58 protein-coding genes (1 of these 58 only partly in view) are annotated in these 54,246 nt (G+C 63.6%); 16 read left to right on the top strand and 42 right to left on the bottom strand.

The features are described from left to right. Positions 1-87 precede the first annotated feature (87 nt). The 4 genes from AC1DZU_RS06695 to AC1DZU_RS06680 form a co-directional block, all read right to left on the bottom strand. Positions 88-402, bottom strand: coding sequence for a GYD domain-containing protein (locus AC1DZU_RS06695; RefSeq protein ID WP_477282926.1), 315 nt, complete (start codon positions 400-402; stop codon positions 88-90). Between the two features lie 282 nt (positions 403-684). Next, positions 685-843, bottom strand: a complete 159-nt coding sequence (locus AC1DZU_RS06690; RefSeq protein ID WP_167458376.1) for a hypothetical protein — start codon at positions 841-843, stop codon at positions 685-687. A gap of 202 nt (positions 844-1,045) precedes the next feature. Beyond that, entirely contained in the window at positions 1,046-2,680 is a 1,635-nt protein-coding gene (groL, locus tag AC1DZU_RS06685; RefSeq protein ID WP_477282924.1) for a chaperonin GroEL, read from the bottom strand. 98 nt (positions 2,681-2,778) lie between these two features. After that, entirely contained in the window at positions 2,779-3,093 is a 315-nt protein-coding gene (locus AC1DZU_RS06680; protein WP_477282922.1) for a co-chaperone GroES, read from the bottom strand. Positions 3,094-3,342: 249 nt separating this feature from the next. On the opposite strand from AC1DZU_RS06680, the gene AC1DZU_RS06675 reads away from it, so the two are divergent. Next, the gene (locus AC1DZU_RS06675; RefSeq protein ID WP_184875526.1) at positions 3,343-3,597 is read left to right on the top strand and encodes a hypothetical protein; all 255 of its coding nucleotides are present in this window, start codon (positions 3,343-3,345) and stop codon (positions 3,595-3,597) included. Next, on the top strand, positions 3,594-3,860 hold the full coding sequence (locus AC1DZU_RS06670; protein ID WP_027059776.1) for a DUF1488 family protein: 267 nt from the start codon (positions 3,594-3,596) through the stop codon (positions 3,858-3,860). The genes AC1DZU_RS06675 and AC1DZU_RS06670 overlap by 4 nt, the downstream gene beginning before the upstream one ends. 16 nt (positions 3,861-3,876) lie before the next feature. Here AC1DZU_RS06670 and AC1DZU_RS06665 read toward each other — a convergent pair whose 3' ends face one another. The 3 genes from AC1DZU_RS06665 to AC1DZU_RS06655 form a co-directional block, all read right to left on the bottom strand. Next, entirely contained in the window at positions 3,877-4,068 is a 192-nt protein-coding gene (locus tag AC1DZU_RS06665; RefSeq protein ID WP_258595293.1) for a hypothetical protein, read from the bottom strand. Positions 4,069-4,073: 5 nt separating this feature from the next. Continuing rightward, positions 4,074-4,280 carry a hypothetical protein gene (locus AC1DZU_RS06660; protein ID WP_477282919.1) on the bottom strand — a complete coding sequence of 69 codons (207 nt, stop codon included), beginning with the start codon at positions 4,278-4,280 and terminating at the stop codon, positions 4,074-4,076. A 175-nt stretch (positions 4,281-4,455) separates the two neighbouring features. Continuing rightward, positions 4,456-5,532 (bottom strand): diguanylate cyclase domain-containing protein, encoded by a 1,077-nt coding sequence (locus AC1DZU_RS06655; protein WP_477282917.1) that lies wholly within the window; start codon positions 5,530-5,532, stop codon positions 4,456-4,458. 267 nt (positions 5,533-5,799) lie between these two features. Here AC1DZU_RS06655 and AC1DZU_RS06650 point away from each other — a divergent pair, with 267 nt between their 5' ends. The 5 genes from AC1DZU_RS06650 to AC1DZU_RS06630 all read left to right on the top strand — a co-directional run bounded on the left by AC1DZU_RS06650 (position 5,800) and on the right by AC1DZU_RS06630 (position 12,127). Continuing rightward, positions 5,800-6,837 (top strand): LacI family DNA-binding transcriptional regulator, encoded by a 1,038-nt coding sequence (locus AC1DZU_RS06650; protein WP_477282915.1) that lies wholly within the window; start codon positions 5,800-5,802, stop codon positions 6,835-6,837. Positions 6,838-6,900: 63 nt separating this feature from the next. Further along, the gene (locus AC1DZU_RS06645) at positions 6,901-8,148 is read left to right on the top strand and encodes an ABC transporter substrate-binding protein (RefSeq protein WP_477282913.1); all 1,248 of its coding nucleotides are present in this window, start codon (positions 6,901-6,903) and stop codon (positions 8,146-8,148) included. A gap of 199 nt (positions 8,149-8,347) precedes the next feature. Continuing rightward, positions 8,348-9,277, top strand: a complete 930-nt coding sequence (locus tag AC1DZU_RS06640; protein WP_477282911.1) for a carbohydrate ABC transporter permease — start codon at positions 8,348-8,350, stop codon at positions 9,275-9,277. Continuing rightward, the gene (locus AC1DZU_RS06635; RefSeq protein ID WP_477282909.1) at positions 9,277-10,134 is read left to right on the top strand and encodes a carbohydrate ABC transporter permease; all 858 of its coding nucleotides are present in this window, start codon (positions 9,277-9,279) and stop codon (positions 10,132-10,134) included. The genes AC1DZU_RS06640 and AC1DZU_RS06635 overlap by 1 nt, the downstream gene beginning before the upstream one ends. Positions 10,135-10,156: 22 nt before the next feature. Next, positions 10,157-12,127 carry a glycoside hydrolase family 127 protein gene (locus AC1DZU_RS06630; RefSeq protein WP_477282907.1) on the top strand — a complete coding sequence of 657 codons (1,971 nt, stop codon included), beginning with the start codon at positions 10,157-10,159 and terminating at the stop codon, positions 12,125-12,127. A 36-nt stretch (positions 12,128-12,163) separates the two neighbouring features. Here the strand turns inward: AC1DZU_RS06630 and AC1DZU_RS06625 are convergent, their stop codons facing one another. From AC1DZU_RS06625 to AC1DZU_RS06610, 4 genes are all read right to left on the bottom strand, one after another. Then, on the bottom strand, positions 12,164-12,739 hold the full coding sequence (locus AC1DZU_RS06625; protein ID WP_477282905.1) for a dihydrofolate reductase family protein: 576 nt from the start codon (positions 12,737-12,739) through the stop codon (positions 12,164-12,166). 199 nt (positions 12,740-12,938) lie between these two features. Further along, a complete protein-coding gene (locus tag AC1DZU_RS06620) occupies positions 12,939-13,472 on the bottom strand; it encodes an SRPBCC family protein (RefSeq protein WP_477282903.1) in 534 nt (177 codons plus the stop codon). Further along, positions 13,469-13,837: an ArsR/SmtB family transcription factor gene (locus AC1DZU_RS06615; RefSeq protein ID WP_477282901.1), complete on the bottom strand. Its 369-nt coding sequence runs from the start codon at positions 13,835-13,837 to the stop codon at positions 13,469-13,471. Before AC1DZU_RS06615 ends, AC1DZU_RS06620 begins: the two co-directional genes overlap by 4 nt. 89 nt (positions 13,838-13,926) lie before the next feature. Further along, positions 13,927-14,658 (bottom strand): gamma-glutamylcyclotransferase, encoded by a 732-nt coding sequence (locus tag AC1DZU_RS06610; protein WP_477282899.1) that lies wholly within the window; start codon positions 14,656-14,658, stop codon positions 13,927-13,929. A gap of 141 nt (positions 14,659-14,799) precedes the next feature. Here AC1DZU_RS06610 and AC1DZU_RS06605 point away from each other — a divergent pair, with 141 nt between their 5' ends. Further along, positions 14,800-15,255, top strand: coding sequence for a hypothetical protein (locus tag AC1DZU_RS06605; protein ID WP_477282897.1), 456 nt, complete (start codon positions 14,800-14,802; stop codon positions 15,253-15,255). Between the two features lie 93 nt (positions 15,256-15,348). Here the strand turns inward: AC1DZU_RS06605 and AC1DZU_RS06600 are convergent, their stop codons facing one another. From AC1DZU_RS06600 to AC1DZU_RS06590, 3 genes are all read right to left on the bottom strand, one after another. Then, complete coding sequence (locus AC1DZU_RS06600; protein WP_477282895.1) at positions 15,349-16,383, bottom strand: hypothetical protein; 1,035 nt, start codon at positions 16,381-16,383, stop codon at positions 15,349-15,351. Continuing rightward, the gene (locus AC1DZU_RS06595; RefSeq protein WP_477282893.1) at positions 16,383-17,363 is read right to left on the bottom strand and encodes a hypothetical protein; all 981 of its coding nucleotides are present in this window, start codon (positions 17,361-17,363) and stop codon (positions 16,383-16,385) included. The genes AC1DZU_RS06600 and AC1DZU_RS06595 overlap by 1 nt, the downstream gene beginning before the upstream one ends. 144 nt (positions 17,364-17,507) lie before the next feature. Further along, entirely contained in the window at positions 17,508-17,660 is a 153-nt protein-coding gene (locus tag AC1DZU_RS06590; RefSeq protein ID WP_477282891.1) for a hypothetical protein, read from the bottom strand. Positions 17,661-18,074: 414 nt separating this feature from the next. Here AC1DZU_RS06590 and AC1DZU_RS06585 point away from each other — a divergent pair, with 414 nt between their 5' ends. Next, positions 18,075-18,767 carry a DUF2270 domain-containing protein gene (locus tag AC1DZU_RS06585; RefSeq protein WP_477282889.1) on the top strand — a complete coding sequence of 231 codons (693 nt, stop codon included), beginning with the start codon at positions 18,075-18,077 and terminating at the stop codon, positions 18,765-18,767. 108 nt (positions 18,768-18,875) lie between these two features. Here AC1DZU_RS06585 and AC1DZU_RS06580 read toward each other — a convergent pair whose 3' ends face one another. The 3 genes from AC1DZU_RS06580 to AC1DZU_RS06570 all read right to left on the bottom strand — a co-directional run bounded on the left by AC1DZU_RS06580 (position 18,876) and on the right by AC1DZU_RS06570 (position 19,799). Then, positions 18,876-19,019, bottom strand: a complete 144-nt coding sequence (locus AC1DZU_RS06580) for a hypothetical protein (protein WP_184875556.1) — start codon at positions 19,017-19,019, stop codon at positions 18,876-18,878. Positions 19,020-19,095: 76 nt separating this feature from the next. Beyond that, on the bottom strand, positions 19,096-19,353 hold the full coding sequence (locus AC1DZU_RS06575; protein ID WP_477282887.1) for a hypothetical protein: 258 nt from the start codon (positions 19,351-19,353) through the stop codon (positions 19,096-19,098). A gap of 164 nt (positions 19,354-19,517) precedes the next feature. After that, positions 19,518-19,799, bottom strand: a complete 282-nt coding sequence (locus tag AC1DZU_RS06570; protein ID WP_477282885.1) for a hypothetical protein — start codon at positions 19,797-19,799, stop codon at positions 19,518-19,520. Positions 19,800-20,345: 546 nt separating this feature from the next. On the opposite strand from AC1DZU_RS06570, the gene AC1DZU_RS06565 reads away from it, so the two are divergent. After that, on the top strand, positions 20,346-20,633 hold the full coding sequence (locus AC1DZU_RS06565) for a hypothetical protein (RefSeq protein ID WP_477282883.1): 288 nt from the start codon (positions 20,346-20,348) through the stop codon (positions 20,631-20,633). Positions 20,634-20,726: 93 nt separating this feature from the next. Here the strand turns inward: AC1DZU_RS06565 and AC1DZU_RS06560 are convergent, their stop codons facing one another. Genes AC1DZU_RS06560 through AC1DZU_RS06545 form a run of 4 tightly spaced genes read right to left on the bottom strand, consistent with a single transcriptional unit; the run spans position 20,727 to position 24,575 of the window. Beyond that, positions 20,727-20,972: a MoaD/ThiS family protein gene (locus AC1DZU_RS06560; protein WP_477282880.1), complete on the bottom strand. Its 246-nt coding sequence runs from the start codon at positions 20,970-20,972 to the stop codon at positions 20,727-20,729. Next, positions 20,972-23,236, bottom strand: a complete 2,265-nt coding sequence (locus tag AC1DZU_RS06555) for a xanthine dehydrogenase family protein molybdopterin-binding subunit (protein WP_477283273.1) — start codon at positions 23,234-23,236, stop codon at positions 20,972-20,974. The genes AC1DZU_RS06560 and AC1DZU_RS06555 overlap by 1 nt, the downstream gene beginning before the upstream one ends. A 2-nt stretch (positions 23,237-23,238) precedes the next feature. Further along, positions 23,239-23,715 (bottom strand): (2Fe-2S)-binding protein, encoded by a 477-nt coding sequence (locus AC1DZU_RS06550; RefSeq protein ID WP_477282878.1) that lies wholly within the window; start codon positions 23,713-23,715, stop codon positions 23,239-23,241. After that, positions 23,715-24,575, bottom strand: a complete 861-nt coding sequence (locus AC1DZU_RS06545; RefSeq protein ID WP_477282876.1) for an FAD binding domain-containing protein — start codon at positions 24,573-24,575, stop codon at positions 23,715-23,717. Before AC1DZU_RS06545 ends, AC1DZU_RS06550 begins: the two co-directional genes overlap by 1 nt. Before the next feature lie 259 nt (positions 24,576-24,834). Between AC1DZU_RS06545 and AC1DZU_RS06540 the strand changes: the two genes are divergently transcribed. Further along, the gene (locus AC1DZU_RS06540) at positions 24,835-25,278 is read left to right on the top strand and encodes an SRPBCC family protein (protein WP_477282874.1); all 444 of its coding nucleotides are present in this window, start codon (positions 24,835-24,837) and stop codon (positions 25,276-25,278) included. Between the two features lie 192 nt (positions 25,279-25,470). On the opposite strand, the gene AC1DZU_RS06535 is transcribed toward AC1DZU_RS06540, so the two are convergent. Together AC1DZU_RS06535 and AC1DZU_RS06530 are read right to left on the bottom strand one after the other, a co-directional pair. After that, a complete protein-coding gene (locus AC1DZU_RS06535) occupies positions 25,471-26,472 on the bottom strand; it encodes an NADP-dependent oxidoreductase (RefSeq protein ID WP_477282872.1) in 1,002 nt (333 codons plus the stop codon). A gap of 61 nt (positions 26,473-26,533) precedes the next feature. Continuing rightward, positions 26,534-27,349: an oxidoreductase gene (locus AC1DZU_RS06530; RefSeq protein ID WP_477282870.1), complete on the bottom strand. Its 816-nt coding sequence runs from the start codon at positions 27,347-27,349 to the stop codon at positions 26,534-26,536. A gap of 102 nt (positions 27,350-27,451) precedes the next feature. On the opposite strand from AC1DZU_RS06530, the gene AC1DZU_RS06525 reads away from it, so the two are divergent. Then, positions 27,452-28,018, top strand: coding sequence for a TetR/AcrR family transcriptional regulator (locus AC1DZU_RS06525; RefSeq protein WP_477282868.1), 567 nt, complete (start codon positions 27,452-27,454; stop codon positions 28,016-28,018). 33 nt (positions 28,019-28,051) lie between these two features. Here AC1DZU_RS06525 and AC1DZU_RS06520 read toward each other — a convergent pair whose 3' ends face one another. The 4 genes from AC1DZU_RS06520 to AC1DZU_RS06505 form a co-directional block, all read right to left on the bottom strand. Beyond that, positions 28,052-28,996: a sigma-70 family RNA polymerase sigma factor gene (locus AC1DZU_RS06520; protein ID WP_477282866.1), complete on the bottom strand. Its 945-nt coding sequence runs from the start codon at positions 28,994-28,996 to the stop codon at positions 28,052-28,054. Next, positions 28,993-29,751 carry an SDR family oxidoreductase gene (locus AC1DZU_RS06515; RefSeq protein WP_477282864.1) on the bottom strand — a complete coding sequence of 253 codons (759 nt, stop codon included), beginning with the start codon at positions 29,749-29,751 and terminating at the stop codon, positions 28,993-28,995. The genes AC1DZU_RS06520 and AC1DZU_RS06515 overlap by 4 nt, the downstream gene beginning before the upstream one ends. A gap of 256 nt (positions 29,752-30,007) precedes the next feature. After that, positions 30,008-30,205 carry a hypothetical protein gene (locus tag AC1DZU_RS06510; RefSeq protein WP_477282861.1) on the bottom strand — a complete coding sequence of 66 codons (198 nt, stop codon included), beginning with the start codon at positions 30,203-30,205 and terminating at the stop codon, positions 30,008-30,010. Positions 30,206-30,486: 281 nt separating this feature from the next. Next, complete coding sequence (locus AC1DZU_RS06505; protein ID WP_477282859.1) at positions 30,487-30,801, bottom strand: hypothetical protein; 315 nt, start codon at positions 30,799-30,801, stop codon at positions 30,487-30,489. Positions 30,802-30,970: 169 nt separating this feature from the next. On the opposite strand from AC1DZU_RS06505, the gene AC1DZU_RS06500 reads away from it, so the two are divergent. Further along, a complete protein-coding gene (locus tag AC1DZU_RS06500) occupies positions 30,971-32,992 on the top strand; it encodes an amidase (RefSeq protein ID WP_477282857.1) in 2,022 nt (673 codons plus the stop codon). Between the two features lie 244 nt (positions 32,993-33,236). Here AC1DZU_RS06500 and AC1DZU_RS06495 read toward each other — a convergent pair whose 3' ends face one another. The 3 genes from AC1DZU_RS06495 to AC1DZU_RS06485 form a co-directional block, all read right to left on the bottom strand. Next, positions 33,237-34,670, bottom strand: a complete 1,434-nt coding sequence (locus AC1DZU_RS06495; protein WP_477283271.1) for an aldehyde dehydrogenase family protein — start codon at positions 34,668-34,670, stop codon at positions 33,237-33,239. An 87-nt stretch (positions 34,671-34,757) separates the two neighbouring features. Next, positions 34,758-35,402: a ThuA domain-containing protein gene (locus tag AC1DZU_RS06490; RefSeq protein ID WP_477282855.1), complete on the bottom strand. Its 645-nt coding sequence runs from the start codon at positions 35,400-35,402 to the stop codon at positions 34,758-34,760. A gap of 39 nt (positions 35,403-35,441) precedes the next feature. Further along, entirely contained in the window at positions 35,442-36,464 is a 1,023-nt protein-coding gene (locus AC1DZU_RS06485) for an LLM class flavin-dependent oxidoreductase (protein WP_477282853.1), read from the bottom strand. Positions 36,465-36,678: 214 nt separating this feature from the next. Here AC1DZU_RS06485 and AC1DZU_RS06480 point away from each other — a divergent pair, with 214 nt between their 5' ends. Beyond that, the gene (locus AC1DZU_RS06480) at positions 36,679-37,884 is read left to right on the top strand and encodes an ROK family transcriptional regulator (RefSeq protein ID WP_477282851.1); all 1,206 of its coding nucleotides are present in this window, start codon (positions 36,679-36,681) and stop codon (positions 37,882-37,884) included. A 14-nt stretch (positions 37,885-37,898) separates the two neighbouring features. On the opposite strand, the gene AC1DZU_RS06475 is transcribed toward AC1DZU_RS06480, so the two are convergent. From AC1DZU_RS06475 to AC1DZU_RS06420, 12 genes are all read right to left on the bottom strand, one after another. After that, on the bottom strand, positions 37,899-39,914 hold the full coding sequence (locus AC1DZU_RS06475; RefSeq protein ID WP_477282849.1) for a beta-N-acetylhexosaminidase: 2,016 nt from the start codon (positions 39,912-39,914) through the stop codon (positions 37,899-37,901). A gap of 21 nt (positions 39,915-39,935) precedes the next feature. Next, the gene (locus AC1DZU_RS06470; protein ID WP_477282846.1) at positions 39,936-40,412 is read right to left on the bottom strand and encodes a GNAT family N-acetyltransferase; all 477 of its coding nucleotides are present in this window, start codon (positions 40,410-40,412) and stop codon (positions 39,936-39,938) included. A gap of 21 nt (positions 40,413-40,433) precedes the next feature. Next, positions 40,434-41,372, bottom strand: a complete 939-nt coding sequence (locus AC1DZU_RS06465; RefSeq protein ID WP_477282844.1) for an ABC transporter ATP-binding protein — start codon at positions 41,370-41,372, stop codon at positions 40,434-40,436. Then, positions 41,369-42,184, bottom strand: coding sequence for an ABC transporter ATP-binding protein (locus AC1DZU_RS06460; protein WP_477282842.1), 816 nt, complete (start codon positions 42,182-42,184; stop codon positions 41,369-41,371). Before AC1DZU_RS06460 ends, AC1DZU_RS06465 begins: the two co-directional genes overlap by 4 nt. Next, positions 42,181-43,083 carry an ABC transporter permease gene (locus AC1DZU_RS06455; RefSeq protein WP_477282840.1) on the bottom strand — a complete coding sequence of 301 codons (903 nt, stop codon included), beginning with the start codon at positions 43,081-43,083 and terminating at the stop codon, positions 42,181-42,183. The genes AC1DZU_RS06460 and AC1DZU_RS06455 overlap by 4 nt, the downstream gene beginning before the upstream one ends. After that, on the bottom strand, positions 43,080-44,063 hold the full coding sequence (locus AC1DZU_RS06450) for an ABC transporter permease (RefSeq protein ID WP_095091099.1): 984 nt from the start codon (positions 44,061-44,063) through the stop codon (positions 43,080-43,082). The genes AC1DZU_RS06455 and AC1DZU_RS06450 overlap by 4 nt, the downstream gene beginning before the upstream one ends. Before the next feature lie 181 nt (positions 44,064-44,244). Continuing rightward, a complete protein-coding gene (locus AC1DZU_RS06445; RefSeq protein WP_477282838.1) occupies positions 44,245-45,975 on the bottom strand; it encodes an ABC transporter substrate-binding protein in 1,731 nt (576 codons plus the stop codon). Positions 45,976-46,273: 298 nt separating this feature from the next. Beyond that, a complete protein-coding gene (locus AC1DZU_RS06440) occupies positions 46,274-47,161 on the bottom strand; it encodes an ABC transporter permease (RefSeq protein WP_477282836.1) in 888 nt (295 codons plus the stop codon). Beyond that, positions 47,158-48,117, bottom strand: coding sequence for an ABC transporter permease (locus AC1DZU_RS06435; RefSeq protein ID WP_477282834.1), 960 nt, complete (start codon positions 48,115-48,117; stop codon positions 47,158-47,160). The genes AC1DZU_RS06440 and AC1DZU_RS06435 overlap by 4 nt, the downstream gene beginning before the upstream one ends. A 76-nt stretch (positions 48,118-48,193) precedes the next feature. Continuing rightward, positions 48,194-49,831: an ABC transporter substrate-binding protein gene (locus AC1DZU_RS06430; protein ID WP_477282832.1), complete on the bottom strand. Its 1,638-nt coding sequence runs from the start codon at positions 49,829-49,831 to the stop codon at positions 48,194-48,196. A 38-nt stretch (positions 49,832-49,869) separates the two neighbouring features. Beyond that, a complete protein-coding gene (locus AC1DZU_RS06425) occupies positions 49,870-50,646 on the bottom strand; it encodes a DUF427 domain-containing protein (RefSeq protein WP_477282830.1) in 777 nt (258 codons plus the stop codon). A gap of 14 nt (positions 50,647-50,660) precedes the next feature. After that, positions 50,661-52,019: an LLM class flavin-dependent oxidoreductase gene (locus tag AC1DZU_RS06420; protein ID WP_477282828.1), complete on the bottom strand. Its 1,359-nt coding sequence runs from the start codon at positions 52,017-52,019 to the stop codon at positions 50,661-50,663. A 157-nt stretch (positions 52,020-52,176) separates the two neighbouring features. On the opposite strand from AC1DZU_RS06420, the gene AC1DZU_RS06415 reads away from it, so the two are divergent. Beyond that, positions 52,177-54,021 carry a dipeptide ABC transporter ATP-binding protein gene (locus AC1DZU_RS06415; RefSeq protein WP_477282826.1) on the top strand — a complete coding sequence of 615 codons (1,845 nt, stop codon included), beginning with the start codon at positions 52,177-52,179 and terminating at the stop codon, positions 54,019-54,021. Between the two features lie 171 nt (positions 54,022-54,192). Further along, positions 54,193-54,246: the start of an ABC transporter ATP-binding protein gene (locus tag AC1DZU_RS06410; protein WP_477282824.1), read on the top strand. Its footprint extends 1,809 nt past the window's final position; the window shows 54 of its 1,863 coding nt (coding positions 1-54); it begins with the start codon at positions 54,193-54,195; its stop codon lies off the right edge, out of view.

The following is a 54,246-nucleotide window of genomic DNA, read 5'->3' as shown; positions in this document are numbered from 1 at the left end:
AAAGTCGCGAGAAGGATGCCCGGTCCGATACTCGGCAGCACGGCACGTCCATCGCACCGTGCTGCCTTGATCAAGAAGGCAAGTCCATCAGCCGGCGGGTTTGTACGCGCCCGCAGCCTTGTTGGCAGCCGCGAGCACTGCCTTCATGTCGAGTTCTTCCAGTACAACCATCTCGGTCAGCGAGCCGCTCGCTCGCACCGCAAGGGATATGCCCATTCCTGCGACCTGGTCCGGCACCTCTCCATTGACGACGACGTCATAAATGCCGCGCGTGAACATCACGCTGGTCATCTTGCCGCCAACGCTTTCGAAAAGCGTCTTGACCGCAGCTTGCCTGTCTGACCCCTGCATCAATCCTTTGGCGGCGTGAGGCGCATAGCTTGCCAATATGGTCACTTTCATGACTATTCCTCCCAATGTCATTGTCTCGTGACTGCTCAACAATTCGAGCCGGCACGGAGTGATTTTTTCGGTAGCAATTGCAGGCGCCCTTGGACGCCTTGACGGCCAAGGGCCCACTGCCCGCCAAATATGCGCTGAAGCTAATATAATGACAATACCGGACACGCCGACACCGCCTACAGGAACTGGCTGGACCGCGCTCGGCCGGCGCGATCGACTCGCGCCGCTGACGCGCCATGTGATGCTGGCGTTGCGCGGAAAGCAGCGACGGCGCCGCAGCGCTCACATCGGGCGTTTGGGCTCGCTTTTTGAAGGCGCTGCCGTGTCGGAATCGGATTTCTTGTGCTTGTCGGCGGCAATCCGGCGGATGCGGTCGAAGCGGCTTTCCTCGGTGATTTCGGTCGTAACGACCGTCTCTGGCTTCTGCACGAACGTGATCATGGATCCGTCTCCTGGGCTAGAGGCCTGCACGCCGGGGGAGACTGCCCCCGGCGGTAATATCCGGCTCCTAGAACCGGCGTAGATTCAGGCCAGGCCGAGTCGAAAACGGTGGTTTCCGAGAACCGGAGCGGAGCGTACTTTTCGTACGCGAGCACCGGAAGCGCAGGTATCAGCCGTTTGCAGGCCGGCATCGCCTGAATCTTTAGTAGCCGCCCATGCCACCGCCGCCGCCACCACCCGCGGGTGCGGCATCCTTGGCCGGGATATCGGTGATCATCGCTTCAGCCGTGATCAGAAGGGCCGCGATCGAGCCGGCGTCCTGCAATGCGGTGCGCACCACTTTCGCCGGGTCGACGATGCCTGCCTTGATCATGTCGACATAGACCTCGTTCTGGGCGTCGAAGCCCTGATTGTGGTCCTTGCTGTCGGTGAGCTTGCCGACCACGATCGAGCCTTCGACGCCGGAATTCTCGGCGATCTGCCGGATTGGCGCTTCGAGTGCCCTGAGCACGATCGAGATGCCTGCCGTGACATCGTCATTGGCGCCGGTCAGGCCGGCAAGCGCCGACCTTGCGCGCAGCAGAGCCACGCCGCCGCCGGGTACGATGCCTTCTTCAACCGCCGCGCGCGTCGCATTCAGCGCGTCGTCGATGCGGTCCTTCTTTTCCTTGACTTCCGACTCGGTGGCGCCGCCGACGCGGATGACGGCAACACCGCCGGAGAGCTTGGCCAGCCGCTCCTGCAGCTTTTCCTTGTCGTAGTCGGAGGTCGTCTCCTCGATCTGGCCCTTGATCTGGGCGATACGCGCCTGGATGGTGGCCTTGGTGCCGGCGCCGTCGATGATCGTGGTGGTGTCCTTCTCGATCAGCACGCGCTTGGCGCGGCCCAGCATCTCGATGGTGACGTTCTCGAGCTTGATGCCGAGATCCTCGGAGATCATCTGGCCGGCGGTGAGCACGGCGATGTCTTCCAGCATCGCCTTGCGGCGATCGCCGAAGCCCGGCGCCTTGACGGCCGCGACCTTGAGGCCGCCGCGCAGCTTGTTGACGACCAGCGTGGCGAGCGCCTCGCCCTCGACGTCCTCGGAGATGATCAGCAGCGGCCTGCCGCTTTGCACCACCGCTTCGAGGATCGGCAGCATCGCCTGCAGATTGCCGAGCTTCTTCTCGTGGATGAGCACGTAGGGCTCTTCCAGCTCGACGCGCATCTTGTCGGCGTTGGTGACGAAATAAGGTGAGAGATAGCCGCGATCGAACTGCATGCCCTCGACGACATCGAGCTCGGTGTCGGCGGTCTTGGCTTCCTCGACGGTAATGACGCCGTCATTGCCGACCTTGTCCATCGCCTTGGCGATCATCTCGCCGACGCTGGCATCGCCATTGGCGGCGATGGTGCCGACCTGCGCGATCTCAGCCGACGATTTGACCTTCTTGGCGCGCGCCTTGATTTCCCCAACGACGGCGGTGACCGCCTGGTCGATACCGCGCTTGAGGTCCATCGGGTTCATACCGGCGGCGACCAGCTTAGCGCCTTCGCGCAGGATCGAGGCGGCCAGCACCGTGGCGGTGGTGGTGCCGTCACCGGCGAGGTCGTTGGTCTTCGAGGCCACTTCGCGCACCATCTGCGCGCCCATGTTCTCGAACTTGTCGGCAAGCTCGATTTCCTTGGCGACCGTGACACCATCCTTGGTGATGCGCGGCGCGCCATAGGCCTTGTCGATGATGACGTTGCGGCCCTTGGGGCCGAGCGTGACCTTCACCGCATTGGTGAGGATCTCGACGCCGCGCAGCATGCGGTCACGCGCATCGGTGGAGAATTTGATTTCCTTGGCAGACATGATTTTTATCCAGTTCGGTTGAGGAAGGCAGAGCCGTGCCCTCCATGATCAAAGCTCGGAGCAATCTTTGCGCATCCCGTGGACACGCATCGCTCCAATCAGGCGGCCTTCTTGGCTTCGACGGCCTTTTCGATAACGCCCATGATGTCGGCTTCCTTCATGATCAACAGGTCCTCGCCGTCGATCTTGACCTCCGTGCCCGACCATTTGCCGAACAGGATGAAGTCGCCGGCCTTGACGTCGAGTGGAACAAGCGCGCCGTTTTCGTCGCGTCCACCCGGGCCGACGGCGATGACTTCGCCTTCCTGCGGCTTTTCCTTGGCATTGTCGGGGATGATGATGCCGCCCTTGGATTTGGTATCGCCTTCAGCGCGACGAATGACGACGCGGTCGTGGAGTGGCCGAAATTTCATGGGAACTTCTTTCTGGGGCCGGCACAGGCGGCCACGCCCGTCCTATATAGACGCGTTGGCACTCGATAGATAGGAGTGCCAAAAATTATTCGCCGCCGGAATTAAATATTCAAAAGTATTATTTCGGTACCCGGTTTCGTGATATCGCGGGTTGGTCAAATAATTCAAAAAATTGAATTTTGCCGATTGAGTGCCTATTTATCGGACAAGTTCGTTTTCACGATTTCAGGCACAAGGGAGATTTCTTCGATGGCCGAAGGCAATCAGACGATCATGGAAAAAGCTGAAGCCCGCTTTGTCGACAAGCAGAAGAAAACGGCGGAGCGCAACAAGGCGACCGCCGAATACATCTCCGAGGCGCGGGCCAGGGAGATCAAGACGGCAAGGCTGAGGGAACTGCGGCTGGCCAAGGAAGAGGCAGACCGCGTCGCGGAAGCCCTGAACCCGACGCCGAAGAAGAAGCGGGTGGTCAAGAAGGCCGCCGCCACGGAGGTAAAAACATGAGCCTGACCTTCCCCAACCGCAGCCGCAGCTATGACGAAGCCGGCAAGCGCATCCGTTTCGTCGGCCATGACGGAATGTTCCAGATCTCCTTCTCCGTCGCCGCCGATGCGATGACCAGGATGCAGCCGGCGACCGCGGCCAATGAAGCCGGCTACCTCGCCACGTTCGACACGCAGAGCAGCGCCATACGCGACGTGGCGTCGAAAGCCTATGACCGCACCCGAAAGAGCATGTACGTGCTGACGGCGGCCGATTTCGGCTGATCGGCGGGGACCGTGGTCAGGACTTGCGCTCTGCCCTCTCCCGGCGCTTGACGTCACGGACGTTCATCTGGACGACCATGTCCTCGGCCTCGCGCGGGCCCATCCCGACCATCACCTTTTGCCGGATCACGGCAGGCTGGCCGGTGAAGACATCGATGATGGTCCAGCTCTGGGGCAGCTCCATGCGCAGCGTGTAGCGATTGGCCATGCCGGTCAGCCCTGTATCATGAAAAACACCGCGGCCAGGATCAGCACCGTCCAGGCGATGACCGACAGCTTCAGCACCATACCGCCATGCGCGGCCAGAAGCTCCCGCAGCCGCAACGCGACACCTGCCGACCGGGCCGGCGCCGTGACAGTGGCGACAGGCGACTTGGCGCCAAGTTTTCCAAACACAGGCAGCAGCGACGGTTCACGCACGAAAACAACCTCAGATGTCAGGAAGGAGCCGGAGCAAGGATGCTCGCTTGCCTTTCATAGCACTCTTTTCGCGAACGCCCTGCATGCCAAATACAAAATAGGCGCCAAGGATTGCACTGGTGAAAGATGCGCGGGCCCTGTCGGCGAGGCCGTACAACAAGCCGCAGCTTGGCCCTCAGGCCGCGGCGCTGCGGTCTTTCGCGGCGGCGTCGGGCTTGAAGATACGGAACGTGTTGCGCCCTGCCGCCTTGGCGGCATAGAGCGCGGTGTCGGCCTGCATGAACAGGTCGCACGGCGCGCCCGCCTGGGCGAAGGCGATGCCGACCGAGGCGCCAAGGTTGAGCGACTGGCCGCAGGCCGCGACCGGCTTGCCCATCGCCTCGATGATGCCGCGCGCCAGGCCGGAGACCGCGCCGCGGTCGAGATGCGGGCCGAGCAGGACCGCGAACTCGTCGCCGCCGACGCGCGCCACGAGATCCGCCTCGCGGCAGCTGCCGGCAAGGCGCTCAGCCGCCGCCTTCAGGCATTCGTCGCCGACGACATGGCCGAACGTGTCGTTGACGGCCTTGAAGCCGTCGAGGTCGATCAGCAGCAACGCGCCGAGCGGGCGGCCCTCGTCCGTATGCGCAAGCCGCTCCTGGAACCGGCCGCGATTGGCCAGCCCCGTCATGACGTCATATTCGGCCAGATAGCGCATCCGGCCCGACAGTATCTTCTCCTCGGTGATGTCCTGCTTCATGCCGAAGATGCGCACCGCAGCGCCGTCCTCGCACTCGACCGTCGCAGTGATGCGGATCCAGCGGCTGCGGCCGGCAAAGGTGGTGATCTCCGCATCGAGGGTGAAGCCGTTGCGCTCGGCAATCGCCCGGCCGCGCAGGCTGTCCAGCGCCTTTCGCGACTCCGCCGGATAGCACTTGATGATCTCCGAGCGATCGAGCACTGAGCCGCGTGGCAGGTCAAACAGGTCATAAACCACATCGGTCCAGGTAAGCCGCTCGTCGGGCAGGCTGCATTCCCAGACGCCAAGGCGCGCTGCTGCCGAGGCGCGGTCGAAGATCTTGCGGCTGTGAGCCAGCGAACGCTCTTGCCTGGCAATCAGTTCGGCCTGCGCCGCGAGTTCCGCCTTGAGCCGGGCAATGGCCGCGGCTTCGCGGCGTCGCTCGTCGGAGCGGCTGTCGCGCCCTGCCCCCCTGCCGGGCTGCGAGACATCGGTCCGCGCCGGGCCTTTCGGGGTGTAGGGCGTATCGGGCATGGCGGGGCTCTGCTGTCCTGGCGGGCGACCACCATGGCGCGCAAGCGATTAACACTTCGCTGACGGGAAGCCCGGCTTTGCCGGAATTTGCCGCGAAAATTCCACCCGAGGGCGCCTGCAATTTTTCCCTTGAACAAGCTTCGTATCTCGCCTAGTTTCGACTTGAGAAAAGGTTTTTCCAACAGTTTTGACTGGGTTAGCCGCAAGGCTGGCCCATTCTCCGGACTATAAGGGAAAACCTTTTCCCAACTAAGGATTTTTGGCGCGATGGCATCGGAGCCTGTCCCCGTCTTTTCCAAGCCAGTCACCCTGCGTGACGTGGCGGCACAGGCCGGCGTCAGCGTCGCTACCGCTTCCAAGGCGCTTAACGACCAGGGGCGCATGACCGCAGAAACGCGCGAGCGCATTCGCGAGACGGCCCGGCGTCTCGGCTTCCGCCCCAACAGCCTGGCGCAGAGCCTGCTCAGGCGGCGCAGCTTCACTGTCGGCCTGCTCACCAACGATACCTATGGCCGCTTCTCGCTGCCGTTGATGTCGGGCATTTCGGACGCGCTGGTCGACAATGGCGTCTCGGTGTTCCTGTGCAATGTCGAGGAGGATCCGCGCCTCGGCCAGATGCATGTCGACGCCATGCTCGACAAGCGCGTCGACGGCATCATCGCCACCGGCAAGCGCATCGACCGACATTTGCCGGTCGACCTCAGCAATCTGCGCGTCCCCGTGATCTATGCTTTCACGCAGCCCGATCCCGACGCCATCGCCTTCGTCTCGGACGATGCCGGCGGCGCGCGGCTGGCGGTCGAGCATCTGTGCCGGCTCGGCCGCGAACGCATCGCCCATGTCACCGGGCCGGCGAGCTTTGCCGTGGTGCATGCACGGGCGCAGGCCTATCGCGACGTACTGGCCGAAAACGGCTTGCCGGTCACCGAGCCGCTGCTCGGCTCCTGGTCGGAAGCCTGGGGTCACGAGGCGGTGGCGCAGCTGTTCGACAGCAGGAATGAAAGGCCGGACGCCGTCTTTTGCGGCAACGACCAGATCGCGCGCGGCGTCATCGATGCCTTGCGCGAGCGCGGTCTCAGCGTTCCCAACGATGTCGGCGTCATCGGTTTCGACAATTGGGAGATCGTGGCCGAGGCGACGCGCCCGCCGCTGACCTCGGTCGACATGAACCTGGTCGCCCTCGGGCGCGAGGCGGGGCTAACCCTGCTTTCGCTGGTTGGCGGCCAGCCCGCCGCGCCGGGCATTCGAAAACTGCCGTGCCGGCTGGTGGTGCGGCAGTCATGCGGCCATCCGCTGGATGGCTGAAAACCACGCGCCGCGCGATCGGCGCCAAGCCGCGGACCGCGGCGAACCCTGGAGGAGGAGAACATGAGGAACCTGATTGCCAAACTGGCCCTGGCCGCTGCCGTACTGGGTGGCGGCATCAGTGCCGCGGCCGCCGAGACGGCCAACATCTGGGTGCGCGCCGACGGCTCGAATTTCATGCCGAGGATCGTCGATGCCTACAACAAGGCGCACACCAACCAGATCAAGCTGGACATCATCCCCAATGCCGAGATCATTCCGAAATATGGTGCGGCGGCCGCCGGCGGCACGGCGCCCGACGCGCTGTCGCTCGACCTGATCTACACGCCGTCCTTCGCCGCCGCCGGCCAGCTCGAGGACATCACCGACTGGGCGAAATCGCTGCCCTATTTCTCCAGCCTGTCGCCAGCGCATGTGAAGACCGGCACCTACAAGGATCACATCTACGGCCTGCCGTTCTCGGCCGACGCCTCGGTGCTGATCTGGAACAAGAAGCTGTTCAAGCAGGCCGGCCTCGACCCCGAGAAAGGCCCCACCAACTGGGCCGAGATCGCCGCCGATGCCGAGAAGGTCAACGGGCTCGGCGGCAACATCAAGGGCTTCTACTTCTCCGGCAATTGCGGCGGCTGCAACATCTTCACCTTCACGCCGCTGATCTGGGCGTCGGGCGGTGACATCCTCAGCGAGGACGGCTCGAAGGCGACGCTGGACAGCCCGCAGCTGCGCGGCGCCATCGATCTCTACCGCTCGATGGTCAAGAAGGACCTGGTGCCCGCAGGCGCGCAGACCGACACCGGCGCCAACTTCTTTGCCGCCTTCGCTGCCGGCAATATCGGCATCTCGCCATCCGGCGCCTTCGCCATCGGCGCGCTCAACACCCAGTATCCCGATGTCGACTACGGCGTCACCTTCCTGCCGGGCAAGGACAGCGGCTGGTCGTCCTTTGCCGGCGGTGACAATTTCGTCGTCACCAAGGGCACCACGAAACTCGCCGTGGTGAAGGAGTTCCTCGATTTCGCCTATTCGCTCGAGGGCCAGACCATCCTGGCCAAGTACGGCAGCCTGCCGGTGCGCGGCGACATCGCCAAAGAAGCGCTGAAAGATCTCGATCCGCGCTACCAGATCGCCGCCGAGGCCATGGCCAAGGGCCGCACCCCCTATTCCGTGGTGTTCAACGATTTGATCAACTCCGCCAACGGTCCGTGGACACAGATGATCAACGAGGTCTTCTTCGGCGACGATGTCGACGGCGCCATAGCCAATGCGCAGGAGACCATGCAGTCGATCATCGACCAGGCGCCGCAGAAGTAGCGGACGCCTGCCGGCCGCCCGCTTGTCTCCCTGGGCGGGTGGCCGCCCTATCTCCCTTGAAGGGAGGTCGGACAGCAGGTCCGGGTTGGGTCGCTTCTGACGTGCTCGACGTTTCTTGTCGGCGCACTACAGAGAGGACGCCACCCCGACCGTCGACCGGACCCTCCCGAGGGAACGCAGCGCCAACGGAAGAACAGCCATGACCTCCATCACAGCAGCAACCCCTGCCCCGCCACGCGCCCGAAAGCTGGTCGGCGCCGGCCGCCGGCAGTGGATTGGCCTGCTCTATGTCGCGCCGGCCGTTGCGCTGGTCGTCGTCTTCTTCCTCATCCCCCTTGGCATGACAGCGTGGATGTCGTTGCACAACTGGCCGCTGATGGGCGAGCATAGCTTTATCGGCCTAGGCAACTATGCCGCCCTCCTGCGCGACACCAGGTTCTGGAACGCGCTCAAATTCACCGGTTATTACACCGTGATTGTCACCATCGCGATCTTCGTGGTGGCGTTTCCGCTGGCGCTGTTCGTCGAACGGCCGCGTCCGCTGACCAATCTTTATCGCACCATGTTCTTCATGCCGGCGGTGGTCGGCTTTGCTTCGGCGAGCCTGCTCTGGTCATGGCTCTTGAACGTCGATTCCGGACTGTTCAGCCCGGCCGCCTACGATCTCGGCCTAATCGACAGGAAGTTCAACCTGCTGGCCACTTTCCAGCCGGCCTTCTGGTCGATCATCGCCATGGTCGTCTGGAAGGTCGCCGGCTTCACCATGATCATCCTGATGGCCGGCCTGCAATCAATCCCGCAGGACCTGCAGGAGGCGGCGGTCATCGACGGCGCCGGGCGGTTCGCCCGGTTCAGGGCAATCACGCTGCCGCTGATGCGCCGCACGCTGGCGCTGGCGCTGATCCTGTCGGTCGCCGGCTCGATCCTCGCCTTCGACCAGTTCTACATCATCCTGCGCGGCGGCCCGCGCAACCAGACGCTGACCGCGGTCTACTGGATCTTCAACCAGTCCTTCGTGTCGTTCAAGCTCGGCTATGGCGCGGCACTCTCCATGGTGCTGCTGGTGATCCTGGTGGCGCTCAGCCTCGTCCAGCTGTGGCTGCTGCGCAAGCCGGAGGGTCTCGACTGATGGCGCAGGCCACCACCCGCAACCGCCGGCTCGCCGCCCGCATCGCCGAGCATTCGACCGGCATCATCGCCTCGGTGCTGTTTGCGGCGCCGATCGTGTGGGCGGTGCTGTCGGCCTTCAAGCCGGCCCAGGAAGCGCGCTTGCCGCCGCTGCCGCCCTGGCCGACGTCGGGCATCTCGCTGGAGAATTATGCCACCCTCAACAGCTTCGGCGACGGGCTGTGGGTCTCGGCGCAGAACAGCATCTATGTCTCGGTGATGACCGTCGTGCTGTCGGTCGCCGTCAGCGTGCTGGCCGGCTACGGCTTTTCGCGATTTCGGTTCCCGTTCAAGGATCTGTTCTTCATCCTCATCCTGTCGACGATCATGATCCCGTTCCAGTCGATCCTGACGCCGATCTTCCTGGTGCTGACCAAGCTTGGCCTGCACAACACGCTGACCGGCCTGGTCGGCGTCTATGTGACGCTGCAACTGCCGTTCTCGATCTTCATGATGCGCAACGCATTCGACGCGGTGCCGCGCGAGATCGAGGAAGCCGCCCGCATGGACGGCGCCGGCAACATCACCATGCTTATAAAGGTGATGCTGCCACTGGTCTGGCCGGGCGTCGTCACCATCGCGCTGTTTGCCTTTCTCGGCGCGTGGAACGAGTTCCTCGCCGCGCTCGTGCTGATGACCGACCAGTCCAAATTCACGCTGCCGGTGATGATGACAGCACTTCAGTCGGGCCGCTTCGGCGCCATCGACTGGGGCGCGGTGCAGGCGGGCGTCACCGTGATGATGGTGCCGTGCCTCATCCTGTTCCTGGTTCTGCAGCGCTTCTACATCCGCGGCCTGATGGCCGGAGCCGTCAAGTAATTCGACCGAATGGAGTAAGTTCATGACCGCATCGCCATCCACCCAAACCGCCCGGACGGGCAAGACGGGCAAGCCCAAACTCGCCTTCCGCCCGCTGCCGGTGCCGCAGGTCGACGTGCGCGGCTTCTGGGGCGATCGCGCCGACGCGGTCGCCGGCGCCACCGCCCGCATCCTCTACGACCGTTGCGTCGAGGCCCGCATGCTGGAGCAGATCGACCCGGACCGGCCCTCGCCCGGTGTCGTCATCCCTTTCCATGTCAGCGACGGCTTCACCGCCAGCACGGTGACGACACAGATGTTCTGGGATTCCGACTGGGGCAAGACCATCGAGACCGCAGCCTATTCGCTCTACCGGCGCAAGAACCCCGAACTGGAGAAGAAGATCGATGCCGTCATCGACATGTATGAGAAGCTGCAGCAGCCGGACGGCTACCTCTCGAGCTGGTATCAGCGCATCCAGCGCGGCCTGCGCTGGACCAATCTGCGTGACTGCCACGAGCTCTATTGCGCCGGGCACCTGATCGAAGGCGCGGTCGCCTACTACCAGGCCACCGGAAAACGCAAACTGCTCGATGTGATGTGTCGCTTCGCCGACCATATCGCCACGGTGCTGGGACCGCAGCCCGGCCAGAAACATGGCTATTGCGGCCACGAGGAGATCGAGCTGGCGCTGGTCAAGCTGGCGCGGGTGACCGGCGAGCAGAAATACATGGAGCTGGCGAAATACTTCATCGACCAGCGCGGCCAGCAGCCGCACTACTTCGACGAGGAGGCCCGCGCCCGCGGTGCCGATCCCAGGGATTTCCATTTCAAGACCTATGAGTACAACCAGTCGCACATTCCGGTGCGCGAGCAGGACAAGGTCGTCGGCCATGCGGTTCGGGCCATGTACCTCTATTCGGGCATGGCCGACATCGCCACCGAATATGCCGACGACACGCTGCGGACGGCACTCGACCGGCTGTGGGACGATCTCACCACCAAGAGCCTCTACATCACCGGCGGGCTTGGCCCATCGGCGGACAATGAGGGCTTCACCAGCGATTACGACCTGCCCAACGAGAGCGCCTATGCCGAGACCTGCGCCGCCGTCGGGCTGGTGTTCTGGGCCAGCCGCATGCTCGGCATGGGGCCGAACGCCCGCTACGCCGACATGATGGAACGTGCCCTCTACAATGGCTCGATCTCGGGCCTGTCGCTCGACGGCTCGCTGTTCTTCTACGAGAACCCGCTCGAAAGCCGCGGCGCTCACAACCGCTGGAAATGGCACCGCTGCCCCTGCTGCCCGCCCAATATCGGGCGCATGGTCGCCTCGATCGGCAGCTATTTCTACAGCCTGTCCGACGATGCTGTTGCCGTGCATCTCTATGGCGACTCGACCGCCCGCTTCGACATAACAGGCGTCCCGGTGAGCCTGACGCAGGCGAGCCGCTATCCCTGGGACGGCGCCGTCGAGATCACGCTCGCCCCGCAGGCGCCGGTGGAGTTCACCCTCCATCTGCGCATCCCGGCCTGGAGCACCGGCGCCGAGCTGACGGTGAACGGCGAGCCGGTCGGCCTGGCGGATGTCACCAGCGACGGCTACACCGCGATCCGGCGGACATGGAAAAAGGGCGACCGCGTCCTGCTCGATCTCGAAATGCCGATCGAGCGGCTCTATGCCAACCCGCAGGTGCGGCAGGATGCCGGCCGAGTCGCGCTGTCGCGCGGTCCGCTGATCTACTGCGTCGAGGCGACCGACAATGACAGCCAGCTGCATCGCCTGACGCTGCCGAGGGCCGCAAGCGTCGAAGCGCAGCAGCGGCCCGAGCTTCTCGGCGGCGTGGTGACGCTCTCGGCCACCGCGCAAGCCGATGCAGGCGACGGCTGGCAAGGTGGGCTCTACCGGCCCGCGCCGCCGGCCACCACCAAAACGCGCCTGACCGCCATTCCCTATTTCGCCTGGGACAACCGCGAGCCTGGCGAAATGCTGGTGTGGCTGAGAGACGGATGAGAGAGCCTGTCGAGTTTCCAAACAGGCTCTGAGCGCTCAGCCGATCTTGTAGACCAGGCTCAGCCGCCCGCCCGGCATCTGTTCGACCTTGGTCAGTTCCAGGTCGCGGCGCTGGGCCGTCGTCGAAAACAGCACCTTGCCCTCGCCGGCGATCAGCGGATAGACGACGAGGCGCAATTCGTCGACCAGCCCGGCCTCGGTAAGGCTGTCGGCGATGGTCGAGCCGCCCATCAAATAAACGTCCTTGCCGGGCTGGCGCTTCAGCGCCGCGACATCGTCGTTGGACCTGAGAAAACGCGTCATCGGCCAGTTGGCTGAATTCAGCGTGTTCGACAGCACATAGTGCGGTGTCTTGGCGGCAAAACGTGCCCAGGGCAGCTCTTCCCGCGCGGCAGGCTTGCCGGTCATCGGCAGCGGCTCGCCGGGTGCGTTCTGGATCGCGGTCCAGTACTGCTCGTAGCCGGGATACATGCGGCCGCCGAGCACGCAGGCATCCACCTGTTCCATCAGCCCATAGTCCTCCGACCAGGCATGCACCCAGTCTGCGATGCCGGTCGGCCCCTCTGCCTTGCCGTCGACTGAAATCTTCATGGCGGCGATCAATTTACGCATGGCATTCTCCTTTGCGCACAAAGGCGCGGTTGTGCGGCCCGCGGGCCGGCGGTTCAAAATGTCGGGAAATGTTGGGAAATGTCGCTGCAGGGCAGCGGTCGTCATGCGGACGATCGCCCGCTTGTCAGTCAACGGTCATGCAAGTCTCGAAGTGTCCGGCGCTATCGTCTCCTTTCCACGGGTTTCGCGTCTCTCCTGCTCAGGCAGGCAGGCGCCGGTCGTAGTCCTTTCTCAGTCTCGACCAGCCGTCCCAGAACGGCTCCGGCTGTTCTCCGCGCAGCCTCGCGGCCAAAATGTCGAGATGCATGTGCCAGCCGGGGGCGATGTTGAGCATCAGCGACCGGTCACCCAGGCGGCGATGGACAATGGTGAGCAGCACATCCTTGCCTAGCGAAGTGAGTTCGAACGTAACGCCGCCGGTGCTGCCCCAGGTGATGCCGAGCCGGTGCGGCGGATCGATCTCGGTGATCTCACCCGGCATGGTGTGCACGGCCGGAAATCCTGGCGGGCGCTCGCCGGCCGGCTCGGTCAGTTCGTCGTTGCGCCAGGTGAGTTCGAAGGGCGAGCCGGCCTCGCTTCCCATGGGGCCGGCGGCCAGCCATTGGCGACGCAGTTCTGGGTCGGTGATGTAGCCCCAGATGCGCTCAGCCGGGCCGGGCAGCAGCCGTTCGATCGTCAAGGTGGCCGGCTCGGTCAGCACGCCATAGCCATTCTCGGCATGTCGTTCGGTCATGTCTGGTCTCCCTTCTTCTGCGTCGACGATTTGCGCGCGTCGTCCTCGCGCAGCAATCGTTCCAATATGTCGAGCCTCCCCGTCCAGAAGCGCGAGTAGGCTCCAAGCCACTCATGCGCGCTGGCCAGCGGGCCAGCCTCGAGGTGGCATACATGCGTGCGGCCGAGCACCTCGCGGCGGATCAGTCCGGCATTCTCCAGCACCTTGATGTGTTTGGAAGCAGCCGCGAGCGACATCGCGAATGGTTCGGCCAGCTGGCTCACCGTACGCCCGCCACCGGCGAGTTCGCGCAGCATCTGCCGGCGCGTCGCGTCGCCAAGGGCGTGAAAGACCTGATCCATCTCGTATGTGAGCAATTCAACCATGTGGTTGAATATGCGCGCGCGGCTTTTGATTGTCAACCGTTTGGTTGAATATTATTTGGCGGCGCCAAGAATGACGGACTCTTGCGGCTTTAGCCGGCGTGGGCGCGGCCGATCTCCTCGGCCACCAGTTCCTGCAACTGCCACAGATTGCGGTCGCGAATGCCGCAGGCGTCGAGATGGCGGATCGTCTCGAAGAGGTACTCCGCACCCGAGCCCCAATGGCCGACCGCCGTGGCCAGTGTCTCAGCGATCGTCCGCTTGTCGAGTTTGCCGGCATAGCGCGGATTGGCGGGATCGACGACGAAGCTAAGCGCGCGGCACTTGCCGCCCTCGGTCCTGACCTGCAGCCAGCGTGGCACGTTGACAGCCGGCAGGATGGTCATCTCGCGGCGCAGCAGCGCTTCGAGATTGGCGGCAATCGGCTCCGCAATCTCGAACACCATGCCCTGGCACTGGCCGCCGCGATCGAGCGCCATCATCAGGCCGGGCTGTTCGACCGTGCCGCGAAAACGCTTCACGGTGAAGCAAAACGAACGGTGCCAGCCGGTCGCCACTGCCCGCTCGCCACCCCTCACCTCGCCGACCGGCTTCCACAGCAGCGAGCCGTAGGCGAACAGTTTTAAAGGCCCGGCCGGCGCGCCGGCCAGCACTTCGTCGCGGATGCGCGCATAGTCGGCGTCGGTCATGTAGACCATGCCCGGTGTCGGTCCTGCATCCTCGACCGCGCGCATGGTGCGGGCGACGAGTTCCTCGGTCAGTGCCATCGGCGCCTTGCGCGGCTCCGACTTTCGCGACGATGCGGCAGAAATCGGTTTGTTCATTCGCGCGTCTCAACCATGGCCGCCATGTTGCTTAGCGCAGGGGAGATTCTCAAGGGGGCTGGCCGGGTGACATGAACTTGAAAAACCCCTGACTGCTTCCCACGTTTTTGACGGCGCTCAAAGCGCAGGTGTAATCGTGCCATGTTCGCCAAGTTCGAACGCAATGCCGTGCTCAATGTCCTCGGAGGCTTTCTTGCCGGCTGCGGTATCGTGGCCTTTGTCTGCTTCTTCGTTCTCGACCATATCTGGACATCAACCGCCCCTCACCTACCTGACGCGGTACGAGGCCTGGTCTATCGACACAATGAGCATGGCTGGATCACCTACTTCTCCGCCTTTCAGGCAACGAGTTGTTGGCTTCTGTTCCTGACGTTTTTTTCGTTGGGCGCGCTAGGTGGTCATATCAGGCCCAAGCGCAACTGGAATGTCGTTGCAAGCCGGTTCGGCATCAGGTCCACCTTCGACGCCGACGACCCACGTTACGTTGCACGATGGGGCGGTCTAGCGGGTCTATGTTTTGCTCCTTTCGCCATCTTCGTGATTGCCCCACCCTTTGTCCACTGGTTGAACCGGGCAGGTTTCGTTGCCGGATTCTGAGCGACCGGCTCTTCAACGCGGCATCAGAATCTGAGCTGTCGCATCCAACGGCTTGACTGGATTCGACAAAACACCGTCGCTCCACAACGTGCTTCAATGCGGAGGATGATCCGGCCGGTCGTTGCACCCGTCGACATAGGGATGGACCGACCATTTGGAGCCGGGCCGCGCCTGTTCCTGCTTGGTGAGTGGATCCTGGGATTGCGCGTACCCATCCTGGTAGCCGCGAATGATCCCGTCGATATCGGGGGGCCAGTCACCATCCCACGGCCCTCCCAGGATCTGGGCCTGCTGGACCGGATGCAGTTCGTTGTGGCCTTCATGAAAGCTGTCGTGGATATGTCCGGCGTCATAGACCCATCGGCCGGTCACGCCCAGGATTGTCGCTCCGGTTCCATCGCCCTTGTTGACCTCGATGCTGGGCAGTCCGGCATCGCTCGGGCTGGCCGTGTCCGAACTGCTGAAGGCCGCGCCAAGCAGCGCGGCAAGCAAGGCGAGAAGCGCCAGGATGTAGGCAACGACCACGCCGACGCCCGACATGCAGAGTGCCAGCGCCGTCAGGGCTGCAATCAGCGCCAGGATGTTGACGGTCTGCAGGTCGTGGATCGAGGCGCCCTCGAACTCCACATGCAGTGCCTCTGATTTTACCCCGGTCGCCTTGTCCTCCGCCGGATTCCCGGTGAACAGCAAGCCGTGCGAGGAGGTGGTGGCGGTTTCAGCCATCAGATAGCCGAACGGAACGCTGGCGCCGGCAACGGCCTGGCTGACGCCCACCGGGTTGTTCGGCAGCAGCAGGTTGAGGCTGTAGTCGGAGTCCAGGCTTCCGGGCCATGTCTTCTCCGAAGGCGGCTCGATGCTGATGACCATCCCGACGACGCTGACCGGGCTCTTGTCGCCGAGACAAACCAGCCGGTTGTTGAGCCACCAGTCGCAATAGGCGAGAATCCAGACAATCCCGGTCACCACAAGCGCAATCGGCAAGCACCACGGTTCGCCCATCGCGATCAGCACCACAGCCATGACGGCCGCGAATATGCCGCTGGTGATCGCCGCGCTGATGTACTGGTTGACCGAGATCACCTTGTCCGCGGTCGTGCACGTGGTCCAGGATTTGTCGTCGGTGGCCATCACGGCTCCAGGCTGCTGAGGACGGTCAAGGTGACGCCGCCACTGGCGTGCTCACCCTCGTCGAACGCATTCAAATTGAGGGCTTGCCGGCCGGTCCAACCACTCGGCGGGGTGGCGACCGCCGTGATCGTCACCTGTTCGCCCGGCGCCAGCGACGGCTGGTCAGGCGAAATCTCGACCTTCCAGCCAGGCGGCAGCGGATGAACCGCCGGCAAATGTGCCGCCAGCCGGCGCTTTTGCTCGGCCTTGACGGACTCCTCTGTCGGTTGCCGGTCGTCACGACAGGGGTTGAGCGGCGGAATGGTGTAGGCGTCGACGGTGAAGCGATACCGGTGCGGCCGACGGGTGGCGTTGCGCAGTTCGAATTGAAATGTCGCCGGCGACTGCGCCAGCCCGATGTCGGTGTTTTTCTGTCCGAGATTGTTGGCGAAGTTGGCATCGTCGGCCGGGTCGAGCAAGGCCTGCAGGCAATAGTGACCTGCTTCCCGGGGCGTATGCCAGTCGAAGGAGACGAACCCGGGCTGGCCGGCGGATCCGATCACCCCGACCGAGACCGGCCTGGTGTCTATCGGGTTCGACACGGTTCCGATACCGAACGACAGATAGGACAGATGAACCGGCATCTTGACGACAACGGCATCCTTGGAGGCGTTCCAGACGCGGACGCGCACCTCGTAGTCGGTGTCAGCCTGCAACTTGCCGGCAGGAACGGGCACCCCACCCTGGCGCACCTCGATGTCGGGATTGTCCCAGGTCACCGCGAGGCCAAGGCCGATCAGATAGTATTGATCGTAGATCAGCGGATCGGGCCGGCAGAATGCAGGATGGTCGATCGGCACGCAATGTGCCCGGGACCCCTTCTGGTCGACCCGACGGTCACCCCCCAGCCGCCACCGGCGACAGAAGCGGTGAGCCATCTCGATCAGCGCCGGAATCCAGGCGGAGAACAGTGCTCGCAGTATTGCCGCTATTCCACGCATCGACTCCCTTTCTGAAGCTAACGCAGGGCAACGCCTGATTAACGACGGGATTCGCGCGGCAACAGCGCTCTGGACGGGTTAGACGACTGGTGCCGCTTGTAACTCTGGTCAGACGAATAAAGCGGAACTTGAATGGTAGGCTGGCTATTTCCGCACGAAGAAACCGCGCGCGAACTGCACGATGCGCTTGTGGAAGACAAGCGCCAATATTGCGACAACGGCAAGTACGTACAGAGCTTCTGTCGATCCGTCGCCGCCGTCAGGCGAAATACCTAACCACCTCTCGATGAAATCCATGTACAGATTCCCCCGCGCAAACTTTCAAGCGAAATCTAGCATAGCTCTTCAGCTTGGCCCAGTGTCAAGCCATGAATCGTTTCCATCCAAGATGAATCCAACAAGGAACCATTTGACCACCTGACCTGCGGTACGCGGCCGCCTCGACAACATTGCCTAAAGATTGCCTAAAAATTGTGCCGGCTTATTGCCGTACGCCTGATGGAAATCTTTGCATCTCAATCATTTCACGGTCGTTTTCCAAAATTGTGTTCAACCCGCACTACCTCAAGCCCATCGATCAGCGCGTCGCGAAACAGCGCGCGATGGTCGGTCGGGCTCGTTGTCCTTCTGGTCGACTGGATCGGCGGGCCAAAATGAGCACCTGGGAACAATGTTGCCGGCAAAGTGTTCTAGTCCTTGCCGGAGGATGTCATGAACGATGCGTCGGCAAAACCCGCGGGCCTCGTCCTTTCATCGACGGAGCGCGTGAATACGCTGTCGCATTTTCACCGCGCCGAGATTGCCCGCATGGCGGGATGGCGCGACCGGCTCGACCGGACGACGAACTGGGCGATCACGGTGGTGGCGGCGCTGCTTTCGGTATCGCTGTCCACGGCCAGTGCGCATCACGGCGTGCTCCTGTTCGCCATGCTGCTGATCCTGCTCTTGCTGTGGATCGAGGCGCGCCGCTATCGGTTCTTCGACTTCTACCGGGCTCGCGTGCGGCAGTTCGAGCGTCACTATTTCGCGCAGATCTTTTCCCCGCAACCGGACTTTGCGTCTGACTGGCTGCTCATCGTCGGCGAAGGCCTGCGCGCGCCGAAGTTCCTGCTGTCGCAGCGCGCTGCGCTGGCGCGCCGCCTGCGGCGAAACTACATCTACCTGTTCCTGATCCTGCTGCTGGCCTGGGTGGTCAAGATATCGACCCCCAGCCTTCAGACCGCGGGCCTCAGGACCGGGTTTGTCGGTTCGCTTCGCGAGGCCGTCGAAAGCGCCTCCCTTGGCCCCATTCCCGGTACGGTGATCGTGGTCGTCGTGGCGGCATTCTATGCCTGGCTGCTGGCTATCGTCTTTTTCGCGGCCCGCGACGACGGCGAACTTTCCTTCGGCGACGTCCACGTCTGACGTCGAACTCTGACGACCGGCGGCTGCAGAGCAAATGCCGGCCCCCGCGCTGTTCTGGTCAGTTCGCTAAGGCGTTTGAGGGCGCCAAGCCGGGTAGCGGCAAGCCCGCTACATGCCGAAGAACTGCCTGCCGATCATGTAGCCCAGCGCCGCCGCGACCAGCGGAAACAGCGTCGGCGCGACCTTGCCAAGAAGGGAAACCTGCTGGGCCTTCGCCGGCGTGTGGCGTGCATTGCCGAGATTCTTGGTCATTGCTTGCCTTAGCTTTGAATGATTCATTAGCAAATGCTGATTAACAGCATGGCCGCATTAACGGCTTGCAAAGAAATTAGATCAAATAGCCGACCATTCCTGCCGCCGATCCTGCCGGCGGCGGACACATCGGCGCCGCCGAGACGGCCTCCGCTTGCCCGGCAATGATGACAGCCTCACCCACATCGTCTCCGGCCTGATGCCGATGGCAATCGGCGAGGTTCACAAGCACGACGAGGCCGGCAGCAGCCGGCCTGATCCAGGCGAAGCCCGTGGCGCCCGAATTCCACCGCTCCGCATATCGGCGGTCGAAGCCGATGTTGAAATCATCCATCCACGTTCTCCCCCTTAAGACCGTGAACGCCGACTTGGCGAGGTCGAGATCATCGCGCCTAGTCACCGTGTCCGCAATGAGGTCAAAATCCATCATCGCGGATCACCGCATTGCCCCTCGAAGCTGACCTTGCCAGAGCTTGACCAAGACCGCTCTGGTCTTGATCAATGCGCCACGCCGTCGGATGCGTGCAGAAGTCTCCAGGCCAAGCCGATGCGGCCGTCCAACTGGGATGCAAAATGTTCGGCGGCGATGCCTTCCAGGCCGTCATCGACGAGAGCTTCGATGCTACGTCGCACCAGCGCGAGTTGCATCTCGCGGGCGTGTGCCAGGTCTGCCTCTCTCATGATTTCCGTGACGTGGTAGGCGACAACGGGATGGCCGAGGCAAGACGTCAGCGCGCTCGCTTCCGACGTCACTGCCGTAACTGCATCTTCGATCTTCATTCTGGCGCTCCTCATCAAACATGATGCTGGCGCCTCCCTATGAGACGACGGTGTTCCGTCGTTCCTTTTCAATTTCGACTGTCGCGAGTGGCAGGTGTGCGCGAAAAGGAGAATTACCTCTTGTTCCAGTCTCCTTGAATAGCCTCGCTACCCAAATCAGTATGCTGCAAATTTGAATTAAAGGCGACCGGATAGTTAATCGATGGTTAATGGCGGCGCTCGCACCTCAGGCGTTCGCGCATGAAACATCGGGCAGGTCCGCATTGCTCCTCTTTTCGGACATTGAGACCAGCGTCGCCGTGCGCTCAGAAACGGACCTCGCGATCCAGAACCGCAGCTGGATGGACCAGCAAGCGCGCCGACGAGCAGCCGAGCCGAGCAGCAGACGCGCTCGGCGGAAGAGTCTAACACCTGGGTCCCAAGCCAATTTCCGCCTGCTGCGCTCCACGTTATTGCAAGACGTTCAAATTTGAGCTTTCGCACTCATGCTTTGTCGAGAGTATCTCCTGTAGTCATTCAAACCTTCTACGCCGTAAGGAGAACGCAATGACTCGCAATCACGTTGAACGTCTTGGAGAGTTCAGGGAAATCCTGGTCGCGACTCGACGCGAAGGAGTCCGTAACGTGCACCATACCCGCGACGCAATGCGGGCAAGTGGCTTTCAGATCGGGGACAGCGACGGCTCCAGCTACGGAGCCGAGTTGAAGGCGCTGCAAGAGGAAATTGAGGCAGTCGACCGCGCCATCGAAGACGAGAAGCGGTTGGCCTTGGCCCTCGAGAGCGCGGCTCAATCCCGCCGACCGAATAAACCGAGAATCGTGAAGGCAACATAGAGTCGGGTACGGCCCTCGGCGCCCGTCGCGTCGATCGCCTGCGGCATGGTGTCGGGCTCGTCGCTAAGCCACAGCAGCAAGACGCTTGTCCAACTATCCCCCGGCCAGCCTCGGCAGCAGGAAAATCTCCGAGCCCTCTGGCAATTCCTTCGACCAGGTGTCGCGATAGATCGTGCCGTCGATGGCGACGGCAATGCCGCGGTCGATCAAGGGCTCGATGCCGGGATACTGTTCAGCCAGTTTCCTGAACAGTTCCCTTATGTCCTTGGCCTCGATCTCGACCTTGCTCTTGCCTCCGGCGGCCGCGCCAAGCGATCCCCAGAGCGTCACTTCGACCATCAGCCTGCCCGTTCCGCCTCGATCGCCGCCAGGATGCGCGGCGGCGACATCGGAATATGTGCCATGCGCACGCCGGCGGCGTTCGACACCGCATTGGCGATCGCCGCCAGCGGCGGCACGATCGACGTCTCGCCGACGCCGCGCACCCCGTATGGGTGGTTGGGGTTGGGGATCTCGAGGATCTGCGTGTCAATCATCGGCAGGTCCGAGCAGACCGGGATGCGATAGTCGAGGAAGCCGGGATTCTGAAGCCGCCCGTCCTTGCCGTAGATATACTCCTCATTGAGCGCCCAGCCGATGCCTTGCGCGGCACCGCCCTGGTACTGGCCCTCGACGTAGGTCGGGTGCACCGCCTTGCCGGCATCTTGCACCACCGTGTAGCGCAACACCCTCGTGGCGCCGGTCTCGGGGTCGACCTCGATATCGCAGATATGGGTGGCGAAAGAGACGCCGGCGCCGTCGGCGACGAGTTCGCTGTGGCCGGCGATCGGTCCGCCGGTCGTGCCCGACGCGGCGGCAATCTCCTTCAGCGACAGCTTGCCGAGATTGCCGTGCTTCTCGCCCTTGGCAACGGCGTGGCCCTGTTCCCAGACCACGTCGTCGACGGCAATGTCCCACATCTGCGCGGCGCGTTCGCGCAGGATCTTGATCGCGTTGCGGGCGGCCGAGATGGTCGCCATGGAGGACGAGAAGGTGCCCCGGCTGCCGTCGGTCATGTCGTTGTAGCCGAGGCTGGAGGTGTCGGCGACGATCGCCTTGACCTGCTCGTAGGCGATGCCGAGTTCCTCGGCCGCCACCAGCGACAGCGAGGCGCGGGAACCACCCACGTCCACGGTGCCGACGGCAAGCGAGACCGAACCGTCCATTCCGATGTTGAGGTCGGTGCAGGTCTGGCCGCCGAAGTTGAACCAGAAGCCGCAGGCCATGCCCCTGCCCTGGTTCTTTCCGAGCGGCGCCTTCATGTGCGGATGGTTCTTCACCGCCTCCAGCGTCGGGCCAATGCCGATCGGGCCATAGACCGGGCCGTAGGACGACCTGGTGCCTTCCCGCGCGGCGTTCTTTATGCGGAAGTCGACCGGGTCCATGCCGATCTCTTTGGCCAATTCGTCGACCGCGCTTTCCACCGCGAACGCCGCCATGGGTGCGGAGGGCGCGCGATAGGCCGCCGTCTTCGGCCGGTTGACCAGCACTTCGTAGCCGACCGTCTTGACGTTCTCGAGCCTGTAGCAGGCGAACGCCGTCATGGCGCCGATCTCGGCCCAGGAGCCCGGATACGGGCCACAGGAATAGCGCAGCGTCGCTTCGGCGGCGGTGATGGTGCCGTCCTTGCGGGCGCCGATCTTCACGTCGATCGAGGTGGCGCTGGTCGGGCCCGAGGCGCGGAACACCTCGTCGCGGGTCATCACCAGCTTGACCGGGCGCCCCGCCTTGCGCGACAGCGCCAGCGCCACCGGCTCAGCCCAGACATGGGTCTTGCCGCCGAAGCCGCCGCCGATCTCCGAGGAGGTGACGCGCAGCTTCGAGGCTTCCATGCCAAGCAATTGGGCGCAGTGCTGGCGATAGACGAAATGCCCCTGCGTGCAGACCCAGAGGTCGGCGGTGCCGTCGGAGCTGACGCTCGCCACGCAGGCATGCGGCTCGATATAGCCCTGATGCGTCTGCTCGGTCTTGAACGACCGCTCGACGATGAAATCGGCATGCCCGAAACCCTGGTGGACATCGCCATGGCCAAACTGGCTGCGCTTGGTGACGTTGGACGGTTTTACCGGCTTTTCCTCGAGGCCCTCGGTGAAGATGGCATCGTTGATGAGGGGTGCGGAGTGCTTCATCGCCTCGTCGACATCGGTGACATGCGGCAAAAGCTCGTAGTCGACCTCGATCAGTTTCAGCGCCTGCCGGGCCGTGCGGGCGTCGACGGCTGCCACCGCGGCCACCGCATGGCCGTCATAGAGCGCCTTGGTGCGCGCCATGCAATTGTCGAGGATGTCGTACATGGCGGCATCGCCATCGGTGAGGTCTGGCAGGTCGGCCGCGGTGATCACCGCCTTCACGCCGGGGAGCTTCTCCGCCTTCGAGGTGTCGATCTTCCTGATCGTGGCGTGGGCGTGGGGGCTTCTGAGGACGCGCCCGACCAACTGGCCGGCCATGTTGAAATCCGCGCCGTAGCGCGCGCGGCCCGTCACCTTGTCGACGCCGTCGGGGCGGATAGGACGTGTGCCGACGGAGGCGAAGTTGCGATTGGAGTAACGCGGATCGAAATTCATCGTCATGCTCCCTTCATCACGTTTGCCGCGTCCTGAACGGCACGCACGATCTTGTCGTAGCCGGTACAGCGGCAGAGGTTCCCGGCGAGGCCGAAGCGGATTTCCTCCTCGGTCGGATCGGGGTTCTTGGCCAGCAGGTCCTTGGCCGCGATCAGGAAGCCAGGCGTGCAGATGCCGCATTGCAGTGCTGCGTGCTCGAGGAATTTTTGCTGCAGCGGATGCAGCCTGTCGCCATGCGCCATGCCCTCGACGGTCTCGACACGGCGGCCCTCGGCTTCCGCGCCGAGCACCAGGCAGGAGCACACCAGCCGGTCGTCGAGGATGATGCTGCAGGCGCCGCAGTCGCCGGTGCCGCAGCCTTCCTTGACGCCCGTCAGCCCCAGGCGATCGCGCAAGACGTCAAGCAGCGTCTCGTCCGGCTGGCAAAGGTACTCGACGCTGTCGCCGTTGATTGTGGTTGAGACTGCTACACCAGCCATCACTTGCCTCCTGCACGTGCATAGGCGGTCGTGGCGGCCCGCTTGGCCAGCACACCCGCAACTTTCCTTCTGAATTCGATGGTGCCCCGCTTGTCGTCGATGGGGCGGCAGGCGCCAAAGCAGACCTTGGCGAGCCTTTCAAGCGCGGCTTCGTCCAGCTTCCTGCCGATAAGGGCCTCGGCTGCCTCTTCCACCAGCAGCACCGTGGGCGCCGCGGCGCCCAGCGCCACGCGGGCCGCTGTGACGACGTCATGTTCACCGAGCGTCAAATTCACGCCGGCGCTGACCACCGCGATATCCATTTCCGTACGGGGAATGAAGCGCAGGTAGGCATCGCCCGAGCGCGGTGCGCGCTTGTCGAGCAGGATCGCCTCGACGATTTCGCCTTTGGCCAACGACGTCTTGCCCGGGCCGGTCGGCACGTTTCCTACGGGAATCGTACGCCTGCCCCCCGGGCCGACGACCGATGCCCTGGCGCCGGCCGCGACCAGCGCCGGCACGCTGTCGGCAGCCGGCGAGGCGTTGCAGAGATTGCCAACGATCGTGCAGCGCCCCTGCACCTGCTTCGAGCCTATCAGCTTGGCCGCTTCTACGACGCCGGGCCATGCCTTCTTCAGGGCAGCGCTCTCGCCGAGGACCGCGCAGGGAACAGCGGCACCGATGCTGAAACCGTCGGCCGTTTCCCTGATTTCACTCAAAGCCTCGATCGCCTTGATGTCGACGATCAGGTCGGGTTCGACAAAGCCGCCCTTCATCCTCACCAGCAGGTCGCTGCCCCCGGCAAGAATGGCGGCCGTACCTGTCGCCGCGGCCAGCTGGCCAACGGCATCTTCGATTGAAAGCGGACGTATGTAGCGCATCGTCTCCCCTTGGTCCTTGCGATCTCAGCGACCGTTATAAACAGTCTCCTCATAATGGCTATCCGGTTCCGCATTTGCGTCGATTAGGCCAGGCGCCGCAAAATCGAGTCCCACATCAACCTCAACCGGCGTACGCCAAGCCGTGCGCAGCCGGACAGGCTTGCGGCCAGGTCTTCAAAAATCCGAGAGCGTGTGTCGGACTGGCCAAGTCTCGTTCGTCCTAGGAACATCGAACAGCTATCGTGAAAGGATACAGGATATGCCCGGCACCGTACATTTGCATCGCGTTATGACGACCAGCCCGGAGAAGATCTATCGCGCCTTCGTTGAAGCGGACGCGCTGGCGAAGTGGCTTCCGCCGAACGGCTTCACCTGCACGGTCCATCACCTCGAGGCAAAGGTCGGCGGCACGTTCAAGATGTCCTTCCGCAACTTCACGACCGGCAACAGCCATTCCTTCGGCGGCGAGTATCTCGAACTCGTTCCGGCCGAACGCCTGCGCTACACTGACAGGTTCGACGATCCCAACCTGCCCGGCGAGATCCAGGTGACCGTAATCTTGAAAAAAGTGTCGGTTGGCACCGAAGTCGAGATCACCCAGGCAGGCATTCCGGACGTCATTCCGGTCGAGGCCTGCTATCTCGGCTGGCAGGAGTCGCTCAGAAACCTGGCAAGGCTCGTCGAACCCGAGATCAATCAATGATAGCAATTCCAGGACAACTGCGCAGCGCAATTGCGTAAAAACAAATAGCTGCGGCGGCCGGAGACCGGCCGTCGATCAACGTCAACGCCAGCTCTCCGCTCGTTCTTGTCCTCTGCGCAAATCCGCTCGAATGTCGCGCACGCCGTGTCCCGAGTGTTGGCCGAGCACCGGCACCGCAGGAAAGATGTAGCGCTATCTCACCTTGATGACGACCTTGCCCTTCGCACGCCCGCTCTCGACGTAAGCCAGAGCCTCATTGGTCGCTTCGAATGGAAAGACCCGATCGACAACCGGGCGAATGGTTCCGGATTCGATGAGAGAGGTGATCTTGCCCAGCTGATCGCCCTGCGCCCACATGAAAAGGAACGAAAACTTCACCCCACGGCGCCTGGCCCTGGTCCGAATGCCGCGACTCAACAGGCGCAGTATCAATCTCAGCATCAGGTTCAGGCCCTTTTCCCTGGCAAATTCGGGATCCGGTGGGCCGGAAATGGAGATGAGCTTCCCACCCGGTTTCAGCACATTCAAGGATTTTTCAAGCGTCTTGGCGTCCTGACTGTTCAAGACGACATCGTAGCCCGACAGGACTTTCTCGAAGTCGTCTTTCCTGTAGTCGACGACGACATCGGCGCCGAGACCCCTGACCAGATCGGCACTCGCCGCACCAGCGGTTGTGGCAACGATCGCGCCGAGATGCTTCGCCAGTTGGATGGCGAATGTCCCCACGCCGCCGGAGCCGGCCTGGATGAAGACCTTCTGTCCCTTCTTCAGGTTTGCCCTTTCAATGAGCGTCTGCCAGGCGGTCAGACCGACCAGCGGGATCGAGGCCGCCTCTTCCATGCCCAGATTCTTAGGCTTCAAGGCCACGTCGGCTTCATCCATGGCGATGAACTCGGCGAATGTCCCGATCCGGCCATCGCGCGGCCGCGCATAGACATCGTCGCCGGGTTTGAATTTGCGGACTTTCGATCCCACGCGGAGAACTGTCCCAGCCACGTCGTGGCCCAGGATGAAGGGCCGGCGATAGGGCAGGATGAGCTTGAATTCACCGGTCCTGATCTTGGAATCCAGCAGGTTCACGCCCGCGGCATGGACCTCGACCAGGACATCGTTGTCCTGGAGTTCCGGCATCGGCATCTCGGCCAGCCGCAGAATGCCTTTCTTGCTATATTTGTCGACAACGAATGCCTTCATGATGGCAGCTTTCTGAAAATGATTTTGGTATGCCGCATGTGCGTGAAATCTCTTGCCTTGTTCAGACCGGCAGGCGGAACTGCTTGCGCAAGCTCTTGTCGAATATCTCCGCGGGGGCAAAGCGGCGCAGCATACTGACCTGCCGCGCGGCCCTGCCGGCGGTGTAGCGGCGTCGCGGGCGAGCATCGGTCGCGGCCCTGACGACGACCTCCGCCACCACTTCCGGCCGATCGGCCTTGGGCATCACATCGCGAAGGAGAGCGGCGACCCCGACTCGCGCCTGATCGTACTCCTTCAACACCGAATCCGGCTCAATCCCGTTCTGGTCGAAGACGGTACGGACGAATGCCGGTTCGATGACGGAGACGCGGACGTTGAAGGCGCGCACCTCATGGTCGAGCGATTCCGAATAGCCTTCGAGCGCGTGCTTGACTGCCGAGTAATGCGCTGAATATGGCGCGGGCACCAATCCCAGCACCGAGCCGATGTTGATGATGCGCCCTTCGCCGCGCCGCCGCATCGACGGCAACACCGCATTGGTCATGCGGATGACGCCGAACAGGTTGACGTCGAACAGGGCCTGCACCTGCGCGACGGAGGATTCCTCGGCGCCTCCAAGCAGGCCGACGCCGGCATTGTTGACCAGCAGGTCGATCCGGCCAGTCCGCGAGAGCACCGTCGAAACGAGTGCCGCCACGGCCTCGCCGTCGGTCACGTCGCAAGCCAGCATGGTCACCCCGTCCGGGCCGTTGCTGGCTTTGCGGCGGCTCGTGCCGAAGACGGTAAACCCTGCCCGCGTCAAGGCCTCGGCGGTGGCGCGGCCAATGCCCGAGGAGGCTCCCGTCACGACAGCGGCTTTTCCGGAATTCATTTTCATATCGTGCTCCAAACCATGAGGGCTAGCTTTATCGCGTGAGTTAAATTACACTCATAATATCAAATTATGAGCATAATGCAATAGCAGAAAGGAATCGCGGCCATGCGTTACGAAAAGGGCCGAAAGGACGCGTCACGGGGCCGGATCATGGAGGTCGCCGCCGATCGTTTTCGCGGTGACGGCATAGCCGCGTCCGGACTGGCAACCATCATGAGCGACGCCGGACTGACGAACGGCGCCTTCTATCCGCACTTTCAATCAAAGGCGGAGCTTGTCCGCGAAAGCGTCGCGGCGGCCATGGAGATTCAGTCGCAGCAACTGGCGGAAGCGCTGGCCTCCGGTGGCCCGGAGATGGGCATAGAGGCATATCTGTCCGCCGAGCACCGGGACAATCCGGGAAAGGGCTGCGCCTCCGCCGCGCTGCTGCCGGAGCTCGCGCGTCAGCCACCTGAAACGCGCGAAGTCTATACCGACCACTTGCTGACCTTGGTGCGCCAGTTGGCTGCAGCAATTCCGCGGGACAAGGACCCGGAAGGCACCGCACTGGGTGTCTTTGCAACGCTCATCGGCGCGCTTCAACTGGCTCGCGCGGTGGAAGGAACCGGTTTGTCGGATCGCATTCTTGCGGCGGGGAAAGATGCGGCGCGGAAGCTGATGCAGCAGCGCTAGGGCGGCGGGGCGGGCACAGCGATGCGCGCCAAGTCATCCCTTATCAGTGCCGGTGCTGCGACCGGAAGAGCCAGCGTCCCCGGCCAGAACCAGTTCCGCATTGTCGGCGACATAGCGGACATAGCGATAGTCGCGGATGAAACGTATCCGCCCTTCCCGCCACTCCAGCCACATAAAATAGTCGGGCTTCGGGGCGGTCCGGTGTTCGAACACCGCAATCACCTCGCGGCCTTCGAGCCAGGCGGGCGTGACCCAAACGTCATCGCCCTTGGCATAGATCGTGAAGAACATGCCGACATCCGCGGCACCCGAGCGCGGCGGGTGCAGGGACTGATGGAGCTTCACGTCGTCGGCAAGCAGTGCGCGCAAACTGTCCCAGTCGCGTTGGTTAAACAGGGCGGCATAGCGAACCACGGTCGCGGACGCGATGCGCGTATCGGGCAACGGGTTGGCGTTTGCGTTGATCTCCCGAAGCCGGGCGCGACCACGCGCCAGATGCCCCTTCACGGCATCGACCGTGATATCCAGCAGGCTGGCGATCTCGACCAGCGGCTCGTCGAGCACATCCTTCAGGATGATGACGCTGCGCTGGAGGACCGGCAGTTCCGCAAAGCGCGACACCGCGGTTTGGACGGCCTGCCTGCGCATCAGCATCTCCACCGGGTCGGCTTTGGCGTCGTCGACAATTTCAAGGGCCGCCTCGATGGGCTCCGCGATACGAATCGCGCGACTGCGCAGCAGGTCCAGCGCTCGATTGTGGGCGATCCGGAACAGCCAGGGTCGTAGTTGCGGCACGTCGCACAGCTCGTCCAGGGCAATGAAGGCTCGGGCAAAGGTGTCCTGCACGACATCCTCGCCGTCGATGACCGATCCCATCAGGCGCGAGCAATAGCGGTGCAGCTCCGGCCGCAACGCGACAGCAAGGGCAAGGAGCCCCTCCTGGCGGTCGCGGTCCACGGCAGGCCCTCTATAGCTCAAGGCGTCGCGCCCTCCATGACGGTCACTCCGGCATCGCCGTTGAGGCCGAAGACGACGCCCTCGGCATATTGCGGATCTTCCAGCACGGAAACCACCCTATCGCCGAACGCCCGGGGCGGCATCGCCGCACCGAAGCGGGCGACGAACTGTTCCGATGTGATGCCAATGGAACCCGCATAGGCGTTGGCCGCTGCATCCCCGATTCCAGTGCCGGGGATTATCTGCCGCGGCACGATCGCCTGAAAGCGGATTCCGAGGTTCTTCTCCTGCGAGACGCCATTGGCGTATTTGGCCATGAACCAAAGCATGCGTTTGGAGCCACCATAACCGCCAGACATCTGCGATCCGGCAACAGCCGCGCCACTCGACCCCACCAGCACGCGGCTGCCCGGTTGGAGCGGCAGGTTGAGCGCTGCCTGCAGCCAATAAAGCCCGGCTTTGACGTCGGTTTCCCAAGCTATGGAGAAATCCTCCCACTTCAACTGATCCAGCCGGCCCATCCGCGGTGTCGCACCGGCGTTCAGCACCAGTATATCCGGGCGGACCTCACCAAGGATGCGGTAAGCAGAGTCTTCGTCCGTGACGTCGGCGGCGATGGTGGCGACCCCGAGCCGCGCACTGACCGCTTCCAGCGCCTCGGCACCGCGGGCGACGACCGTCACCCTGGCGCCATGTTCGATCAGGGCCTCGACCAGTCCGAGGCCAAGTCCGCGGCTGCCACCGGTGACCACGACAGTTTTATCCCTGAGGCTCATTGATCCTGCTCCATTGCTTGACTGTAGCTAAGACGTTTGAGGTTCGGGAAAAGAGTCAGCCTGTCGTGCGGCTCGCACGTCAGCGGATGGCGAGTGCGGTGCCGACCATTAGCTGAGCCCGACAAGATAGTGCGGCAGCAATGTATCGAACGTGCTGCCAGGCCCGACGGCGCCGAAGGCACCGCCGGTGAAATCGTCGCCGTGAACATCACCTTGACGATCTCTCCAAAGCCGAAGCCCCGCGCCTGGGGTTGCTCTAAACATCGAGAGTGACGATCATGCCGCGGACTTCGGCCATTTCCAGGAGCAGGTCCTGTAGGTTTTCGTCCAGCGCGGCACCGGTCCGCGCCAAAAGCTCGGCAATGCACTCTCTCATCGATATGACGGAGGCACCGGTTTTCTCGGAAAGCAGCCGCCCGATGGCCGTGCGGATCAGGTCGTCCCGATCAGACATCGTGTCATCTCCCAATGCAGCCTCCTTCATGCTCCCCATGCCTCACTCAGGCTTTCGACGACAGGGCGTGGTTTCCCTTACGGTATGATTTTTTGACGCCACATCCGCGGCGGTGCTCAAGCGGACGGCAGCGACGGCTCGTTACCGGGCTGGATGGCTTCGATGGCCGTAGCGCACCGGGTGGGTTTGTATGCCGCAAGCCCAGGAATGCGCTGTTGGGAAGCGCAGAAACGCTTCAGATGGCCGCCAGAATAGAGTTTCCAAACAGGCGCTGAGCGGGCTTATTTGCCGCAATGATGATCGTTGATTTTGTTGAGCGCATTCGCGTCGGGCCCAACGCGATTGTAGGAGCACGGTCCGGCCGCCGTGGTGACCAACTGCTGGTCATAATAACGCGGGCCGCCGAAAAGGAAGTTGATGAGGTCGTCATCGGCGGGGACGTAGCGTTCGGATTGGGCCTGGTGGTGGTGATGCCGGTCGCCGGCGAACGCCGAACCACAAAGGCCTGAGCCTATCGCGATAGCGAGAGCCATGATCGCAAAGCATTTCGTGGTCATCGGCAACACCTCTTGGCTATTCTGAATCACACCATACATCCAAAACCGCCAGCCGGACAAAAGTTCCCAACGGCGCGGTTTCGCAAACCAGGCCGGACGCCGTGCCGCGGGAATACCAAATGCCGTCGAAGACCCATCGCGATTGGCTCTTGCCGAAGCCGGCCGCCTCGCTCATCCATGGAATTGCAACGACAGCTTGGAACCAGCGATGACCGATGCCAGCCTTTATCTAGTCGAAGCGACGATCGACCAATTGCGCCGCGCGCTCGACGAGGGCACGGTGACCAGCGTCGAACTGGTCGGAGCGTATCTCAGGCGCATCGCGCATTTCGACCGCCACGGCATCACGCTGAATGCTGTCCCGGTGCTCAACCCAACGATGTTCGAGGAGGCCGCCGCTTCCGACCGGCGCCGCCGCAACGGCACCGTGCTCGGACCGCTTGACGGCATCCCCTACACCGCCAAGGACAGCTACAAGGTCGCCGGCCTGACGGTGGCCGCCGGCTCGCCGGCCTTCGAGCATCTCGTCGCCAACGAGGACGCCTTCACCATCGCCCGGCTGCGCGCCGGCGGCGCGGTGCTGATCGGCCTCACCAACATGCCGCCAATGGCCAATGGCGGCATGCAGCGCGGCGTCTATGGCCGCGCCGAAAGCCCCTACAATGCCGACTTCCTGACCGCCGCCTTCGCGTCGGGCTCGTCCAACGGCTCCGGCACGGCGACCTCAGCCAACTTCTGCGCCTTCGGGCTTGGCGAGGAAACCTGGTCGTCCGGCCGGGCGCCGGCCACCAACAACGCGCTGGTCGCCTACACGCCGTCGCGCGGCGTCATTTCGGTGCGCGGCAACTGGCCGCTGGTGCCGACCATGGATGTCGTGGTGCCGCATACCCGCAGCGTGCCAGACCTACTTGAACTGCTCGAAGTGATCGTTGCCGACGACCCTGAGAGACGAGGCGATTTCTGGCGCGCGCAGCCTTGGGTCAAGCTGCCGAAATGCTCCGATGTGCGGCCGCAACGCTATACCGACCTGACGCTTGAGGGGTCGCTGAAAGGCATGCGGCTCGGCGTGCCCAAAATGTATATCGCCCGCGACAGCAGGGCGGATCGGCCGATCGAGACCCGCGCTTCGGTGCTTGCCCTGTGGGAACAGGCGGCGGCGGATCTCACGCGGCTAGGCGCCGAGGTAATCGAGGTCGATTTTCCCGTCGTCTCCAACTACGAGCGCGACCGCCCCGGCTCGCGCACCATGGTCGAGCGCGGGCTGGTGCCACCGGACTTCGCCGATCGCGAAATCTGGGATCTCTGCATCTGGGGTTGGGACGATTTTCTGCGCGCCAATGCCGACCCCGCGCTTCCCGGTCTCATCTCGGTCGATGGCACGAAAATCTTCCCGCAGCCGCCGGGCACGCTGCCCGACCGCTATGAGGGCGGCTTCGACCTTTCGGAATATGTCGAGCGGGCGCGATCCGGCGTCACATCAGTCACGGAGATTCCGACGATCGAGGACGGCCTGAAGGGACTCGAGGCAACACGGCGGATCGATTTCGAGGACTGGCTGGACTTACACGCCATCGATGCCGTGGTGCTGCCCGCCGCCGCCGATGTCGGGCCGGCCGACGCCGATGTCAACGAGCCGTCGGCCGCCCTTGCCTGGCGCAATGGCACCTGGGTCGCCAACGGCAATCTGGTCTGGCGCCATTTCGGAATTCCGACCGTCACCGTACCGATGGGAACGATGGCCGACATCGGCATGCCGGTCGGCCTAACTTTTGCCGGCAAGGCCTATGATGACGAAAGGCTGCTGCGCATGGCCGGCGATTTCGAGCGCTCCACTCAGCGCCGCACCCGTCCTCCGCGCACGCCCGAATTGGCCGACGATGTCTTTCCAAGCCGTCCCGGCCAAGCCTCGAAAAGCAAGGCGCCACCGCTCGCCATCACGCTTGCCGCCGAGACGCGGGCTTCGGGTAATCAGGACGAGATTGTCATCACGCTCGACCTGCCTGGCGAAGCGACCGATACGGCAAGCATCCAGGTGCACGTCAACGGAGAGGCCGTCACGCTGCAGCGAAGCGGCGCGCGCTTCAGCGAGAGTGCGCTTGTCCCGACTGCCGAGCATCACCGCTTCCACAGCGTCTGGCGCGGCTCGTATGGCTCGATCGTGACAGCGGTCGTGCGGCTGGAGGATGGCCGCACCGCCGGCGCCTACGTTGTGACGGGCGGCATCGGGTGAACGGAGGGGTGAAGAGCCAGCACCTGCTGTCGAGTTCCTTCGCGCCCCCCTCTGTCCTGCCGGACATCTCCCCCACACGGGGGGAGACACCAGGGCCTTCGCCAATCTTCAACGTGGCTGGAAGAGAGCTGGCGCGGAAACTTCCAATCTCCCCACCCGTGGGGGAGATGTCCGGCAGGACAGAGGGTGGCGCCGTAGAGCGCCACCTTCGCCTTGACGTAGAAGTAGAGTTCCAAACGGTCTCTCAGTCCGTCCTGATCCAGACTCCCTTGGTATTGAGATATTCGTCGAGATGCTCGGCGCCACCTTCTCGTCCGTAGCCGCTCATCTTGTAGCCGCCAAAGGGCACCGCGGGGTCGATCGCGTGATAGGTGTTGACCCAGACGGAGCCGGCGCGCAGGCGGTTTGCCAGCTGGTGCGCCTTGCCGACGTCGCGGGTGAACACGCCCGCACCCAGCCCAAAGGGCGTGTCGTTGCCGCGCCGCACCACCTCGTCCAGTGTGTCGAAGGGCAGCGCCGAAATCACTGGGCCGAATATCTCTTCCCGGGCGATACGCATGTCGTCGGTAACGCCTGAGAACACACTGGGCGCCATGAAATTGCCCACACCGAGTCCGCCTTCGGTGATGCGGTTGCCGCCGGTGACCAGCCGGGCACCTTGCCTGGTGCCGTCCTCGATGAAGCCGGCGACGCGTTCGAGCTGCTTGGGCGAAATCAGCGGCCCGATCTCGGTTTCAGGGTCGGCGCCGTCGCCGATCCTGAGTTTTGCCGCATAGGCCGAGACCCGCTCGATAAATTCCTCGTAGATCGGCCGTTCGACGAACAGCCGCGACCCGGCGATGCAGATCTGGCCGGAATTGGCGAAGACTGACATTGCCGCTATCGGCACGGCGCGCTCGAGATCCGCGTCGGCACAGACGATGACCGGCGACTTGCCGCCGAGTTCCAGCGAAACACGCTTCATATTGCCGGCCGACGCGCGCAGGATGCTCTGGCCGGTCACTGTGGAGCCGGTGAAGACGATCTTGTCGACGTCCATATGGGCGGCGAGCGGCGCGCCGGCTTCCGCGCCGGTGCCGGTGACGACGTTGACAACGCCGGGAGGCGCGCCGGCCTCCATCATCAGCGCGCCGATCAACAGCGGCGTCAGCGGCGCTTCCTCGGAAGGCTTCAGCACGATGGTGCAGCCGGCTGCCAGCGCTGGGCCGATCTTCCAGATCGACGCGGCTGTCGGCGCATTCCAGGGAATGATCGCGCCGACCACGCCGACAGGCTCCTTGCGGGTGTAGGAGACGATCTCGCCCGGCAGCGAATTGCCAATCGTGTGGCCATGGATCGACGTCGCCATGCCGGCATAGAAGCGCAGCATGCCAAGCACGCGGTTCTTGTTGGCCAGCGTGCGCACGATGGGCATGCCCATGTCCGTCGTGTCGGAAAGCGCGATCTCCTCCCAGTGACGCTCCATCAGGTCGGCGATCTTGAGCAGCAGCACCTGCCGCTCATAGGGCTTGAACCGGCTCCACGGCCCATCGAAGGCGCGCCGCGCCGCCGCCACCGCGAGGTCGACATCGCTTGAATCGGAGAGCGGCACCGTGCCGATCACGGCGCCGGTGGCGGGATTGCGTGTCTCGAAAGTCCGGCCACCGAGCGCGTCGCACCAGGCGCCATCGATCAGCATCTTGCGGTGCCGGCCATCGATCGGCGTGTGCAGGGGCAGGTCTTTAACCGATACCGTCAAGGTCCCGTCCTCCCTTCCGCAACCAATCTAGCGGGCGGCCCAGACAAGGCCGCGCTCGACGATCAGGGCCATTTCCGGCACCGCGAACTCGTCGGCATTGTGACCCAGCGCGCTGTAGAAGACCTTTCCAGCCCCATAGCGACGCTTCCAGACCACCGGCATCACGACGCCGCCTATTCCCGGAAAATGCTGGTCGGTGAAGGTGGTTGTGGCCAGCACTTCGTTGCCCGGATCGACATGCATGTAATATTGCTCCGATCGGTAGGCGAAATCACTGACGCCGCTTGTGATCGGATCATCCGGCCTGGTGACGGCGACCGTATAGTCGATGATGTCGCCGGGATGCGCGACCCACTGGCCGCCGGTCATGAACTGATAATCGGTTTCGTTGCGGAAACTGTCGCACATCGTGCCGTGAAATCCGCCAAGGCCGCTGCCCTGGCGAACCGCGAGAACCAGGTTCTGAAGTTCGGCCTTTTCGATCGTCGACATCGTGATCACGGGCACGATGAGATCGAATGCGCTGAGCTTCGGATCGGCGAACATCGCCGTGCCCTCGCCCAGCGTAACGTTGAAACCGTTGCGTTCCAGCAGGGTGCGCACGATTTTCGCGCTCTGTTCCGGCGTATGCCCTTGCCAACCTCCCCAGGCGATCAAGGCTCTCTTCGGCATGTTGTCCTCCCTGTAGCAGTCCGCCTTGATCGATCGGTGTCAGCGCCAGCCCAGCGCCGGAGCGACGTTGGTCAGGATCGCCTCGATGACATGGGCATTGTAGTCGACGCCGAGCTGGTTGGGCACGGTGAGCAGCAGCGTGTCGGCCTCGGCGATCGCCTCGTCCTGTGCCAATTCCTTGATGAGCACATCCGGCTCGGCGGCGTAGCTGCGCCCGAAGATCGCCCTGGTGTTCTCCTCGATGAAGCCGATCTGGTCGCTGCTCTGGTTGCCACCCCCGAAATAGGCGCGGTCGCGATCGTCGACCAGCGCAAAGATGCTGCGGCTGACCGACACGCGCGGCTCGCGCTGATGGCCGGCCGCCTTCCAGGCCTCGCGGTAGACCCGGATCTGCTCGGCCTGCTGGATGTGGAACGGCTTGCCGCTCTCGTCGAATTTGAGCGTCGAACTCTGCAGGTTCATGCCCAGTTTCGCCGCCCATTCCGAAGTGGCGTTGGTGGCCGCGCCCCACCAGATCCGCTCCCGCAAGCCCTCCGAATGCGGCTCGAGCCGCAGCAGGCCGGGCGGATTGGGGAACATCGGCCGTGGATTGGGCTGTGCGAACCCCTCGCCCCGCAGCGTATCGAGGAAGACTTCGGCGTGATGCCGCGCCATGTCGGCGTCGCTCTGTCCTTCCGCCGGGGCGTAGCCGAAGTAGCGCCAGCCGTCGATCACCTGCTCCGGCGAGCCGCGGCTGATGCCAAGCTGCAGGCGGCCGCCGGCGATGATGTCGGCAGCACCGGCGTCCTCGGCCATGTAGAGCGGATTTTCGTAGCGCATGTCGATGACCGCGGTGCCGATTTCGATCCGGCTGGTCTTCGCGCCAACGGCCGCCAGCAGCGGGAACGGCGACGCAAGCTGACGAGCGAAATGATGAACGCGGAAATAGGCGCCGTCCGCGCCAAGTTGCTCTGCGGCGACGGCGAGGTCGATGGACTGCAGCAGTGCGTCCGATGCCGACCGCGTCTGTGATTGCGATGAGGGCGCCCAGTGCCCGAATGACAGGAAACCGATTTTTTTCATGCCTTGCGATATATGGAAGTGGCGGATGGAATGCAAAGCCGTTGCTCGCCGATCTCGGCGTCGTCCGGCTACGCTGATCGCATCAAATAATGCTGATCCGCGCGTGGCACGATGGCGCTGTCATTGCGAAACCCGCTAGAAGTGGTAGCTACAATTGCATATAATTAAATCAACTTGATTTGTTTTCTGCAGAAGGTTCGTTGGTAACGCGCACATGCCCCCTAGAAAAGCCATCGCTGGCACCAATCTCGAACAGGCCAAGTCACACAATCGCCGCGTCGTGATCGAAGCGATCAGGACCAACGGTGCCTTGTCGCGGGCAGCGATCGCACGCCTGACGGCGCTGAGCACGCAGACCATCTCCAACATCGTCGAGGAACTCGAGCGGGAACAGCTGCTTCGCGCGCAAGCCACGCTGAAGGGCGCACGCGGCCAGCCGGCGGTGCCCTACTCGATCAATCCCGACGGCGGCTATTCGATCGGTCTGCAGCTCGACCACCAGCTGGCTGTCGGCGTCATCACCGATCTCTCCGGCACGGTTCGCGCCCGCATCGAGCGCCCGGTCGACCGGCCGACGCCGGCGCAGGCAATGCCCTTGCTGGCCGCGATAGCCGGCGACCTGATGCGCAAGTTTCGTTTCGACCGCGGCCGCCTGCTTGGCATCGGCATGGCGATGCCAGGCCCGTTCGACGTCGAGGGCATGACCTCGGTCGGGCCGACAGCGCTGCCCGGCTGGCAGGATTTCCCCGTCGCCGAAGAATTGCAGCGGCTGACCGGCATTCCGGTAACGGTTGAGAACGATGCCACCGCTGCTGCCATCGGCGAGCGGCTCTATGGCGTTGCCCGCAACCTCGGCAGCTTCGTTTATTTGTTCATCGGCACCGGCCTTGGCGCCGGCCTGTTCCTGGACGGCCATCTCTACAAGGGCAGCCGCCACAATGCCGGCGAGATCGGCCACATGATCGTCAAGCCCGGCGGCCTCGAATGCGGCTGCGGCAAGCGCGGCTGTCTCGAACGCTATGTCTCGTTGCGCGCCGCCTATGAGTGCCTGGAAATCCCCGATCCCGATCATGCCTCGCCGGAATTGCTCCAGACATTGCTGGCCAAAGGCGACAGTCTGGAAGCGTGGGTAGTCCAAGCAATCGATCCGCTGCGCCAGGCGATCAACATGCTCGAACTCGCGCTCGATCCCGAAACCGTGGTCCTCGGCGGTTTCATGCCGGTCGGCGTCATCGAGCTCCTGGCCAGCCGGCTCGACCCGTTGTACCTCTCGGTCAGCTCGACCAGCGCCCGCACCGTGCCGCGKGTGCTTGTCGGCGCCGCCGGCAAGGACACTTCGGTTCTTGGTGCTGCCGCGCTGCCGATCTTCTCCGAGACCAACCCGCAGTTCGACGTCCTGCAAAAGCCGCACGCCGGCTAGGCGAACGGGAGTTCCTAGGTCGCCCAGTAGAGCACCGGCATCAGCCCGGCCAGCGCCTTGAACCGCTCCCAGGATTTTTTCTCCGGCTGCGTCCAGCCGGTTTCCGCCAGCGCCGAGATGCGGGGAAACACCAGCCGGTCGAAGACGGCGCGGTCGGTCATCGGCTCCGACCAGATACAGCACTGCACGCCGAGCAGCTTCGTCTTCTGCGCGTCCGTCCAGCCCTCGACAGGATCGAATCCGTACAGTTTTTCCGGGTCGGACCAGCCGGCCCAGGCCGCACCCGGTTCCGACCAGGCCGGGCTGTTGGCCATGTCGAGGTAATAGACCTGGCCGGGGCACACCACCATCGCGTAGCCCTCGCCGGCAAGTGCGGCCGAGGCTTCGACCGTTCGCCAGCCGCAGAGGTAGCTTTTCTGCTTGTCGATGACATTGCCGTGCGCCGCCTCTTGCCAGCCGCCGGTGACGCAGCCGCGAGACGCAAGGAACGATTGTATGCGCTTGAGAAACTCGGCCTGCAGCACCGCCGCGCCCGAGCCGTCGATCTCATCGGCGCCGTGCGTGTTGGTGACCACGTTGAGGCGCTTGGCATGCGCGGCCGCCAGCCCCTCGGCGCCAACCTCGGTGAGCCGCGCCAGCGCCTGCGGCGAACCGGACCAGGCGCCCAGCGGCACCTCGTCGGCGCCAACATGGATGGTCTTGAACGGAAACAGCTCGATCAGTTCGTCGAGGATTTTTTCCAGCACAATGTAGGTCTCCGGTCGTGCCGGATTGATGCAATTGTTGGGAAACCCCTGCACCGAGAAATACTCGCCGCTCTCGCCGGGATCGCGCAGCTCCGGCATCGCCTGCAGCATCGCATAACAATGCCCCGGTACGTCGATCTCCGGCACCACCTCGATACCGAGTTGGCCGGCCAGTTGAACGACCTCGCGCACGGCAGCCTTGGTGTAGTAGCCGCCGCTCGGCTCGGGACCCGAACCCAGCAAAGGCGGCACTGGCAACCCATGGCCGCGCCACGCGCCGACCTTCGTCAACTCCGGATAGGCTGATATCTCGACCCGCCACGCCTCGTCGTCGGACAGATGCCAGTGGAACCGGTTGAGCTTGTTCCAGGCAAGGATGCGCAGGAAAGTCTTGACCTCGGCCGTTGCGTAGAACTGCCGGGCGACGTCGAGATGCGTGCCGCGCCAGCCCAGCGCCGGCTCATCGCGGATTTCGCCTTCGGCCGGGAACAGAAACGTCTCGGGGTGCGATCGCGCCCCGCGCAGGATTTGGCCGAGCGTGACCAACCCGTAGAACAATCCGGTTTTCGTGCTCGCCGAAACCGCGACGCCATCGGCTGAAAAGCGGATCCCATAGGCCTCCGGTCCAAATCCGTCCGCGATGCCGAGATCGACCGGCAAGCCGCCTTCGGCCTCGTTGCGCACAATGCCTTCGACGGCGAACAGGCTGTCGACAAGGTCACCGAACGCGCCGGCGGCATCGGCGGCTGCCGTTCCCTTCGGCCGAAGTACCAAACCTTGCGGAACAGCGCGTCGGCCGGAGACGGAAACGGTGCGCGGCCACGGTATGATCGAAACCGGCACGGGCGCCTGCGCGGGCACCGGATAGATTTCGGCGCCGCGCTTCAACACCGCATTGTCGCCGATCGCCTTGGTCGGAGCCAACGCAACTGGGGCCACGGTGCCATCGGCAAGCACGAGGTAGGCAGCGGTGGCGCCGTCGGTCCAGTGCCGCAGCGGATAGCTCAGCCCATGCGCGGTGACGGTCCATGTCTCACGCGGCTGCAGCACGAAACCGTCTGGCGGCGCGAATTCGGAATGGTTGGACAGCCGTTCCGAAAGCCTGCCGCCTTCGACGGTGACGGCCGGATCGATGCGGGCCGGGCCGCTGACGCACAGCCGAAACCCTTCGATGGCCTTCGACGACAAATTGGTGAGCGTCAGCGAATAGGCGAGCTTGTCGGTGGCGGTGGCCGGTGCCCAGGTCGTTTCCAGACGGAATGCGGATTTGGATTGAAGCGTCATGACAAGCTTTCGAACGAGAGATCAGGGATGGGTGTTGAGCAGGCCGGCATAGACCCCGGGTTCGGAGTCCGGGATCTGCGTCGCGCCGACGGTGCGCTCGTAGAATTCGGACGGACCGACATCGCCGATGATGGCGTAGCCATAGCCCATGACCCGCATGTCGAGCAGCGTCGCCAGCAGCAGCGCGTGGCCGATGCCGGCGCCGCGCGCGGCCTCGCCGATGCCGGTCGGGCCGAAGAAGCCACGCGCGATCGAATCATAGACGGCAAAGCCGACCAGCTCGCCGTCGCGTGTCGCCAGGAAGCACGAGGCCGGCTGGCGCGAAAATGCCACCGTCGTCTCGCTCGACCAGCCGGCGTTGAAGGTTTGCCGCACCCAGCCAGTCACCAGTTCGAGTTCCGGCGCCAACGCCCGGCGAATGGTGACGGCGGCACGGCGGACACGCGCATCGAGTTCGGGATCGGGCGAAAGCAGCGAAAGATTGACCAGATAATCCATGGAGACCCTATGGCGTTGATTTCAGGACACCGCGCCAAGCGCGCACACGAAATGGTTGGGGCCGACCTGTTTGACCTCAGTCGAGGATGGCCGGCTCAGGCGTCGCACCTCCTCGGCGTGCCCGAGAAAGCGTGCGCTGTCGCCAGCCACGAACGGCCGGTCGGGATCCGGCACCGCCGAAAGCAGCAGCTGCGTGTAGGGATGGCGGGCATCGCCGATCACCGAGAGTGTGTCACCCCACTCGACCATCTGGCCGGCGAACATCACGATCACCTCTTCGGCGACATGGGCGGCGGTGGCGATGTCATGTGTGATGTAGAGTAGCGCCAGTTGGCGTTCCTGTTTGATGCGCGCCAGGAGTTCGAGGATGCCGAGGCGGATCGAGACATCGAGCATCGAGGTCGGCTCGTCGGCGACCAGCACGTCGGGCTGCACGGCGAGCGCTCGCGCGATGTTGACGCGCTGGCGCTGGCCTCCCGACAGTTCATGCGGAAACTTGTGCGCGGTCAGCGCCGGCTCGAGGCCGACCCAACTGAGGAGATCGGCGACTCCCTGCACTTGTTCCGCTTTGCTCCTGGCGTGGCCATGCAGCGCCAGCGGTCGCGCCAGATGATGCTGTACCGAAAACACCGGGTTGAGCGAGGCGAACGGATCCTGGAACACCATCTGCACGGCGCGGCGGTAGGCCTTTTCCTCGGCGGCCGTGCCGGTCCGCGTGATGTTGCGGCCGCGGTAGAGCATCTCGCCGCCGGTCGGCGTGTCCATGCGCGCGATGATGCGGGCGCAGGTGGTCTTGCCGCAGCCGGATTCGCCAACCAGCGCCAGCGCATGGCCGCCCTTCAGCGACAGCGAGACACCGCGCAACGCCTGCACCAGGCCGAAGCTGCGCTCGATGCCGTCCAGCCTGACGATCGGCTCGGCCGCGATGGCTGCCGGGGGAATAGTCGTCACGGCATTCATGCGATCGCGTCCTTCACGGGGGGATGGCCGGGTAGTTGCGGGATCGCGCCCCAGAGCTTTCGCGTGTAGTCGTGCGCCGGCGCGCGGCTGACCTGCCTGACATCGCCGACTTCGACCAGTTCGCCCTTCAGCATCACCCCGATGCGGTGGCAGAGCTGCGCCATCAAATGCAGGTCATGGGTGATGAACAGCACCGAGAACCCATAGCCGCGCTGCAGGTCGATGACCTGTTCGAGGATTTCGCGCTGCACGACCACATCGAGCGCGGTCGTCGGTTCGTCCATGATGATCAGCTCCGGCTTCAGCGCCAGGCAGATGGCGATGACGATGCGCTGGCGCATGCCGCCTGAGAACTGGTGCGGATAGTCGGTCAGCCGGCTGGCCGGGATGCCGACCAGCTTGAACATCTCTTCGGCGCGCGCCCGCGATCTTTCGCGCGACGAGCCGGTATGCCGGCGCAGCACGTCGTGGAACTGCGCCTCGACCCGCATCAGCGGATTGAGCGAATTCATCGCGCTCTGGAACACCATGCCGATCCGCCGCCAGCGCACCTCCTGCAGCCGGCTTTCCGGCAGCTTCAAAAGATCCTGGCCGTCGAGCAGGATCTCGCCGCCCGCCACCCAGGCCGGCGCCTTGGCCAACCGGGTGATGGCGTAGGCGATCGTGCTCTTGCCGCAGCCGGATTCGCCGGCGAGCCCGAACAGTTCGCCACGGCCGATGTCGAAGGACACGTTCTTGACCGCGCGGAAAGCGCCCTTGTCTAGGAGATAGTCGACGCTGAGGTCGCGGATCTGCAGCAGCGCCTCGTTCACCGTGCCGCCTCCAGTTCGCGCTTGCGCAGCCGGCTGAGCCGCAGCCAGCGGCTGAGCGCCGGGCCGGAGCGCAACTGTGGATTGGCGATCTCGTCGAAGGTGAAGTTCAACAGCGCCAGACCCAACCCGACAAGCGCGATACCGGCGGCAGGCGCGCCGATGTCCCACCAGGCACCGACGATGATGGCGGAGGAATTCTGCGCATTGTAGAGCATCGTCCCCCAGGTGACGTTGAGCGGATCGCCGAAGCCGAGATATTCGAGCGTCGTCTGCGCGACGATGGCGTAGATGATCGAGCCGACGATGTTGATGCCGATCAGCGGCACCAGATTGGGCAGGATCTCGACGAAGATGATGCGCCAGGATGGCTCGCCGACCATGCGCGCCGCAGTGACGAACTCGCGGTTCCTGAGCGCCATCGCCTGCGACCGCGTCATGCGCGCCCCCCACGGCCACGAGGTCAGCGCGATGATCATCATGATGGCGACCGGACCGACCGTGCCGGCGAAGGAGGCAAGCAGGATCAAGAGCGGGATGTTGGGGATGACCAGCACCGCATTGGTGATCAGGTCCAGCGTCGCATCGGTGCGGCCGCCGAAATAACCGGCGACCAGCCCAATGATGGTGCCAAGTGCGGTGATGAACAGGCCGGTGGCAAAACCGACCGCCAGCGACGGGCGCGCACCCCAGACGAATTGCGCATAGACGTCGCGGCCCATCTTGGTGGTGCCGAAATAATGCTCGACGGTCGGCGGCTGGTGCGAGCGGCCGACCCGCTCGCCCGGATCGGTCGGTGCCAGGATGGGTGCGAAGAGCGCCATCAGGCAGAGCGCGGCGACGATGATCAGGCCGGCGACGGCCTTCTTCTGCCGCCAGAGAAGTTGCCAACCGAAATTCATGCCCGTTCCTCCCGGATGCGCGGATCGACGACACCATAGAGGATGTCGACCAGCAGATTGGCGCCGAGCGTCGCCATCGTCATCAGCAACAGCTGGCCCTGGATGACCGGATAGTCGCGCGCGACACTGGCGGTGAACAGCGTCAGCCCCAGGCCCGGATAGTTGAAGACAATCTCGGTGACGATCGAGCCGCCGAACACCGCGCCCAGCATCAGCGCCAGATTGGTCAGCACCGGCAGCATCGCGTTTCGCGCCGCATAGGAAAACATCACCGCGGTCTCGCCGAGCCCCTTGGCGCGGCCCATGGTGACATAATCCTCGCCGAGCACCGAGATCATCGAGGAGCGCATCGTCGTCTGGAATTCACCGATCAGATAGGGCGACAGCGTCAGCACCGGCATCACCGCGTGCCAGAATACGCTGCCGAAAAAAGTGAAGTTCAGGCCCGGATCGAGGTCGGGATTGTAGGCATAGCCGACCGGGAACCAGCGCAGCGTCACGCCAAAGGTGAACAGGGTCGCCAGTCCGATGATGACCGGCGGGATTGCGATCAGCACAACAGAAAACGGCGAGACGAACGCATCGAAGCGTCCGCCTCGCCGCCAGGCTGCCACTGCGCCGAGGGAGACTCCAACGCAGAGGGAAAAGATGATCGCCGTGGTGACCAGGAAGGCAGTCCAGCCGGCCGAACGGGCGAGAACCTGGGTGACGGTTTGCGGGTAGTACTTCACCGATACGCCGAGATCGAACCGGGCAAGGCCGGTGATGTAGTCGACGAACTGTCCGAGGATCGGCTGTTCGACGGCGCCGAAGCGGGCCTTGATCGCCTCGATCGCCGCCGGTGTCGCGCGCGGTCCGAGCTGCGCGATCATGCCGTCGACCGGACTTCCCGGCATCAGCCGAGGAACGGTGAAATTCATCACGATGGCAAACAGGAAGGCGACAAAATAGACCCCAAGCCGTCGAAGAGGAATCCGCATCGGCTATTCCTTGTGCTCGGTTGCCTTCTCCGTTCGGCGGAGAAGCTGTCGCCAAAGGCGACGGACGAAGAAGCGGCTGTAGGCGTCTTGCCATGTCCGGCATCCGGCCTCGCGGCGACCGCCGCCGAGCCAGAGACACGGACCCTTCTCCCTTCACGGGAAGAAGGGCGTTACGTCAGACTTATTGTACCGGCTTCAGGCGCAGCAAATGCATCAACCTCATGCGGTTGTTGTCATGGTTCTCAGGGTTCATCACCGGTTCGTCCTTGGTCACCCAGCCGGTGAAGCGCTTGCTCGAATACTGGTACCAGGTCGGCCCGTTGAACACCGGCACGACCGGGAAATTGTCGGCGATGATCACCTGCACCTGGTCGAACAGCTTCTTGCGGTCTTCGTCGGTGGTCGCCTTGCGGTAGGCGTCGAACACCTTGTCCAGCTCCGGATTGGAGTAGCGCGACGGCGCGCTGGTGATGCGCCCGGCAAAGGCCGTCGACAGCGACTGGTAGTAGCCGCGGAACGGGGTCGGTCCGTCGGCGCGGGAATTCATGACCGCATCGAACGAACCGTCGAGAATCTGCTTTTGCCACTGTTCGTATTCCGGTGTTGCTACCGAGGCGTTGATGCCTGCCTTGCGCAGGCCTTCGGTGGCGATCTGCACGGCGTCGATCCAGTCGGTCCAGCCATTGGGAACGATGATAGAGAAGGCGATCGGCTGGCCCTTCGGCGTGGTGCGCATGCCGTCGGCGCCCTTCTTGTAGCCGGCGTCGTCAAGCACCTTGTCGGCCTTGTCGACGTCGTAGGTCATCCATACGTCCTTGTCGCCTTCGGCCGCCTTGTTGCGCCAGGCGTCGAAGCGCGGCGGCAGGCCGCTGGCGTGCAGGTTGACCACCGGATAGCCAAAGCCGGCAATGTCCACCATCGCCGTGCGGTCCATGACGAGGCTGAAGGCGTGGCGGAAATTGATGTCGTTGAAGGCCTCGGCCAGCGCCGGGTTGGCGGTCTTGAAGTTCACCTGGAAGGCGATGGTTTCCGCCGGCGGCTGCCAGTAGCCATTGTGGTCCTTGTCGAGCGCGACATAGGTCTTGTCGATCTCGGGCAGGAACGAGCCGATCCAGTCCATCGAGCTTTCCGGCAGCAATGCCAGCATCTGGTCGTTGCCGGAGATCTGCGGCAGCTTCAGGCAGTCGACATGCAGCGAGGCGGCGTCCCAGTAATTCGGGTTACGGCACTGCTCGTAGACCTGCGGCGTGAAGCGGCGGATCTCGGTCATCGGGCCGGAGCCGATCGGCTTCTCGTTCTTGAAGGCGAGCGGATCGGCGACATCCTTCCAGATGTGCTCGGGCACGACAGGGAAATCGGCCATCGATTCCGGGAAATGCGTGTCGACGTCCTTCAGCGTGATCTTCACCTCCGTCGGCGAAGGCGCTTCGACCGACGCGACGCTGCCGCCGACGCCGACAATGTCGACCGCCGGGTTTTTCAGCATCAGCTCGAGCGTGAATTTCATGTCGGCCGAGGTCAATGGCTGACCATCGGACCATTTGACGCCGTCGCGCAGCGTGTAGGTGATCGATTTCTGATCGTCGGAGAATTTGTAGCCCGTCGCCAGCCGGAAGATCGGCTTGCCGCTGTCATAGTCGTTGAAGATGACCAGCGGCTCGTAGACGAAATCCATCGTGCTCTGGCGGCGCCCGCCAAGGTCGAAGGGGTTGAAGTTCTGCACCCAGCTCGTCTGTTCCTCGATGTGCATGGCGAGCACCGATTCGGCGGACGCCGGCCGCGCGCCGAAGGAGAAAGTCGTGGCAATGGTCGCGGCGACGAAAGCCGTGCCGATCAACAGCCGCCGGCGTGAAACAGCCTTCGGCGGGTCTTGCAGAGAGCGCATATGCGGGTCTGGCAGCCTGGCAGTCATACTTCATCTCCCATTGTTGATCGGCATTTCCGCCTCTTCGGGCGAGTAACGTAAATCAATTTGATTTAATCCTAGGAGGTAAAGGGGGCCAGCGTCAACGGCTCTGTTCGGCCATCACCATGAAGCCTGTCGAAACGTGCGGCAACGAGGGAAGGGTTTCGTCGGCGGAAGGACCTGGATCGCGATGCCGAGGGATCGCGTCGAGCCCCATCCCAGGTGCTCAACGCACAGGTGTCACAGGGCGATCATGGTGACAGGATGGTTTCCCTCTCCGCCGCCCGCGGAGAAGCATCAAAGCTCACACATCACTATTTTCAAAAGCGCCGATGCCTTGTGCGATGAGATTGGTCGCCATGACCAGCGAGACGATTGCCGCGGAATTGAAGACGACGACCCACCATTTGCCGCCGGTGAGGAAGCCGTAGCCGTCGGCAACGGCCAGTCCCCAGTCGGCGGAAGGCGGTTGGATGCCGAGGCCGAGAAAGCTCAGCGTGGCGATCGAGAAGAATGCGTATCCCAGCCGGGTGACGAGTTCGATGAGGATCGTTTCCCGAACATTGGGCAGTATCTCCAGGAACATGATGGCGACAGCACCCTCCCCACCAAGCCGCGCGGCGCTGACATAATCGCGCTGCTTCTGCTCGCGCACGGCAGCCCGAACGGTCCGCGCCATCAGCGGCGCGTAGGCGATGGCGATCACCAGAACAACGGTCAGGTTCGATGGGCCGATCGCGACAAGCGTCATGGTGACGAGAACGATGAACGGAAACGCCATCAGCGTGTCGAGCAGCCGCGCCCCGATGGCATCGACAAGACCGTCGAAATAGCCGAGCACCAGCCCGATGATGCTGCCGGCGGTGACGCCGGCAAGCGTGGCCAGCGGCGCAACCAGCAGGATATCGCGCGATCCGACGACGATGCGGGACAGCACGTCACGGCCGAGCTGGTCGGTTCCGAACCAGTGCACGGCATCGGGCGGCGTCAGCATCGCCAGAAAATCCTCGGCAAAGGGATCATAGGGAACGAAAAGATTGCCGAACAGCGCGCACGCGATCCAGAACAGCAGCACCAGCGAACCGACCACGATCGACGGGGGCAGTCCGGCAAAAGCGTTGCGGATCCTGCGCGCTGTCGCCAAGCCGACCACCGTGCGCCGCGGTGCGGGAAACTCCGCCAGGTCTGTCATGACGAAGCCCTTCGGCGTTGTCGCGGATCGAGCAGCGCCAGCACGAGGTCGCCTGCCGCCGCCGACAGCACGAATATTGCCGCCATCACCAGCACACCGGCTTCGAGCATCGGGAAATCGCGCGACTTGGCCGCGTTCAGAACCAGATTGCCAAGGCCCTGGATGCCGAACAGCGCTTCGATCACCACCAGCCCGCCCAACATATAGCCGGTCTGGGTCGCAAGCACCGCGATGGTCGGCGTCAGCGCATTGCGCAGCGCATGTCGAAAGATGATCTCGCGCCGCTCGAGCCCCTTCAGCACGGCGGTTCGTGTATAGTCGGCCGCCATCGCCTCGATCACGCCTGCCCGCGTCATGCGGGCGATATAGCCGGCAAGGTTCAGCACCAGCGGCAGCGCCGGCAGGATCAAGTAGTAGCCATTCGTCCAGAAGCCCGCGCCATCGGGCGCGACACCCGAGATCGGGAACCAGTTCAGCCACAGGCCGAAAACGATAAGCAGCATCAGGCCGGACACAAAGTCCGGGACAATGCCGAAGGAAACGCCCGCCATCACGATCAGCCGGTCGATGAAGCGGCCCGCATTGAGACCGGCGACGACGCCGGCGCCAACCCCTAGCGGAACAAGGAAAACCAGGATGATCCCGGCAAGTGCCGCGGAGCGCTTGAGGCTTTCCAGCACGAACGGCGCCACCGGTCCGCCCATCGACAGCGAGGTGCCGAAATCGCCGTTGAGCGCGTTGCTGAACCAACGCCAGTACTGGACGACAACTGGCTGGTCAGCACCGAGCCGCTTGTTCAGTTCCGCCACCGCCTGCGCATCGGCAAAGGGCCCGAGCATGACGCGGCCGACATCGCCGGGCAGAACCTGCCCGGCAAAGAAAACCAGTATGCTGACCAGCCATAGCGTGAGCAGAAGTGTGCCCACGCGCGCCGACACAGTGCGGCCACTCACCATCGCGTCCTGCTGCCTCGCCTTGAACCAGTCCCATCCCGATGCAATCGGAATGGGACGCTATCTCCCCGCTCGAACATCATGCCTGGACGAAGGTAACGCGGTCGAGCAGCAGGTGCGAGATCGCCGTGAAGCGGACGCCCTCGACCTTGGTGCTGGTGATCCTGCTGTACTGCGAGAAGTAGCTGATGATCGCCGGCGTTTCGTCAAGCAGGAGGGTCTGGATCTTGCCGGCGGCAAGGCGCTGGGCGTTGAGGTCGCGTGCCTTTGAGTAGTCGAGCAGCAGAGCATCATAGGCCGGGTTGTTGAAATGCGCCGCGTTCCAGGCCCCCGAACTCTTCAGGGTCGCGTTGAGGAAGATGTCGGGCGTGCCGCGATGGCCGTAATCGGTGATGCCGAGAGCCGAATCCAGCCAGGGCGAGCTGCCGAAGGTCGCAGAGCCATAATAAGCGTCCTGCGGCAGGACATTGAGCTTGACGTCGATGCCGGCCTTCTTGGCGAAGTTCTGGATGATCACCGCATAGTCGGGAATGTCATAGGCCCGCTCGGTGGTCAGCGTCACCTCGAAGCCGTTCGGCACGCCCGCCTCGCCCAGCAGCCGCTTGGCCTCGGCGATGTCCTGCTTGCGCTGAGGCACCGACGGGTCGGCGGAGGGGAAGATCGGCGCGAATGGGGTGTCGTTGCCGACGATGGCGCGGCCTTTCAGCAGCCCCTTTACGATCGCCTCGCGATCAAGCGTCAGCGCCAGCGCGCGACGGATGCGCTTGTCGGTGAACGGCGCCTGGTCGGTCCGCAGGTGCACCTGGTCATGCGAGCTTGCCTGCACGCTGAGGAGCTTGAAGTTGGGATTGCCCTCAATCGCCAGTTCCAGCCGCGTCGTGCTCGGGATGACATCGAGCTGGCCGGCCTGCAGCGCCAGCACCTGGGCCTGCTCATCGTCGAAGAACTTGATCTCGACCCGGTCAGGCAGAGCCTTGTCGCCCCAGTAATCCGGATTGCGCACGAAGCTCGCGCCCTGCTTGGGACGGAAGGATTCGAGCTTGAACGGGCCGGTGCCGTTGAAGGTCTTCTCGAAATCGCCGGCATAATCGGCCGGCAGGATGACGGCGTTGTAGACGTCGGAGGAGACATAGAAGGGGAAGTTGCTGTTCGGACCGTCGAGGTCGAAGGCGACGGTTTCGTCGTCGACCAGCTTGGCGCCGCCCTTGGACAGGATGCCCTTGTATGCCGACAGTGCCGACGAGCCGCTGGCCGGATCGACAAGCCGCTCGAAGCTCGCCACCACGTCCTTGGCGGTGACCGCACGGCCATCGTGGAATTTCACCCCCGGCCGCAATTTGAAGGTCCAGCGGCTGGCCATCTCGTCGGCCTCCCACGACAAAGCGAGCTTGGGCTGCAGCCCGTCCTTGGGATCGTCGAGGATCAAATATTCGCCGACCTGGCTGATCACCCCGATGCTGGCCGGATCGGTGACCGAGACGGGATCGATCGCCTTGGTCGGCTGGCCGAGCCCGACGCGGACAATGCCGCCGGCAGCGGCTGATGCGCGCGCGCCTCCAAGTCCCTGCGAGGCGGCAAACCCGGTCAAGCCGAGCAGCGCTGCGTATTTCAGCAGATCGCGGCGCTTGAGAAAGCCGCCCTGATATTCGTCGACGGCGACATTCCAGATGTCCCCCGACAGATTGCGAAGTGCGTCGATATCTCTGTGTTTGGTCATGTTGAGCCCCTGTCTGAAATGAAGATTGAAAAGATGCTCTATGCGACGGGTTCGCCGTCGAGATGGATGCGATCCACGGCCTGCGGGTAGAAGGCGACGAGGCCCTTGATCTTGGGCATTTCGGCGATCGGGTCGCGGTAGCTCCAGGCGATGTCCGGGCGCACCGAACCGTCGCTCAGTAGGCCGGACCAGTAGGAAGCGATACCCTTGTAGGGACATCGCGTCGTTGTGGCAGACGCCGTCAGCCGCTCCAGATTGATGTCATCGGGATGCAGGTAGAAGCGCGTCGGCAAATGCGTCTCGAACAGCAGCACCGGGCGGTGGCTGTCGGCGATCGGCTCGCCGTCGAACCAGACCTGCACATGGCTGGAGCTTTGCAGCACATCGATGCGCGCATAGGGATCGCGGGCATGGACGAAGACCTCTTCGTCCTCCTCGAACCACTGGTCGACGAGCTTCCAGGTGAAGGCGATGCGACCGGCGACCGGCGACAGGTTTTCACCCGGCGGCGACACGAACGACCAGGCCGCGTTGGCGCTTCGCCTGTCACCGGTGTCGATATCCCAGTAGGCCGTCTCGCCACCGACCGCGTGCGGCTCGCGATGCAGCGAGGGCTTCAGCACCGACGCGTCGACCGACGCCACCGGGAAGAAATAGATCGGCAGGAAGTGGTTGGAGCGCAGCACCAGCACGTTGCGGCTGTCGGCGATGGTACGACCGCCGAATTTGACGCGCACGCGCTTGGGGCTGTGCAGGACATTGACGAGATGCGGCGCGGTCGCTTCGCGAGGCTGCAGTCTTGGTGCGGCGGTCATCATCGTTCTCCGGGTCAGGACACAGCGCGCGCATTGTCGCGCTGTTCGGCAAAGCGGTTGGCGGGCCGCGCCAGCCCAAAGCGGTCGCGCAGCGTTCCCGGCGCGTATTCGGTCGGGAACACACCGCGGCGTTGCAGCTCCGGCACCACCTGCTCGGCGAAATTCACCCAGTCCTCGGGCAGCAGCGGGAACATCAGGTTGAAGCCGTCGGCGGCACCCGCGACGAACCAGTCCTGTAACTGGTCGGCGATCTGCTTGGGCGTGCCGGCGACGGTCGGCACCGAACCGCTGTTGGCGAGCTTGCGGGCAATCTCGCGCAGGCTGAGATTCTGCTTCGACCACTGCTTGACCCGGTTGAGCGATGTACGTCCGCCATTGAAGGTGCTCTCGTCCGGCAGCTGCGGCAGCGGCCCGTCCGGCGGATAGACGGAGAGATCGATACCGCTCCAGCTGGACAGAAGGTCGATGCCAACCTGGTCGGGAAGCAAGGTCTGCAGATACTCCTGCTTTTCCCGGCCTTCCGCCTCGGAGGCGGCGACGATCGGCAGGATGCCAGGCAGGATCTTGAAGCTTTCCGGCCGCCTGCCGTGACGGGCGAGACGTTCGTTGATGTCCTGGCGATACTTGATGCCGTCTTCCCTTGTGCTGAAGATGGCGAAATGCACATCGGCTTGGGCGGTGGCAAAGTTCTTGCCGTCCTCGGACGAACCGGCCTGGACGATCAGCGGATGGCCCTGCGGCGGCCGCGAGACGTTGAGCGGTCCACGCACCTTGAAGTGCTTTCCCTTGTGATCGATCGGGTGGACCTTGTCGGGGTCGGCGAAATAGCCAGACGCCTTGTCGATCAGCAGCGCCTCGTCTTCCCAGCTGTCCCACAGCGCCTTGACGATATCGAGGAATTCGGCCGCGCGCTCATAGCGGAACGCATGTTCGATGTTGCCGTCACGGCCGAAATTGCGCGCCTCCTCATCCATGGCCGAGGTGACGACGTTCCACGACGCCCTGCCCTTGCTGATATGATCGAGCGAGGCGAACATGCGCGCCACATTGTAGGGCTCGCTGTAGGAACTCGACGCGGTGGTGATCAAGCCGATGTGCCTGGTCACGCCGGCAAGCGCCGACAGCAGCGTCAGCGGCTCGAGGCGGGCATTGGCGTAGTGGGCGACGCCGCTCTTGACCGAATCCCAGATCGACACGTGGTCGGCGACGAAGATGGTGTCGATCTTGGCGCGTTCCGCCGCCTGCACGAGATCGCGGTAGAAATCGAAGTCCAGCACCTCCCGGCCCGGTGCCCGCGGATGGCGCCACGACATCCGATGATCGCCCTGCGGGTTGAAGAAAAATGCGCTGAGGATCATGTGATCTCGAGCCATGCCGGCCTCCTTCCAAATCTGCTCCGGAGACCCGTCGCGCTGCTTCGGCAGACGGCGACAAATCTCTCCTGAGCGATGAAAGGTAGATTGCACTCTGGCTTAATTCGAGTAATTTTATAGAGATTATGTATTGCCAAAGTGGAAGCGATTGCCCTCGATGGCTGCGCTGGAAGAAAGTGGTTTCAAGCTCCCAATGTCCTCCTCGGTTCTCAACGTCGATCAGCTTTCCATCGCCTATGACAGGCGCAACGGATCGCATCCCGCCGTCAGCGCCGTATCGCTGCACATAGGCGAAGGCGAGGCGCTTGGCCTGGTCGGCGAGTCGGGATCGGGCAAAAGCTCGGTGGCGCTCGCCATCCTGCGCTATCTGCCGAAGAACGCCCGCATCGCGGCGTCGGCGCTGGAATTCCAGGGCCGCGAAATCCGCGACCTTTCCGCCGAGCAGTTGCGCCAGTTGCGGGGCAATCACATCGCGGCCGTCTACCAACACCCGGGTGCTGCCCTCAATCCAAGCATGACGATCGGCCGGCAGATCACCGAGACGATCATGCGGCATCGTCCGGTTCGCCACGACGAGGCCCGCGCGCGCGCCACCGAACTGCTCGGGCGCGTCCGGGTGAGCCGTCCGGACCGGGTGCTGGATCTCTATCCGCACGAATTGTCCGGCGGCATGCAGCAGCGTGCCAACATTGCCATCGCGATTGCGCTCGACCCGTCGCTGCTGGTGCTGGACGAGCCGACGACGGCGCTCGACGCCAGCGTGCAGTCGGAGATCATCGCCATCCTGCACGACCTGCGCAAGGATCACAAAACCAGCGTGCTTCTGATCAGCCACGACATCAACATGATCCGCCGCTCCTGCGACCGTGTGGCGGTGATGCAGTCGGGAACGGTGGTCGAAAGCGGCGTCGCCACCGATGTCTTCGACAACCCTCGCCACGCCTACACAAAGGCGCTCATCGCCTCGATCCCGGCCCTCAACTACACCAAGCGGGACGGCAGGCTGGCGGAGACCGACGGACCCGCTCTGGCTGCGCACCCGGCAGCCAACGCTGAAAACGCCGGCGCGCGAAAAGAACGCCAGATCGCGATCGCCTGCAAAGGCATCAGCCATGCCTTCGGCAGCCAGCCAGTGCTCAGCGATATCGATCTCGACATAGGCCAGGGCGAGACCTTCGGGCTGATCGGCGAGTCCGGTTCCGGCAAGTCGACCTTGGCAAGGATCGTCACCGGCCTGCAGACACCAGACGCCGGATCGGTCGAACTGTTCGGCAGGACGGTCGCGCCACGCGTCGAGAAGAGAAACCTTGCCGAACGGCGCGACGTCCAGATGGTCTTCCAATCGCCGGATCGCACGCTCAACCCGCGCCAGCGGATCGGCAGGATTCTCGGCCGCCCGCTGCGCCGTCTTGCCGGCCTGCGCCGCGGCGAGGTGAGAGCCCGCGTCAGCGACCTCTTGCAGTCGGTCCGCCTCGCCGGCACCACGGCCGAACAGAAATCGCGATCGCTGTCCGGCGGCCAGCGGCAACGGGCGGCGATCGCGCGGGCCTTCGCCGGCGTGCCGAAGGTCGTCGTGCTCGACGAACCCACCTCGGCGCTCGACGTTTCCGTCCAGGCGACCGTTCTCAACCTGCTCAACGACCTGCAGCGCGACAAGGACACGACCTATCTGTTCATCAGCCACGACCTCAGGGTAGTGCGCTACATGGCCGACAGGATCGGCGTGCTCTATCGCGGCCGTCTGGTCGAAACCGGTTCATCCGACCAGATCTTCCAGGGCCCCAATCACCCCTACACGCAACTGCTCCTGGCCGCGTCCTCCGATGAGGCCGCGCCGAAACCATCCGCTCCGGTGAAGATCGAGGCAGCCGGTACGCAGACCAAGGGATGTTCCTTCGCCGACCGCTGCCCCCTAGCCCTGCCAGACTGCAGAAAGGCCGAACCGCCCGCCAGGCAGGTCGCACCCGGCCACCTGATCGCTTGCTGGCGGCAGGGTTCGTGAATGGATTACCGGCATTCCAAACACGCGCAACAGCCTGTTGCCTTCAGGCACAGTGCGAAGCCGGCATTGGCTCTTGAACGGCCAAGCCGGACCCGCGTAACATCACGCCATCTGAACTGAGTCTGCTCTATTCGTCCGGGCTAATGCCCGGATTGGGTTGGATATTTTCCTTTGAATACGCTAGCAATCGGCAGCGCGCCGGAGCGCGGCAAATCGTTTGCCCAT

The sequence above is a fragment of the Mesorhizobium sp. P2_A12 genome (assembly GCF_056405075.1).
This window is presented reverse-complemented; position numbering and strand designations above follow the sequence as displayed.

Coding starts and splice junctions, on each gene's coding strand:
- AC1DZU_RS06560 (WP_477282880.1), bottom strand. CDS start 20,972: ATGGTCGAAGTGACGCTCTGGGGATCGCTTGGCGCGGCCGCCGGAGGC.
- AC1DZU_RS06435 (WP_477282834.1), bottom strand. CDS start 48,117: ATGGTGAGTGGCCGCACTGTGTCGGCGCGCGTGGGCACACTTCTGCTC.
- AC1DZU_RS06470 (WP_477282846.1), bottom strand. CDS start 40,412: ATGGATTATCTGGTCAATCTTTCGCTGCTTTCGCCCGATCCCGAACTC.
- AC1DZU_RS06510 (WP_477282861.1), bottom strand. CDS start 30,205: ATGTCTGATCGGGACGACCTGATCCGCACGGCCATCGGGCGGCTGCTT.
- AC1DZU_RS06625 (WP_477282905.1), bottom strand. CDS start 12,739: ATGCGTAAATTGATCGCCGCCATGAAGATTTCAGTCGACGGCAAGGCA.
- AC1DZU_RS06550 (WP_477282878.1), bottom strand. CDS start 23,715: ATGGCTGGTGTAGCAGTCTCAACCACAATCAACGGCGACAGCGTCGAG.
- AC1DZU_RS06665 (WP_258595293.1), bottom strand. CDS start 4,068: ATGGCCAATCGCTACACGCTGCGCATGGAGCTGCCCCAGAGCTGGACC.
- AC1DZU_RS06670 (WP_027059776.1), top strand. CDS start 3,594: ATGAGCCTGACCTTCCCCAACCGCAGCCGCAGCTATGACGAAGCCGGC.
- AC1DZU_RS06505 (WP_477282859.1), bottom strand. CDS start 30,801: ATGTATGGTGTGATTCAGAATAGCCAAGAGGTGTTGCCGATGACCACG.
- AC1DZU_RS06595 (WP_477282893.1), bottom strand. CDS start 17,363: ATGCGTGGAATAGCGGCAATACTGCGAGCACTGTTCTCCGCCTGGATT.
- AC1DZU_RS06630 (WP_477282907.1), top strand. CDS start 10,157: ATGACCGCATCGCCATCCACCCAAACCGCCCGGACGGGCAAGACGGGC.
- AC1DZU_RS06620 (WP_477282903.1), bottom strand. CDS start 13,472: ATGACCGAACGACATGCCGAGAATGGCTATGGCGTGCTGACCGAGCCG.
- AC1DZU_RS06690 (WP_167458376.1), bottom strand. CDS start 843: ATGATCACGTTCGTGCAGAAGCCAGAGACGGTCGTTACGACCGAAATC.
- AC1DZU_RS06430 (WP_477282832.1), bottom strand. CDS start 49,831: ATGACCAAACACAGAGATATCGACGCACTTCGCAATCTGTCGGGGGAC.
- AC1DZU_RS06695 (WP_477282926.1), bottom strand. CDS start 402: ATGAAAGTGACCATATTGGCAAGCTATGCGCCTCACGCCGCCAAAGGA.
- AC1DZU_RS06645 (WP_477282913.1), top strand. CDS start 6,901: ATGAGGAACCTGATTGCCAAACTGGCCCTGGCCGCTGCCGTACTGGGT.
- AC1DZU_RS06680 (WP_477282922.1), bottom strand. CDS start 3,093: ATGAAATTTCGGCCACTCCACGACCGCGTCGTCATTCGTCGCGCTGAA.
- AC1DZU_RS06455 (WP_477282840.1), bottom strand. CDS start 43,083: ATGAATTTCGGTTGGCAACTTCTCTGGCGGCAGAAGAAGGCCGTCGCC.
- AC1DZU_RS06415 (WP_477282826.1), top strand. CDS start 52,177: ATGGCTGCGCTGGAAGAAAGTGGTTTCAAGCTCCCAATGTCCTCCTCG.
- AC1DZU_RS06600 (WP_477282895.1), bottom strand. CDS start 16,383: ATGGCCACCGACGACAAATCCTGGACCACGTGCACGACCGCGGACAAG.
- AC1DZU_RS06540 (WP_477282874.1), top strand. CDS start 24,835: ATGCCCGGCACCGTACATTTGCATCGCGTTATGACGACCAGCCCGGAG.
- AC1DZU_RS06615 (WP_477282901.1), bottom strand. CDS start 13,837: ATGGTTGAATTGCTCACATACGAGATGGATCAGGTCTTTCACGCCCTT.
- AC1DZU_RS06530 (WP_477282870.1), bottom strand. CDS start 27,349: ATGAAAATGAATTCCGGAAAAGCCGCTGTCGTGACGGGAGCCTCCTCG.
- groL (WP_477282924.1), bottom strand. CDS start 2,680: ATGTCTGCCAAGGAAATCAAATTCTCCACCGATGCGCGTGACCGCATG.
- AC1DZU_RS06535 (WP_477282872.1), bottom strand. CDS start 26,472: ATGAAGGCATTCGTTGTCGACAAATATAGCAAGAAAGGCATTCTGCGG.
- AC1DZU_RS06425 (WP_477282830.1), bottom strand. CDS start 50,646: ATGACCGCCGCACCAAGACTGCAGCCTCGCGAAGCGACCGCGCCGCAT.
- AC1DZU_RS06675 (WP_184875526.1), top strand. CDS start 3,343: ATGGCCGAAGGCAATCAGACGATCATGGAAAAAGCTGAAGCCCGCTTT.
- AC1DZU_RS06440 (WP_477282836.1), bottom strand. CDS start 47,161: ATGACAGACCTGGCGGAGTTTCCCGCACCGCGGCGCACGGTGGTCGGC.
- AC1DZU_RS06640 (WP_477282911.1), top strand. CDS start 8,348: ATGACCTCCATCACAGCAGCAACCCCTGCCCCGCCACGCGCCCGAAAG.
- AC1DZU_RS06515 (WP_477282864.1), bottom strand. CDS start 29,751: ATGAGCCTCAGGGATAAAACTGTCGTGGTCACCGGTGGCAGCCGCGGA.
- AC1DZU_RS06485 (WP_477282853.1), bottom strand. CDS start 36,464: ATGAAAAAAATCGGTTTCCTGTCATTCGGGCACTGGGCGCCCTCATCG.
- AC1DZU_RS06590 (WP_477282891.1), bottom strand. CDS start 17,660: ATGGATTTCATCGAGAGGTGGTTAGGTATTTCGCCTGACGGCGGCGAC.
- AC1DZU_RS06635 (WP_477282909.1), top strand. CDS start 9,277: ATGGCGCAGGCCACCACCCGCAACCGCCGGCTCGCCGCCCGCATCGCC.
- AC1DZU_RS06565 (WP_477282883.1), top strand. CDS start 20,346: ATGACTCGCAATCACGTTGAACGTCTTGGAGAGTTCAGGGAAATCCTG.
- AC1DZU_RS06545 (WP_477282876.1), bottom strand. CDS start 24,575: ATGCGCTACATACGTCCGCTTTCAATCGAAGATGCCGTTGGCCAGCTG.
- AC1DZU_RS06490 (WP_477282855.1), bottom strand. CDS start 35,402: ATGCCGAAGAGAGCCTTGATCGCCTGGGGAGGTTGGCAAGGGCATACG.
- AC1DZU_RS06585 (WP_477282889.1), top strand. CDS start 18,075: ATGAACGATGCGTCGGCAAAACCCGCGGGCCTCGTCCTTTCATCGACG.
- AC1DZU_RS06610 (WP_477282899.1), bottom strand. CDS start 14,658: ATGAACAAACCGATTTCTGCCGCATCGTCGCGAAAGTCGGAGCCGCGC.
- AC1DZU_RS06570 (WP_477282885.1), bottom strand. CDS start 19,799: ATGAAGATCGAAGATGCAGTTACGGCAGTGACGTCGGAAGCGAGCGCG.
- AC1DZU_RS06465 (WP_477282844.1), bottom strand. CDS start 41,372: ATGAATGCCGTGACGACTATTCCCCCGGCAGCCATCGCGGCCGAGCCG.
- AC1DZU_RS06575 (WP_477282887.1), bottom strand. CDS start 19,353: ATGGATGATTTCAACATCGGCTTCGACCGCCGATATGCGGAGCGGTGG.
- AC1DZU_RS06525 (WP_477282868.1), top strand. CDS start 27,452: ATGCGTTACGAAAAGGGCCGAAAGGACGCGTCACGGGGCCGGATCATG.
- AC1DZU_RS06555 (WP_477283273.1), bottom strand. CDS start 23,236: ATGAATTTCGATCCGCGTTACTCCAATCGCAACTTCGCCTCCGTCGGC.
- AC1DZU_RS06605 (WP_477282897.1), top strand. CDS start 14,800: ATGTTCGCCAAGTTCGAACGCAATGCCGTGCTCAATGTCCTCGGAGGC.
- AC1DZU_RS06445 (WP_477282838.1), bottom strand. CDS start 45,975: ATGACTGCCAGGCTGCCAGACCCGCATATGCGCTCTCTGCAAGACCCG.
- AC1DZU_RS06420 (WP_477282828.1), bottom strand. CDS start 52,019: ATGGCTCGAGATCACATGATCCTCAGCGCATTTTTCTTCAACCCGCAG.
- AC1DZU_RS06495 (WP_477283271.1), bottom strand. CDS start 34,670: ATGCTGATCGATGGCGCCTGGTGCGACGCGCTCGGTGGCCGGACTTTC.
- AC1DZU_RS06450 (WP_095091099.1), bottom strand. CDS start 44,063: ATGCGGATTCCTCTTCGACGGCTTGGGGTCTATTTTGTCGCCTTCCTG.
- AC1DZU_RS06655 (WP_477282917.1), bottom strand. CDS start 5,532: ATGCCCGATACGCCCTACACCCCGAAAGGCCCGGCGCGGACCGATGTC.
- AC1DZU_RS06475 (WP_477282849.1), bottom strand. CDS start 39,914: ATGACGCTTCAATCCAAATCCGCATTCCGTCTGGAAACGACCTGGGCA.
- AC1DZU_RS06580 (WP_184875556.1), bottom strand. CDS start 19,019: ATGACCAAGAATCTCGGCAATGCACGCCACACGCCGGCGAAGGCCCAG.
- AC1DZU_RS06650 (WP_477282915.1), top strand. CDS start 5,800: ATGGCATCGGAGCCTGTCCCCGTCTTTTCCAAGCCAGTCACCCTGCGT.
- AC1DZU_RS06500 (WP_477282857.1), top strand. CDS start 30,971: ATGACCGATGCCAGCCTTTATCTAGTCGAAGCGACGATCGACCAATTG.